Genomic DNA, 45,093 nt, shown 5'->3' on the forward strand with positions numbered 1-45,093 from the left:
CAACGACGCGCTCGGCATCACCGCCACCGTCGCGACTCGCATCGAGGCGGCTGTCGCGGCCGGCCAGCTGCCTGCGGACCTCCCTGTCGAGGAGTTCGTACGCGCTCTGGTCGGTGGGTTCGTCCTGCACGCGCTCGAGCGCACCGAGCCCGCGCCCGACGTGGCCGAGCGGATGGTGCGGGCGCTGCTCCACTGACCGGTCTTCGAGGCAGGGCTACGGTGGGGGCATGCCGAAGGTGCCGCCGCCCGTCTACGTCGCCGTGGGCCTCGCCGCCCAACATCTCCTCGCGCCGCGCGGTCGGCCGAACGTGACGCGGTCCGTGGCCGCCGGCCTCGTCGCGGCCGGCTCGGTCTACGTCGCCGGCGGTGCCGTCCGGGCCTTCCGTCATCAGGACACCACCGTCGACCCGCTCCGCCCCGAGCGCGCGAGTGCGGTCGTCACCGAGGGCCCCTTCCGCCACACCCGCAACCCGATGTACGTCGCCATGGCCGGCCTCCTCACCGCCCATGCGGTGCTGCGCGGGGGCTGGCTGTCGTTCGTGCCGGTGGCAGCCTTCGTCGCCGGCATCGACCGCACCCAGATCCCGGCCGAGGAGCAGGCACTGTCGTCCGGTTTCGGGGAGGCGTACGACGCCTATCGCGCCACCACGCCCCGCTGGCTCCGGCTCCCCTGGGGCGGGCGACGTGGCTGAGCTCCTCCAGACGGTCCTCGACACCACCGACGTACGCCGCCTCGCCGAGTTCTACCGCCAGCTCCTCGGCCTCACCTACCGCCTGGGCGACGAGGAGCCTTCGGAGGACGAGGACTGGCTGGTCCTCACCTGGCCCGACGGCCGTCGCGCGCTGGCGTTCAACCGCGTCGACGAGTCCGAGATGGCACCATCCCACTGGCCCGCCCCCGGCGCGGTCAAGCACATGCACCTGGACCTCACCGTGAGCTCGGTCGAAGAGCTCGACGCCGACCACGCCCGAGCCCTCGCCCTGGGCGCCGAGCTCCGCCTAGACCGCACCGACGACCCCGACGAGCCCCTCCGGGCGTACGCCGACCCCGCAGGTCACATCTTCTGCATCCTCGTCGCCTGACGGCCTGGTGGTCCCGGTGGTCCCGGTGGTCGAGCCTGTCGAGACCTCCCTGCCGGAAACGTGTCGCCGGGGCTGGTCTGGGCCGCTGCCCCGTTCGTGAGGGTCTTCTCGACCTGCCCCGGAGTCAAGGACGGCCTTCGGCCGCCGGCTTCGCCGGCCGCTTCGCGGTCCTGGACACCGGGACACGTCGAGAAAGGATTTGGCTGGTTATCGGGGCGGCGGCCCGGGTGTGGTCGCGGAGGATTCGGTCGCCGGAGCTAGTCACCGGTGGTCGAGCTTGTCGAGACCACCCCACTCGGAACACAAACCCCCGGCGGTGTTCTCCGGTGGTCGAGCCTGTCGAGACCTCCCTGCCGGAAACGACCACCGAAAGCGGACTCTGGGCCGCCGACCCGTTCGTGAGGGTCTTCTCGACCTGCCCCGGAGTCAAGGACGGCCTGCGGCCGCCGGCTTCGCCGGCCGCTTCGCGGTCCTGGACACCGGGACAGGTCGAGAAAGGATTTGGCTGGCTGTCGGGGCGGCGGACCGGGTGTGGTCGCGGGGGGATTCGGTCGCCGGAGCTACTCCCCGGTGGTCGAGCTTGTCGAGACCTCCCTGCCGGAAACGTGTCCCGGAAGACGACTGTGGGCCGCCGACCCGCTCCTGAGGGTCTTCTCGACCCATCCCGGAGTCAAGGACGGCCTACGGCCGCCGGCTGCGCCGGCCGCTTCGCGGTCCTGGACACCGGGACAGGTCGAGAAAGGATTTGGCTGGCTATCGGGGCGGCGGCCCGAGTGTGGCGCGGAGAAAACGAGACCTCGGAGGTCGAGCTTGTCGAGACCACCAAACCCACAACAACTACCCCGTTCGTGGGAGGAGGTGGCTTATCGGGCCACTTACCATCCACAGATTCGATCCTGAGATTCGCTCAGAAAAGTGCATCTGATCAGGGATAATATGTGGCATCGGCGGCAAGGAAAGAGTAGAATCAGGCCCATCACGACACACCCTTGAAGGGAGGAACGATGAGCCTCGAGCACGACACGGTTGATGCTGACCTGAGCGCCATCGAGGCCTCTCTCGACGACCTCCTGACTCGGGATCCGGCTTATTGGCGGACCAGTCAGAAGAAAGACGCATTGCAGCGGCTGGAGAAGATCCAGGCCAAGCAGGCGGCCGTGAAGCTCCGGCTGCTCGCCACGGCTGGTGATATCGCTGAGGAGACCGGCGCGAAGGACGTCTCCGGGTGGATGCGGACCGAGCTCCTCGTCGACAAGGGCGTCGCCCGCTCCCAGGTGAACCTGGCTGCCAGCCTCGTCAAGTACGAACTGGTCGCAGAGGGTCTCGCCGAAGGTGTGCTGTCCCAGGACAAAGCCCGGGCAATCACCAAGGCCCTCGATCAGATCGAGACCGACCCGGCTGCCAGTGCCGAGGACCTGCTCTTGGCGGAGAAGTTGTTGGTCGAGCATGCGACCTGGTGGACCGCGAATGAGTTGAAGGGCGCCGGCAAACGGATCCTGCTGATGGTCGACCCCGACCGGTTCGAAGCCGCTGAAGCCAAGGCGCTGCAGCGGGAAGAAGAGCACGCCCAGCGGCGCACGTTCTTCCAGTCCCGCGACAACGGCGACGGCACCATCGATATCCAAGCCCGAGTCTCTCGTGCGGTCGGGCTGCGGCTGCGCACGATGCTGGACTCGCTGGCTCAGCCGCGGAAGTGGTCCGCGGAGGAGAAGGGCCGCAAAGCCCCCTACGACCGGCTGCTGGGTCAGGCCTTCGCGCGGGTCATCGACACCTACGACGTCGAGAACCTGCCCCGTCATGGTGGCCACGCAACCACAGTCTTCGTGACCATGAGCCTGGACGAGCTCCGCAAGGACCTGGCCACCGCTTCGCTCGGGTTCGACGGTGAGAAGATCACCGCCGCGGAAGCCAGAAGGATGGCGTGCAACGCCGATCTCGTCCCGGTCGTGTTGGGCACGGACTCGGAGGTCCTCGACCTCGGCCGCACCGCCCGCCTGGCGCACCCGATCCAACACCGCGCACTCCGGCTCCGAGACAAGTGCTGTCAAGCAGAAGACTGCGATGCCCCAGCCGCCTGGACCGAAGCACACCATCTGAAACCCTGGTCCGAAGGTGGCGAGACCAACCTGGCCGACATGGTGCTGTTGTGTCCGAGTGACCATCACCGGATCCACGACCCGAACTACGACCACGAACGGCTGCCCGACGGGCGGATCCGGTTCAGCCGACGCGCCTCCACGTCCTGACCGCACACTCGGTGGTCGAGCTTGTCGAGACCCTCTTCGCGCAACGCGAGGCCGTAACCTGTTGCGTTCCACCGGCCTGACCCCGCGGAGAGTGGTCTCGACAAGCTCGACCACCGTGAGACCCCGCGTCTTGAGCCGACGAGAGCGAACGGCGAGCGACCGTGTTGGTCTCGACATGCCTTTGGTTCAGCGACTCTGGCGGCTCGACTGAGATGCATCCCCACACCGGTGGTCGAGCCTGTCGAGACCCCTCTTCGGGCAACGCCAACTCCGGTCTGCTGCGTGCCACTGGCCTGGTCTTCCGTGGAAGGTGGTCTCGACAGGCTCGACCACCGGGGGAGACCTTGGGGGTTGAGTCGCTGCGTGTGCGAGCGGGGAGCGACTGTGTTGGTCTCGACACGCCTTCGCCTGGCGGCTCCGGCGGCTCGACCAGCGGTTGCGAGGGTTTCGCCCTCTTCGTCCGATGGCTCCTTCGAAGTCTCGGTTCGCCCGCGCCACACCCCTCGCCGCCGCCCCGATATTGGCGAGATCTTTTCTCGATCGGGTGTCGGGTCAAGGATGGCCGTAGGCCACCGCGCAAGCGGCGGGCGAAGCCCGTCCTTGACGCGGCGCGTGATCGAGAGACACTGAGAGATCGGGTCGGCGGCGAACCTTGGAGCCAAAGAAGAGTCGCTTGGCGATGTCCGCACGCGGGGTGGTCTCGACAGGCTCGACCTCCGGTGAGACAGGTTGCGACGGGCACGACCACCGGTGGGTGAGAATGGCGGAATGAGCGACTTCGAGTACGCGAACAACCAGGCCGAGCACCGCTACGAGGCCCGTGATGGGGAGACCGTGGCGGGGATGGCGGTCTATCGGCTGCCTGATGACGAGCACGTGGACTTCGTGCACACCGAGGTGCCGGAGGCCTACAGCGGGCAGGGATTGGCCGCGAGGCTGGTCGAGTTCGCGCTCGCCGATGTGAAGGCGAAGGGGAAGCGGATCGTGCCGCATTGCCCGTACGTGGCGAAGTGGCTGAAGAAGCACGGCGAGGAGTACGCCGAGATCACCGACTGGCCAGGCTGACCGAGACCGTCAGACATCCGCAGGCTTGCGCGGCTCCAGGCCGAGCTTGGCCAGCGGGGTGCGGGTCATGTGGGCCGAGGGCCAGGCCTGGCCGCGGGTCGAGGTGCCGCGGGAGTAGGGCTTGGCGCCTGACTGGTAGGTCACGAAGAACTCGTCGCCGACCTCGGCGAGGCCTTCGGCCAGGTTGGGCAGCGACTGGACGGCTCGGGACCGGATGGTGACCCGGTCCTGGACCACCAGCTGGCTGCGCCGAGCAGGCCCGCGGGAGACGCTGAAGACGTACTCCTCCTTGCGGACCACCACGCCCTGGGTGCCGACAGGGGTGCGTACGCCGATGGGGGTCTTGATCTGCCAGCTGTCGTCCTTGCGGATGTACTTGTAGAGCCGGTTGTTGGCGTCCGAGCCGACGTAGAGCTGGTCCTTGGTGGCGGCGAGGTAGGAGCCGGCGGCGAGCGCGACCAGCGGGGCGACCGTCGAGACGGTCGAGAAGCGCTCGGCGTGGACGAGCTCGGTCAGCGAGTAGCGGTAGAGGCGGGGCGGGTTGCCCTCGCGGCAGACGTAGACCTCGTCGCCGATGACCGCGACGCCACCGGCGTTGACCGGGCCGCTGACGCTGCCCTTCGGGCCGCCCAGATAGACGGCGTTGATCAGCTCGCCCGACGGCTTGTCGACCAGGGCGAGCGCGGAGCCGAGCTTGTCGCCGTAGTAGCCCTGCAGGAGCAGGTCGGCCTCGGGGGAGTAGGCCAGCCCCTGGGGGATCCAGCCGTGGTCCTCGTCGCCGGTGAGCACCTCGGCGGTCGCGATGTGCGGGATCATCGGGCCCAGGCTGCTGCCGCTGCGGCCCAGCCAGGCCTCGGTGCGGGCGATGCCGCGCTGGACCCACTTCTGCTGCCGTTTCAGAGTCAGCTCCGGATCGGTCACGGGCAAAAAATCTATCCGTTCGGCGACCGTTCGGCGACGGCTTCGGGGTGCGAGTCCGGCAACTGTCCACCTGACGGAACGGTCGGGCGACAGGTTCCATGTACCGGTGGGTATGGGAGATGGCAGGATCTGCCGACATGACCAAGCGCGCCGACGTGATCGTGGTGGGAGCCGGCCTCGCCGGCCTGGCGGCAGCGGCCGAGGCCGCCGATGCGGGAAAGAGTGTCCTCCTGGTCGACCAGGAGCCGGAGCAGTCGCTCGGCGGACAGGCCTTCTGGAGCCTCGGCGGCCTCTTCCTCGTCGACAGCCCCGAGCAGCGCCGGATGGGCATCAAGGACTCACCCGAGCTGGCGCTCCAGGACTGGATGGGTTCCGCCCAGTTCGACCGCGACGAGGACCTGTGGCCGCGACGGTGGGCCGAGGCGTACCTCGACTTCGCGGCCGGCGAGAAGCGCTCGTGGCTGCGGCAGATGGGCCACCGGATCTTTCCGGTCGTCGGTTGGGCCGAGCGCGGTGACGGCCGCGCCGACGGCCACGGCAACTCGGTCCCGCGCTTCCACATCACCTGGGGCACCGGGCCGGGCGTGGTCGAGCCGTTCGAGCGGAGGGTGCGCGCCCACGCCGACAGCGGCCGGATCACCTTCGCCTTCCGGCACCGTGTCGACCAGGTGCTGGTCGAGGACGGCACCGCCGTCGGCGTACGCGGCATGGTGCTCGAGCCCAGCGACATCGAGCGCGGCCACGCCTCCTCGCGCACCGAGGTGGAGGACTTCGAGCTCCGCGGCCAGGCCGTGATCGTCACCTCCGGCGGCATCGGCGGCAACCATGACCTGGTCCGCAAGCACTGGCCCTCGCGCCTCGGCACCCCGCCGAAGTCGATGGTCTCCGGCGTGCCTGCGCACGTCGACGGACGGATGCTCGAGATCACCGCCGCGGCCGGCGCGAAGATCATCAACGACGACCGGATGTGGCACTACGTGGAGGGCATCCGCAACTGGGACTCGATCTGGGCCAACCACGGCATCCGGATCCTCCCCGGCCCCTCGTCGCTGTGGCTGGACGCCACCGGCCAGCGTCTCCCGGCACCGTTCTTCCCCGGCTTCGACACCCTCGGCACGCTCAAGCACCTGCGCCAGACCGGCTACGACTACTCCTGGTTCGTGCTCACCGAGAAGATCATCAAGAAGGAGTTCGCGCTCTCCGGCTCGGAGCAGAACCCCGACCTGACCGGCAAGGACATCAAGCTGCTCGCCGAGCGGGCGCGCAAGGGCCCGGGTCCGGTGAAGAACTTCATGGACCACGGCGAGGACTTCGTGGTCGCCGACAACCTCACCGCCCTGGTCCACGGCATGAACGGCCTCGCCGAGAAGGACCCGACCGGCCCGCAGATCGTCGAGAGCGAGCTGCGCCGGATCATCGAGGCCCGCGACCGCGAGATCGCCAACAACTTCACCAAGGACGCCCAGGTCACCGCGCTGTACGCCGCCCGCCACTACCGCGGCGACAAGCTGCAGCGCACCGCCAAGCCCCACCGCATCCTCGACCCCGAGGCCGGCCCGCTGATCGCGGTCAAGCTCCACATCCTCTCCCGCAAGACGCTCGGCGGGCTCCAGACCGACCTCTCCGGCCGCTGCCTGACCTCCGCCGGCACCCCGCTCCCCGGCCTCTACGCGGCCGGCGAGGTCTCCGGCTTCGGCGGCGGCGGGATGATGGGCTACAACGCGCTCGAGGGCACCTTCCTCGGCGGCTGCCTGTTCTCGGGACGTACGGCGGGACGAGCTGCGGCAGCAGCGATCTGACCCCGGTGGTCGGCACCCTCCCGGTGGTCGAGCCTGTCGAGACCCCTCAGTGCGCCCCGGAGAGGTTCAGCCCGACCACGCCGACGACGATCATCGCCAGGAAGGCGGCCTTGGCGGCGCTGAGGTGCTCGCCGAGGAACATCACGCCGATCGCGGCGACCAAGGCGGTGCCCAGGCCCGACCAGATCGCGTACGCCACCGAGACCGGCATCCGCTGCACGACCACCGACAGCAGCCAGATCGAGGTGCCGTAGCCGAGCAGGACGATGGCCGACCAGGTGAGGTTGCGGAAGCCGTCGGCGCGGGGCAGCAGCGCGGTGCTGACGACCTCGATCGCGATCGCGGCGACGAGCAGAGCGGCGGCGTACATGGGTCCTCCTGGGGCGAGATGTAGCGACTGCTACACCCCGAAAATGTAGCAGTCGCTACATGATCGGCATAATGAAATCCATGGACCGCAAGGAGGAGCTGCTCGAGCAGGTCGTCGAGCACGTGCTCGAGCACGGGCTGATCGGGCTGACCCTGCGTCCGCTGGCGGCAGCGATCGGCACCAGCGACCGGATGCTGATCTATCACTTCGGCGGCCGCGACGAGCTGGTCGCCGCCGTGGTCGCGCGTGCCAACGACCACTCCGTCGCGGCGGTGAAGTCGATGGAGCCGGCCGAGGACGTACGAACCGGGGTGGAGGCGCTGTGGCACGCCTACCGCGAGGAGCCGATGCACAGCTGCCTGCAGATCTATCTCCAGGCGGCCGCGACCGGGCTGATCGGGATGGAGCCCTACCGATCGGTGGTGCGGGCGGCCAACGAGCTCTGGTACGCAGCGTTGCGCGACTACATCACCGCCTGCGGCGCACCCCCTGAGCGTGCGGGCCGGATCGCCACGCTGGTCGACTCCTCGCTGATCGGCTTCCACCTGGATCTGGCCACCGACCGGCCCGACGAGCTCGCCACCGGGGTGGCCGATCTCGCCGTGGCGGCGGGTGCGATCGCCGCTGCCTGAACCGGGCACAATGCGCGGGTGAGCTCGCTGCTGAAGACCGTCCCTGCCGACCGGATGCACCTGTGGCTGATGCTGGTGCTCACCTTCACCACCGGGATCAACGACGCGGTCGGCTATCTCGGTCTCGACAAGGTGTTCACCGGCAACATGACCGGCAACGTCGTCATCCTCGGGATGGCGCTGGTCGGGGACACCGACCTGCCGATCCTCGGGCCGGTGCTGGCGCTGGTGGGATTCATGGCGGGCGCGGCGCTCGGCGGACGGGTGCTGAAGGCCGACAAGCAGGCGTGGGGCGGGCGCACCACCGCGCTGTTCTCGCTGGTCGCAGCCCTGATGCTCGGACTGTCCGCGCTGCTCTTCGTGGCCGGCGACGAGCCCTCGCGCGCGATCATGGTCACCACGACCACGCTGGCCGCGGTCGCGATGGGCACCCAGGCGGCCGCCGCGCGCCACATCGCGGTCAAGGACGTCACCACCGTCGTGGTGACCAGCACGATCACCGGTCTCGCGGCCGACTCGCCGATCGGCTCCGGAAAAGCCTCCTTCCGTGGCGGCGGCACCGCCCGCCGCGCGATCACCGTCCTGCTGATCCTGCTCGGCGCCTTCGCGGGCGCGGGGATGCTGCTGTGGCACACCGGCGGCGGCCTGCTGCTCGCCGGCATCCTGATCGCAGCCGCCACCGCGACCGGCGCCTGGCACGCCCGGGTGCACCGCGCGATCATCTAGGTTCCGATCATCTAAGGTCTGCCACGTGGAGTGCCCCAAGTTCGCGGTGAGCGTCGACCTCGTCGTGCTCACCGTTCGTGACGAGGCGCTCTGCGCCCTGGTCGTACGTCGCGGCGTCGAGCCGTATCGAGGCGCCTGGGCGCTCCCCGGTGGCTTCGTCCTCGACGACGAGGGCCTGGAGGAGGCCGCGGCCCGCGAGCTGGCCGAGGAGACCGGCATCCGGCCGGGCAGCGTGCACGTCGAGCAACTGGCGACGTACGGCTCGCCCGGGCGCGACCCGAGGACCCGGGTCGTCACGGTCGCCTATCTCGCACTGGCCCCCGACCTCCCGGTGCCGGCGGCCGGGTCGGACGCGGCCGACGCCCGGTGGTGTCCGGTCGAGGCGCTCTTGGCCGGCGACGAGCTGGCCTTCGACCATGCCGCGATCCTGCGGGACGGGGTCGAGCGGGCGCGCTCGAAGCTGGAGTACTCGCCGCTCGGCGCCGCCTTCTGCGCCGAGGAGTTCACCGTCGCCGAGCTGCGCCGGGTCTACGAGATCGTCTGGGGCGCGCGCCTCGACCCGCGCAACTTCCACCGCAAGGTCACCAAGACCGAGGCGTTCCTCGAGCCCACCGGCGCGACCACGACCAGGGACGGCGGCCGGCCCGCCCAGCTCTTCCGGCGAGGATCGGCCGAGCATCTGCACCCGCCGCTGCTGCGGCGGACGACCTGACCGCGGCCAGGTCACCGGGCGGTCTCGGCTCGGTCACGAAACGATAACGGCAGCCTTCAGTAGTCCGTGCGGTCCCGCTTCGCCAGCCACGCCTCGAACGGATCGTTCGCCTGCGGGATCCGCAGCTCGTCGACCCGGGTCGGCCAATCGTCGTGCTCGTTGGCGCGACCGGTGCCGAAGAGATCATAGAAGGCACGGTCGTCGAAGCCGCCCTTGGCCGCGTCGTCGCGGTCGGCGGCGTAGACGACGCGGTCCAGGCGCGCCCACAGCGCGGTCGCCAGACACATCGGGCAGGGCTCGCAGGAGGTGTAGAGGGTGCAGCCGGCAAGGGAGAAGTCGTCGGCCTCCTTGCAGGCGGCCCGGATCGCGACGATCTCGGCATGGGCGCTCGGGTCCAGGTCACGGGTGACCCGGTTCTGGCCGGTGCCGAGCAGGATGCCGTCGCGCAAGATGATGGCGCCGAACGGGCCACCGCCGTTGTTCACGTTGCGTACGGCCAGCGCGACCGCCTGCTCCAACCACATCTGATCGGTCATGTGATCCCCCCGGATCGATGTCTCCAGTGTCATTCTGCGCTCACGCGAACCCGGGGACCGAGACCCAGGCGTCCGGCTCGGTCGAGCCGTCGCGCTGAAGGGCCGCCTCGATGAGCCCGTAGGGCCGGTCGGCGGCGTAGAAGACCTCGTTGTCGTTCTGCAGGTCGAAGGGGGAGAGGTCGACGAGGAAGTGGTGTTTGTTGGGGCAGGAGATCCTCATCTCGGCGATCCCGTCGACGGCCTCCATCACGGCCCGACCCATCTCGTAGATGGTCTGCTGCAGCGCCAGCGAGTGCACCTCGGCGAAGGTGTCGAGCAGGATGGCGCGGACCTTGTCGTACGCCGCGTCCCAGTCGTCGGGGTGCGTCGCCCAGCGCCACCACGCGGTGACCGAGGTGGCCAGGATGCGGTCGTTCGTCTCGGCGAGCGTGGTGTAGCGGTCGCGCGGGAAGCCGTGGAACTCCGAGCCGGTCGACTTGAGCACCACCAGGTCGGTCAGGCCGGAGAGCACGAAGGTGCGTTCGCCGTCGCGGTCGACCACGGCCGTACGCGTCTCCTGACCGCGCCGCACGAAGGAGTGCTCGTTGGCTGGGATGCGGTCCCAGGAGTACGTCTCGGCCTTCATCACCGACCCCGTGACCCACGGCTGGGCCGACCAGTGGTCGGCGAGGTCGAGGAGGAAGCGCTCCGGCGAGGTGACGCCGAGCTCCTTGGCCTTCGCGTAGACCACGTTCTTCTGGGTGTCGGTGGCGTGCACGTGCACGTTGTCGCCGTCGGTGAACGCCGCCTCGAAGTCGCCCCTGAGCTGGGTGGAGACGTTGAGGTCGTGGATCGTGTGGCTCGTCGCCCCCGAGCCGGTCGTGCCGCGGTCGACCTTGACCAGGCGTACCTCCGCCTTGCCGTGCTGGTTGGGGCCAAGAGTGATCGACATCAGCTTCCTCGGTAGGTCGTGTAGGAGAACGGGCTGAGCAGCAGGGCCACGTGGTGGTGCTCGCCGGCGGTGACGGTGAAGGTGATGTCCACCTCGGGGAAGAAGGTCTGCCGGTCCTGCTCGGCGAACCACGGCCCCGTCGCGAACGTCAGCGTGTGCGCCCCAGGCGGCACCTCACCCTCGAACCGCACCCGACCGTCGGCGTCCGTGGTCGCGGTGCGCGCGCTGTCGTCGGGGAGGGTGAGGATCACGGCCATCCCTGCAGCCGGCCGGCCGAGGGCTGCGTCGAGGACGTGCGTCGAGACGGTGGTCATGCGACCAACCCTCCCAACCGCAGCACCGCGATCTCGGCGAGCTGCTCCTTGGTCACCATGATTTCGGTAGCCGGGTCGTTCTCCAGCCGTCTCTCCAGCAGCCCGAGCATCTCCTCGGCGCTCCGCCCTGCGGCCCGCACCAGGTAGATCCGCCCGAACCGCTCCTCGTACGCCGCGTTGCCCGCCCGCAGCCGCTCCTGCACGTCGCCGTCGGCGGGGTCGACGCCGGCCTGCTCCCGCGCAGAGAGCTCGGCGCTCCGGCTCGCGCCGGTGGGACTCTCCCCGATCCGAGGGTGGTCGGCCAGCGCGTTCTCGACCTCGTCGTCGGTCCAGCCCTCAGCCAGTCTCTCCGCCGTCGCCAGCAGATCGGTCAGCTCCGCGTACGGCCGCCCGGCCACCACCCCGCGCACCCAGGACGGGATCGCCACACACGGCTCCACCATCTTCTCGGCATCGTCGGCGGCCAGCGCGTTGAACTCCTCCAGCGGCATCCTCACCGCGCCACCCTACGACCCCAACGTTGCGCACCCCGACCCAAATATTGCGCGCACGAAAACCCACCCCTCGCCGAGACGTCGAAAATCGACGCCGAGAAGTCAGATTTTGACGCCGAGCCGTCGGTAATCGACGCCGAGTGGTCGATTCTCCGTATCTGGGAATCGACCACTCGAGGTCGATTACCGACCTCCCGGCGTCAAAGATCGACTTCTCGCGGCCGATTTTCGACGTCTCGGCGGCGTGATCGACCTAGTGGGGGAGGGATTGGGCCAGGGCTAGGAGGTCTCGGTCGCGGCCGGGGGCGGCGATGAGACAGAGGCCGGCGGGGCGGTTGGTGGCGGTGCGGACGGGGAAGGATACGGCAGGGAGGCCGGCGATGCCGGCGATGCAGGTGAGGCGGAGGGTGTCGTCGCGTACGCCGGGGGCGTCGGCGGGGGTGGGGGCGACGGAGGAGGCGCTGGGGAGGGCGAGTACGTCGTCGCCGACGGCCTCGAGGATCTTGGTGCGTGCCTCGGCGAGGATCGCGCGGGCCTGGGCGGCCTGCTCCCGAGTCACCGACCGGGCCATCTCGAAACGGCCGCGCACCGCCTCGCCGAGGGTGTCGAGCCGGGTCTCCAGGAAGGCGCCGTGGGCCTGCCACGCCTGGTAGGCCTGTCCGGTGACGAAGGCCTGGCGCCACTCCTCGAGCCGCGACGGCTCCCACGACGACGTCCGGGCGTCGGGCAGGGCCTCGCGGACCGCGGTGGCGACCTCGTCGGTGGCGAGGTCGACCAGCGCCGGGACGAGCTCGACGTCTGCCGGGGTGACGGGCGAGAGCGGTGAGGACGGAAGCAGCACCTCGCCGACCGCCTGCAGCAGGAACGCCGAGCGGGTCATCCACCCAACGGTGTCGAAGGCCTTGGCGAGCGGGAGCATGCCGGTGCGGGCGACGGCGCCGTGGGACGTACGGATCCCGTAGAGACCCTGGTAGGCGGCCGGGACCCGGATGGAGCCGCCGGTGTCGCTGCCGAGGCCGATCGAGGCGTGGCCGAGCGCGACCGCGGTCGCCGGGCCGGACGAGGAGCCGCCCGGGATCCGATCGGGGGCCTTCGGGTTGGGCGGTGCGCCGTAGTGGGCGTTGAGGCCGGAGAGCGAGTAGGCGAACTCCTCGGTGCGGGCGATCCCGCGCACCGACGCTCCGGCGTCGAGCAGCGACGCGACCACGGACGAGTGCGCCTTCGCGACCGGTGCCTGCTCCAGCCACGTGGGGCTGCCGGCGCCGACGGCGAACCCGGCGACGGCGTAGATGTCCTTGACCGCGACGGTCTCGCCGGAGAGGGCGCCGTCGGCGGTGTGGGAGGAGACCAGCGGGTCGCCGACGACCCGCCAGATCCGGCTGTCGAAGGCCGGCGCGGGCTCGGAGACGTGGGCCGCGGTGACCTGCCAGCCGCCGTGCTCGATCCGCACCGGGTCGCGCGCCCACAGCTGCGTCTGCAGCCCACGCCCGCCCAGGTCGAGCTCGGTGACGGCCACGATCAGCGCGTGGTCCTCGTCGATCACCTGCACGTGGGTCTGCACCAGCCGCCGCTTGGCCGAGCCGCCGCGAGGGTCGTGGGTCGCGGCGACCTGCTCGTGGCCGACGAGGAGCCCCGTGGCGTCGCCGTGCAGCGTGGTGGGGGAGTCGGCGAAGAGCGCGTCCAGGGCGGCGACGTCGTCAGACATCAACGCGCTCTCGTACGCACGGAAGGCCTGCAGCAGCCCGTGAGGGACCGGCTTGAGCTGGGCGCCGTCCCGAGCTTGTCGAGGGGTCATAGGGCGAAGTCTGCCCTGTCGACCGGGGCGTGTGCGCCCGTGACGCCCCGGGCGGAGCGAGGAGCCGGTCAGAAGAGCAGCGCGACGCCCAGGAGCACCGCGATGAGCAGCAGCGCCCCGGCCAGGATGAAACCTGCGGAGAACGCCGGCAGCGGTCGCCGCTCCCGCATCGCGCGCTCGACGCGAGCCCAGCGGATCATCGCGAAGACCGTGCACAGGATCGCGGTGAGGACCAGCACGAGGACCACCCCGTCGCGTACGCCCTCGGAGGTCGGCACCTGGAACGAGTGCAGCGCGACCGCGCCCGCCAGCAGGCCGAGCACGGTGCGCGCCCAGGCCAGGAACGTACGCTCGTTGGCCAGCGTGAACCGCGGGTCGGGCTCGGTCCCGTGGTCGTAGACCCAGTGGGGGTGGCGGGTCTCCGGGGGCCTCGATGCTGGCTCGGTCATGACCCCATCGTCCACCACATCGGGTCCCGATCTAGATTTCCTCCATGGCGCAGAGCACCCAGACCCCCGAGTTCGACCGCGACATCGAGGTCCGCAGGATCGACGAGACGACCTACGCGGCAGACCTCGCGCCCGGCTGGGTGGTCGGTGGCGGACTCAACGGCGGCTACCTGCTCGCGGTCATCGCGAACGCGCTCCGCGCCCACCTGCCGAACCACCCCGACCCGATCGTGCTGAGCACCTTCTACGCCGGCGCCAGCACGCCCGGGCCGGCCGAGGTTCGCGTCGCGACCAAGCGCGACAAGGGCTCGCTGGCCATCGCGACCGCTGAGCTGTGGCAGGGCGAGGACCTGCGGATCACGACCACGGCGACGTACGCGGACCTCGACGGTCTGCACGCCAAGAGCAGCGACTTCGAGCGGGTCACCGCGACCGAGCCGGAGCTGCCGCCGGTCGAGGAGTGCCTCTCCTCGACCACGGCGCCGGAGGAGATGAAGACGTTCGTGCCGATGCTCGACCGCTACGAGCTGTGCGTGCCGAAGGAGCAGTTCGTCTGGGGCGGGGCGGCGCCGACCGGCGAGGCCGTCTTCACCGGTTGGTTCCGTCACCACGACCGGGAGCCCGACGTGCTCTCGCTGCTCCAGGTGCTCGACGCGCTCCCGCCGGTCACCTTCGCGCTCGAGCTCCCCGGCTGGGCGCCGACGCTGGAGCTCACCTGCCACATCCGTCACAAGCCCGCGCCGGGGTGGCTCAAGGTCACTCACTTCTCCCGCAACCTCTCGGGCGGGATGTTCGAGGAGGACTGCGAGGTGTGGGACTCCGCGGGCAGGCTCGTCGCGCAGGCGCGGCAGCTGGCTCGGTTGCCGCGTAGCTGAGGGGGTCTCGACAGGCTCGACCTCCGGTGGGTCAGCGCATCGGGGCGCAGCGGTCCTTCCCGCCGTACGCGTCCCAGTGCCAGGCCTCGGGTGCGTACTGCTTCAGCCCGACGCTGAGCGCGGTCTTGTTGAGGAACCGCCACACCGCGCTGGACGGCTCCGAGGCCCGCGTCGCGCAGGTCTTGCCGCCGGTGGCGCTGGGCTGCTCGAAGTCGATGGCGATGCCGAGCTGGTGGGAGGAGTGGCCGGGCTGTGCGGTCAGCGTGTAGTCGCCGGCGGTGCAGCCGCCGGTGACGTCCTCGCGGCACAGCGCCTTCTGCTTCTCCATCGTCCGGAAGGAGCTGCCTGCGAGCAGGTCGATGCCCTGCTTCTCGGCCTTCTTCACCAGCGCCACCACCGCGCCGGAGATGCGCGCGTTGACGACGGTGAGCCCGTCGGAGCCGTCGATGTAGTAGGGGTCGCCCTTGATGCTCTCGGTGCCGGTGTTGGGCAGTCCCTCGACCGCGCACAGACGCACCGGGATCAGCTTGCCGAGGTCGTAGCCCTCGCCCTCACCGAGATCCTTCGTCCCCGGCGCGCACATGAGATCGGTCGAGTCGGTACGCAGGTCGCCCACCGGCTTCGTCGGCGCGGCGACCTCGATGAGCTTGCCCTCGGCGGAACCGCCGGCCGAGCGGAGGTCGTGGGCCTTCGCGGCGAGCTCGGCGAGGTGGCCGGTGACGCCGCCCTGCTTCGCTTCGCTCGCCGTCGCCGCGGCGGTCGGAGCCTCGGGCGCGGCCCCCGGGACGCTCTCGGGACAGGCGGTGACGTTCTCGGCCAGGGGCTTCTGGGTGCCGGTGGCGAGGGTGATGTTCGCGCACACGACCGTGGTGTGGTCCTGCTTGGCATAGGTGTCCTGCCAGGTCCGGTAGCCGGCGACGGAGAACGTGCTGGTCTCCTCGTCGGCCTGCAGCGTACGCAACCGCAGACCGTCCCCGTAGTCACCCGGCTGCTCCAGCCAGGTGGCGATGTCGTCGCCGGTGACCTCCCAGCCGACGCTGCGCAGCGACGCGACCGCGACCGAGAGATCGCTGCCGAGGCCGTTCATGTCGTCGGTCGTGGTCTGCTCCCACTCCTGCGTCTGCTCGTAGAAGTCGTACGCGCCGTAGCCGCCGACCCCGACCAGCGCGAGCAGCAGCAGCGTCACGAGCACCTTTGGCCAGCGTCGCTTCTTCGGCGGCTCGGAGCCGAACCGGCCGGGCCCGAAGTCGCGGGGGTACGCCGGGGGCTGCTGGCCCGGAGGGGCCTGCTGCCCGTACGGCTGCTGCTCCTGGGGGTAGGGCTGCTGAGGATACGGCTGCTGGGGGTAGGGCTGCTCGGGGTAGGGCTGCTGCGGTCCCGGATACGGCCGCGGCTGTCGAGGCTGGGGGCGCTGAGGGCGCTGGGGCATCGGCCGAGGCTGCTGCCCCGGATGGGGCTGGCGCGGACCGGGGAAGGGCTGCTGCCCGCGGTAGGGCGGACGAGCCCCGCCGGGCTGCCTCGGAGGCCACTGCTGGTCGCTCACGGGCGGCCCCCGGACGGGGGCAGGGAGACGAAGGACAGCAGGCGGTGAGGCACGGCGTTGCAGCGTACCCAAGTGGAACCACTTTCCGGGCCTCTAGGGAACAATCTCACACGTGAACACCCCCAAGACCGTTGTGGCCGCGGCGATCCTGAGCGCCGACGGCAAGCAGGTGCTGGCTGCGAGGCGTACGTTCCCGGCCGAGGCGGCCGGTCGCTGGGAGCTCCCCGGCGGCAAGGTCGAGGAGAGCGAGACGCCCGAGGCGGCGCTCGTCCGCGAGATCGGCGAGGAGCTCGGCTGCCTGATCGAGGTGCTCGACTGGATGCAGGGCGAGTCCGCGATCGGGGCGGCGGGCTCGACCACCGGTCGCCTGATCGCCGCGACCGCGCGCGTGGTCGCCGGTGAGCCGCGGCCGCGTGAGCACGACCAGGTGCTGTGGCTGGCCGCCGAGGATCTCGACTCGGTCGACTGGCTCGAGCCCGACCGTCCGTTCCTCGACCCGCTCCGCCACGTGCTCGGTGTGCCCGAGGAGGCCACCGTCCGCGGCATCTTCTTCGACGAGGACGACGCCCGCTCGGCAGCCGCGACGCTGGAGCGCGAGGGCTGGACGGCGAAGGTGAGCCGCGAGCGCTACCAGGGCGAGGACGACGACGAGGACCACCCGTGGTCGGTGGAGACCGACGCGCCGGAGCTGGTGCTGGAGCTGCTGGTGGACGAGCACGACGGCTGGCTGGACATCCCCGAGGGCCCTCCGGACGACTCGATCGCGCCGGAACCCGTCGAGCTTCCCGACAACCCCAAGCGCATTAAGCGCCCCGACCTAGGATCGGGCTCGTGACCTCTCAGAAGAGCCTTCTGCTCGTGCATGCCCACCCTGACGACGAGACGATCGGGACGGGGGCGACGATGGCGAAGTATCTCGCGGAGGGCGCCCGCGTGACCCTGGTGACCTGCACCGCCGGCGAGATGGGCGAGATCCTCGTGCCCGAGCTCGCCCACCTCGCCGCCGACCGGGACGACGCCCTGGGTGAGCACCGCAAGGGCGAGATCGCCGACGCGATGGCCGCGCTGAAGGCGCCCGACGGCAGCGAGGTCGACCACCGCTGGCTGGGCGGCTTCGGCACCTACCGCGACTCCGGGATGACCTGGAGCGAGGACCGCACCCACGCCCAGCCCGACCCCGACGCCCGCGAGAACGCCTTCTGGTACGCCGACCTCAACGAGGCCGCCGACCACCTCGTCACGATCATCCGCGAGGTCCGTCCGCAGGTGCTGGTCACCTACGACGAGTTCGGCAACTACGGCCACCCCGACCACATCCAGGCGCATCGGGTCGCGACGTACGCCGCGCATCTCGCCGCCGTGCCGACCTACAAGAAGGAGCTCGGCGAGGCCCACGAGATCGACCGGATCTTCTGGACCGCGATCGCGGAGAGCTGGATCCGCGAGGGGCTGCGTGCCGCCCGTGCTGCCGGGGACGAGGACGCGCTCGGCGGCATGGACCCCGAGGGCCCGCTGCCGATGGCGACGCCCGACGTCGACATCGCCGCGGCGATCGACGGCACCGCCTACGCCGACCAGAAGGTCGCCGCGATGCGTTCCTACCCCACCCAGATGAACATGGAGGAGGGCATGTTCGCGATGACCAACAGCCTCGGCACGACCGCGTGGTCCCACGAGCACTTCCGCATCGCCAAGGGACGCCTCGAGACCGACCCGGACGGTGGCATCAGCCCGGACCTCTTCGCCGGGCTGTGAGGCTGCTCGCCGGTCTGCTCCTCGGCCTCGTCGTCGGGGTCGTCGGCCTCGTCGTCGGGGTCGCCGCGGTCGCCGTACACCCGTGGTGGTGGGGCCTGCTGCTCGCCCTGGCCGCCTCCTCGGCGACGCTGGCCGCGCTGCCGCGGGGCGTCTCGAGGATCGCGTACGCCGCGGCCTGGGCGATCGTCATCGCGCTGGCCGCGACGCCGAGGCCGGCGGGCGGGTATGCCATCGCGGGCGACCTCGAGGGCTACCTGATGATCTTCTGGGCGGTGCTGATGATCGTGGTCGCGACGGCGACCGTCTCGAGGCGCCGGCCGCAGGCGGACGCGGCCGCTGGTGGAGAGTGACAAAGGTCCCAAGATGGGCTACGGCTTCGGCCCAGGGGGGTATAGGTTCTAGGCTCTCCCGCATGTCCAATGACCCCGAGGCCTTCAAGGCCCCCGAGCCCGCGCAGCAGAAGGACGCGGCCGGGTTCAACGCCAGCCCGACTGGCGCGGACGATTCTGCTATCGAGACGATCATGATCCCGCAGATCGAGATCGACGCCCGCGTCGCCGAGTCTGCCGGCTCCAAGCCTGTCTCGAACGTACCCGACGACGAGCCGGACGGCGCGACCAGGATCGTCGCGCCCGGCGCCGGCTTCGACGAGGACGCGGACGCCGCCGAGGAGACCATGCTGCGCAGCACGATGCTGCGCTCGGAGCTCCCGAAGCGCGGGGAGATCCCGAAGGAGGAGAACTTCCTGTTCGTCTCCAAGAACCGGAAGTTCGCCCCCGAGCCGGACGCCGTCGAGTCCGACGCCGAGGTGGACGGCGACGCCGACACCGAGATGGCGCTCTATGCTCCGGTCAACGAGGGCGCTCCCGACTTCGACGACGAGCCTCTCGAGGAGACCGTCATGGGGGTCGGGCCGTTCGTCGTGCACGAGCCCGCACCTGCTCCTGTTCCAGCGACCCCGGGCGCGCCTGGCGGCCCTGCCGGCCCCGGCGGCCCGAACGGTCCGGTCGGCCCCGGCGGCCCTGGCGGCTCGGGAGGCTTCGAGCACCCCGACTACGCCCAGCCGGTCGCACCCGAAGGCAGGCAGATCGGCACCGGCACCAAGATCGCTGCCGCGGTCGCCGGCGGCGTCGCGATCCTGGCCTTCGCCGGGTGGGCCGCTGCGTACGCAGTGGCGGGGGAGAAGATCTCCGAGGGCACCACGGTGGCAGGCGTCGACATCGGCGGTATGACGGCCGACGAGGCGGTCCCGCTCCTCGACGAGAAGTTCGCGCCGGCCCACAGCCAGCCGATCAACGTGACCGCCGGCAAGAGCAAGACCGAGATCAACCCGGCCGAGGCCGGTCTCAGCTTCGACGCCGAGGCGACGATCGAGAAGGCCGACGCCCGGCGCAGCTGGAGCCCGGTGAAGCTGTGGAAGCACTACACCGGCGGCGGCGAGATCGAGCCGGTCATCAAGGCCGACGACGCCATGATCACCAAGGTCGCCGCCAAGGTGAACAAGCGCGCCGGCACCCCCTTCAAGGACGGCGACGTCGTCATCAAGAAGGGCAAGATCAAGACCATCCAGCCGGTCGCCGGCGAAGGGGTCAGCGACGCGTCGCTCCGGAAGGCGCTCGCCGGGCAGCTGCTCGTCGAGGGCGACCGGGAGGCCGACGTACCTCTCGAGGAGCTCACCCCCGACGTCGACGAGGCCGACGTCCAGGACGCCGTCGACAAGGTCGCCACCCCGGCGATCTCCGGCCCGATCACGCTCAAGTTCGAGAAGACCCCGGTCGAGCTCTCGCCGAAGCAGTTCGGTGACGCCATCCGGTTCGACCCGAAGGACGGCGAGCTGCGCGCCTCGGTCGCTCCGGCGAAGCTGAAGAAGGTGCTGAAGAAGGCGCTCTCCGACGACGCCGCCAAGCCGGTCGACGCGACCGTCAAGCTCGTCAACGGCAAGCCGAAGGTCGTCCCCGCCAAGCCGGGCGTCACCTTCAACCAGAAGGATCTGGAGACCGTCTTCCTCGACGTCGTCACCGCAGAGAAGGGTGAGCGGGTCGTCGAGGTGAAGTCGAAGGTCGCCAAGCCGAAGGTCACCACCAAGGAGGCCAAGGCCTGGGGCATCAAGGAGAAGGTCTCGACCTTCACCACCAACTTCCCCTACGCCGAATACCGCAACGTCAACATCGGCCGCGCCGCCGAGCTGGTCAACGGCACCGTCCTCGCGCCGGGTGACACCTTCTCCCTCAACGGCATCGTCGGGGAGCGTACGGCGGCCAACGGGTTCACCAAGGGCTGGATGATCCAGAACGGCGTCTTCCGAGAGGACTACGGCGGCGGCGTCTCGCAGATGGCGACGACGACGTTCAACGCGATGTTCTTCGCCGGTCTGCAGGACGTCGAGCACAAGGCCCACTCGCTCTACATCTCCCGCTATCCGATCGGTCGCGAGGCGACCGTCGCGTGGCCGTCGCTGGACCTGAAGTTCAAGAACAACACCAAGTACGGCGTGCTCATCCACTCCTGGGTCAACCCGGCCGGCCCGAACGGCCAGGGGTCGGTGACCGTGGAGATGTGGTCCACCAAGATCTGGGACATCAAGGCCCGCACCGGTGACCGCTACGACTTCAAGTCGCCCGGCAAGCAGAAGATCACCGACGGCAACTGCGAGAACACCGTCGGCGCCCCGGGCTTCTCGATCAACGTCTGGCGCGACTTCTACAACGCGGCGAACGGCTCGAAGGTCGACACCCAGACCTTCAAGACGACCTACATCCCGCAGGACGAGGTCAAGTGCACCGACGAGTCGAAGAAGAAGCCTCCCGCCGACCCCAACTGACGCCGAGTCGGCGCAACTGCCCCAGAAATACACGCCGAGTCGGCGCATCTGCCCCGAGATGTGGGGCAGATGCGCCGACTCGATTCAGGGAGTGAGCCGGTGGAGGTCGCGAGGAAAGAGAGTGACCTCTCGGACGTTCGCGGCTCTGACGAGCCGCGCCACCCAGCGCTCCAGCCCCAGCGCGAAACCACCGTGCGGTGGCATCCCGTGCGCGAACGCCTGCAGATACGAGGCGTACGCCGCCGGCTGCTCGCCGCGCTCGGTGATCGCCCGCTCGTAGTCGGCGAGCCGGTGCAGCCGCTGCCCGCCGGTGACGAGCTCCAGGCCGCGGAAGAGCAGGTCGAAGCTGTTGCTCCCGCCCTCCGATGATCGAGCCTGCCGGGACCAGGGGTGGGTGTAGAACGGCCGCTTCCGCATCGGGTAGCCCTCGACCGCGAGCAGGTCGCTCCCATGGGTCTCCCGTGCCCACGCGCCCAGGGCTCGCTCGTGCTCAGGTGCCAGGTCGGGCTCGTCGGCCGGGGCGCCGACCAGCTCCAGCGCGTCGGCGAAGTGGACGACCGGGATCTCCGGCGGCACCACGGGGAGCTCGACGCCGAGGCGCTCGACCGCGTCCGCGGCGTACGTCTCGATGGCACGTCCCATCCCGGCGAGGACCTCACGGAGCACTGCGAGCACGTCGCGATGGTCGCGGATGAAGCCGAGCTCGACGTCGAGGCTGACGTACTCGGCCAGGTGGCGCACCGTGTCGTGCGGCTCGGCCCGGAAGACCGGCCCGGCCTCGTAGACCCGTTCGAAGATCCCGACCAGCTGCTGCTTGTAGAACTGCGGCGACTGGGCGAGGTAGGCGGGCCGGCCGAAGTAGTCGATCGCGAAGACGTTCGCTCCCGACTCGGTCGCCGACTCGACGATCTTGGGGGAGTGGACCTCGGTGAACCCGGCGGCGTCGAGGGTCTTGCGGAAGCCGCGCACCGATGCCGCGGCGAGGTCCCAACGGGCCCGGACGGCGGGGTGGCGCCAGGTCACCGGTGCGTGGTCGAGGAGCGCGGGCAGCGTGACCGTCGGCTCCGGGCGCCACAGTTCGACCGGCGGGGTGAGCGCGGGCTCGGAGAGCGCCGTGACCACCGGCGAGGCGACCTCGACACCTCCTGGGGCCTGCGGGGTCGCGGTGGCGATGCCGGTGACCTCGACCGGCGTCTCCTCCGGCGGCACCTGCTGTCCTTCGGCCGGCTTGACCACCACCTGCGCCAGGCCGCTGCGGTCGCGCAGGACGAGGAAGGTCACCGCGGCGAGCTCACGGCGACGGTGCACGTGCCCGCAGAGGCGGACGGTGGATCCAGGGGTCGCCGAGGCGAGACGGGCGGCGAGCGTACGGTCTATCGGTTTCATCGTTCCTCCAGGTGGCGAGGCCCTGGAGGTGTGGGCGGGGGCTAGGTCGCGGTGCCACCACACCTTCGCTGATGTCTCATCAGCCTCTCGTCGGTCCGCCGTACGCGCGGGCGCCGCTGTGCCCGTCGTCGGGGCGGAGGGTCGTCACTCCTCGGCGGCGCCGTCGCCGATCGTAGGTCGCGCTCTCGGGACACCGCCAACGAGTTTCTGGTCGTGACGCGTGTCACATCACGTCGTTGAAGAGGCATGCGCCCCTTCCTGCTGAGTCTCCTCGCCGCCGTCGCACTCGCCCTCGCCCCGGTCTCCGCTGTCGCCGCCCCGTCCGTCAGCGCCGCGCCGCGATCGGGGATCCCGCTGCCGGGTTCGCCCTACGGAGACCCGCTCGGCTCCAACGACTGGGGGTGCGCGCCCACTGCCGAGCGACCGACGCCGGTGATCCTGGTCCACGGCACCTTCGGCGACCGCCGGTCGCTGCTCGACCCGATCTCGATCGCGATGAAGCGCGCCGGCTTCTGCGTCTACTCGCTCGACTACGGCAACCGCGCCACCGACGACATCCGCGACTCCGCCGCCCACCTGGGCGAGTTCGTCGAGCGGGTGCTCGAGGTCACCGACGCCGAGAAGGTCTCGCTCGTCGGCCACTCCCAGGGCGGGATGATGCCGCGCTACTATATCAAGAACCTCGGCGGCGACGCATACGTCGAGGATCTCGTCGGTCTCGCCCCCTCCAACCACGGCACCGCGATCATCCCCGACACCGGCAGCACCGACCCCACCGGCTTCTGCGTGTCCTGCGCCCAGCAAGCCGCCGGGTCCCAGTTCCTCGCCGACCTGAACGCCGGCGACGAGACCCCCGGGGACGTCTCCTACACCCAGATCGCCTCCGCCTACGACGAGATCGTCGTCCCCTACACCTCCGGCTTCCTGGCCGAGGGTCCGAACACCACCAACGTACGCATCCAGGACGTCTGTGGCCTCGACCTGGCTGAGCACGGCCTCATCGTCATGAGCCAGGCCGCCATTCGCGTCACCCTCGACGCGCTCTCCCACGAAGGCCCGGCAACTCCCGGCCTGAAGACCTGCTGACCCCCGCCCCGCCGAGCGGTCGCAAATCGGCGCCGAGACGTCGATAATCGACGCCGAGAGGTCGATCTCTGGCGGCGAGAGGTCAATGGGCTGACCTCTCGCCGCCGATTTCTGACTTCTCGGCGTCAGAATTCGACGGCTCGGGGCGGGGGTGGGAGGGGTGCGTTGGTGCCGGACGCCCGCAGGGCGTCGATCGCGAGGGCTGCCAGGCGGCGGGCGGCGGCCACCCTCGCGGGCTTCGAGGTGATGGCGAGGCCGCGGCCGGCGAGGAGTACGAGGACGAGGTCGTCGATCACGAAGTCGGGGCGGAGACGCCCTGCGGCCTGTGCCCGCCGGGCGAGCCCGTCGAGCTTGACCAGGAGTGCGGAGCGGTGCTCGGCGAAGGTCTCGCTGGGCCGCTCGGCCAGGAAGGCGTCGACGAAGCCCTTGTTGGCGGCGTTGAGGACGCTGAGCTCCTCGATGACCGAGGTGAAGCCGTGCCACGGGTCCGGGTCGGCGCACCCTTCCTCCACGACGCCCCGGCATGTCCGCAGCTCGTCGTCGAAGACCGCTTCGAGGAGTGCCTGACGTGCCGGGAACCGGCGGTAGAGCGTCGCCGGCCCGACGCCGGCCCGGCGCGCGACCTCGCGCATCGTGACCTCCAGCCCCTGCTCGGCGTAGAGGGAACGGGCCGCCTCCAGGATCCGGTCGCGGTTGGTCTGCGCATCGGAGCGGAGCTTGTGAGGCAACGTCTCGGTCATGTCTCTCACTTTCTGGAAGCGGACGCAGGCGTCCGTTAGCGTCGCCAGCGTACGTCAGGCACAAGCGTGAGAGAGACGAAGATGCGAGCGGTGAAGATCGAACGGTTCGGCGACCCGGACGGCATGGTGATGGCCGACGTCGCCGATCCGAGCCCCGGCCCGGGCGAGGTGGTCGTCGCCACCGAGGCGGTCGGCGTGGGCGGTGTCGACGCGGTCATCCGGCGCGGGACGCTCGCCGGGTTCGGGTTCGAGACCGGGATGGTCCCGGGCAGCGAGGTCGCCGGGGTGGTGACCGCGGTCGGAGCGGGGGTGGACACGGCCTGGGTGGGGCGTTCCGTATGGGCGTTCACGGGCAGGGACGGGGGCTACGCCGAGCGCGCCGTCGCCGGCCTCGACGACATCACCGAGCTTCCCGCCGGGCTCTCCGCGGTCGACGCCGTGACGGTCGGGAGCTCGGCGACGGTCGCACACTTCGCGCTCGCCCATGCGCATTTCGTGCCGGGGGAGTCCGTCCTCGTTCGAGGCGCCGCGGGAAGCATCGGCATCTCGGTCGTCGAGCTGGCCTCCCGGGGCGGGGCGAGCACGGTCGCGGTGACGACCTCGTCGCCCGAACGCGGTGAGCGGCTTCGCGAGCTCGGCGCGACGCACGTGCTCGACCGCTCCGGAGACGGCGATGCGGCGGCTCCGGAGCGCTATGACGTGATCATCGACATCGTCGGGGGCCCGGCAACCGGCGAGTTCGTGGACCGCTTGGCGGCCAACGGGCGGATGGTCGTCGTCGGGGCGGTCGCCGGGATGCCGCCCGCGGACGTCGCCGGCCGGCTTCTCGCCTCTTTTCAGCAGTCGCGCTCGTTCGCCACGTTCAGTCTCGACACCATCCCCGTGCCGGCCAGGAACGCGGCTCGCGCAGATCTGCTCGCCCGCGCCGCCAAGGGTGATCTGCACGCCGTCGTGCACGACCGGCTGCCCCTGGACCAGGCCGCCGAGGCTCACCGGCAGATGGACCTCGGCACGGTGTTCGGACGGATCGTCCTGGAGGCCTGAGACTACGGTTCAACCATGCATCTCGACCTGGTCACGATCGTCGTCCCCGACCACGACGACGCGGTGGAGTTCTTCCGTGACGTGCTCGGCTCCGAGGTGGCCGAGGACCGACCTACGGCGTCGGCGAGGAGTAGTAGCGGCAGCGGTGGTGCTCGGTGAAACCCAGGCCGGCGTAGAGGGCGAGGCCGGGGTCGTTCGAGGTCTCGACGTGCAGCCACGCGGCGCGGGCCCCGCGCTCGGCACCCCACTCGAGGAGCGTGGCGAGGGCCTTCGTGGCCAGGCCCTGGCGGCGGTGCGACTCGGCGACCTCGAGGTCGTGGATGGCCAGCCAGTCACGCTCCAGGGTGCCCATGATGCGAGCGTGCTCGCCGAGGTTGATCAGCACCTGCGCGTCCCCCGACCCGACGGTCTCCATGCGAGCGTCCTCGACGGGCGCGGGCAGCAGACGGCGGGTGGCGGCGAGCCCGGCGAGCTGGAACTCGACGGTGACGTCCTCGACCCAGCCGCGCGCGACGACGGCCTCCTCGACGTCCGAGCCGACCTCGATCTTCACCCGCGGCCGCTTGTGGCGGGTGCGGTAGAACGCCTCGACCCGGTCGATCGCCTCGGTGAGCCCGACGCCCGGGTCGCCGATCGCCAGCGCCGAGTTGGGCCGCCGGCGCACCGAGACCTCGTGGTCGAAGAGCACCCACTCACCCAGCGGCTCGGAGGTGGTGCCGGGGAAGATCGCCGCGCTGAGCAGCTCGGCCTCGCGGACCCCGATCCGCAGCCGTACGTTGGGTCGCGGCGGCACCGGCTTGCCGGAGACGATCTCGGCGACGGGCACGGTGACCTGCTCCCCGGACTCGCGCTCGATGACCGCGAAGCCGTCGGCCCAGGACGTACAGACGCCCAGGATGTCGGTGAAAGCAGGGCCGCCGGTGGGGCCGGTCTCGCCCGGGACGAGGCGGCGGACGACGATCCGCTGGCCGACGACATGTGGTCCCAGGAGATGAGCAGGCACGAGGGGATACTAGGCTGTCCTCTGAAGGGCCAGTCGTGCCCCTCTGACTTTCGTGATACCCCGCTTGGAGGAGCCCCGAATGACGTACGTCATCGCCCAGCCCTGTGTTGACGTGAAGGACAAGGCTTGCGTCGACGAGTGTCCGGTGGACTGCATCTACGAGGGCAAGCGGATGCTCTACATCCACCCCGACGAGTGTGTCGACTGCGGCGCCTGCGAGCCGGTGTGCCCGCCCGAGGCGATCTTCTACGAGGACGACACCCCGGAGGAGTGGAAGGAGTACTACGACGCCAACGTCAAGTTCTTCGACGACCTCGGTTCCCCCGGCGGCGCCGCCCGCATGGGTGAGATCGACAAGGACCACCCGTTCGTCGCCGCGCTGCCCCCGCAGAACCAGGGCTGATGCCCGCCCCGATGTCGGCCTCGATCCCGGTCTCGCAGCAGCTGCCCGACTTCCCGTGGGACAAGCTCGTCCCGTTCAAGGCGAAGGCGGCCGCGCACGCTGATGGACTGGTCGACCTCTCGGTGGGGACCCCGGTGGACCCCACCCCGACGGTCGTGCAGAACGCTCTGCGGGACGCTGCCGACTCCCCGGGTTACCCGGCGACGGTCGGCACTCCCGCGGTCCGTCAGGCCGCGATCGACTGGCTCGCGCGCAACCACGGGGTCGACGGGCTCGGGCTCGACAACGTCCTGCCGGTGATCGGCTCCAAGGAGCTGATCGGCTCGCTGCCGCTCCACCTCGGTGTCGGTCAGGGCGACCTGGTCGCCTACCCGGAGCTGGCCTACCCGACCTACGAGGTCTCCGCGGCTCTCGTCGGTGCCGACACCGTGGCGACCGACTCGCTGGTCGCGCTCGGGCCGAAGGCGCCGAAGATCCTGTGGATCAACTCGCCCTCCAACCCGACCGGCCGCGTGCTCCCGGTCGAGCACCTGCGCAAGACGGTCGAGTGGGCCCGTGAGCGCGGCACCCTGCTGATCTCCGACGAGTGCTACATCGAGTGCGCCTGGGAGGCGTCGCCGATCTCGGTGCTGCACCCCGACGTCTGCGGCGGCTCCTACGACGGCATCCTCGCCGTCCACTCGCTCTCCAAGCGCTCCAACCTCGCGGGCTACCGTGAGGCGTTCGTCGCCGGCGACGCGACGGTCCTGGCCGAGCTCCTCGCGGTCCGCAAGAACCTCGGTCTGATGATGCCGGGCCCGCAGCAGGCCGCCATGGTCACCGCGCTCGGCGACGACCAGCACGCCAAGGAGCAGCACGCCCGCTACGCCGCGCGGCGCGCCAAGCTCAAGGAGGCGCTGGAGACGGCCGGCTTCCGCATCGACCACTCCGAGGCCTCCCTCTACCTGTGGTCGACCCGTGACGAGGACTGCTGGAAGACCGTCGAGTGGCTCGCCGAGCGTGGCATCCTCGCCGCCCCCGGCGCCTTCTACGGCCGCGCCGGCAACCAGCACGTACGCATCGCCTTCACCGCGACCGACGAGCGTGTCGACGCGGCGGTCGCCCGCCTGACCGCGTGACGGTTCCGGGTTTGTCCGGTACGTGAAGATTGGTGGCGTGAGCGCTGAGCCGGGGACCCCCACGGGCCCACCGACCATCCCGCCTCCGGGGCCGCCGCCGCCCGCGCCCGGCCCGTCCGGGCCACGGCTGCCGGAGCCGGCGCGCGAAGCGCTGCGCAAGTCGGCTCAGCAGGCGCGCAAGCAGCTGCGCCCGGTACGCAAGCACCTCATCGTGCTCGGTGTCGCGATCGTCATCGCCCTCGTCTTCGCGGGCCTGCGGCTCCTCGGCGTCGGCGTCAGCGGCATCCCGGTCCTCTCCCGCGAGAGCTGCACCGTCACCGCCGCTTCCGAGAGCTACGACCTCACCTCGAAGCAGGCCGAGAACGCCTCGGCGATCGCCGCCCAGGCAGTACGCCGCGGCCTCCCGGCTCGCGCCGCCTCGGTCGTGCTGGCCGTCGAGCTCGCCGACCACTCGCTCGGCCGCGACCCCGCGGAGGCGCGCGCCCTCTACGAGCGGCTCTCCAGTGTCGCCGACTACCGCCGGCAGTCCGTGCCCGGCGTCGCCCAGCAGATCAGCGACGGCTCCCGCGACAGCTACCGCGACTCCGAGGCCCAGGCACGAGCCCTCGCCTCCGCGCTGACCGGCAACACTCCCGAGGCGTTCTCGTGCGTCGTCAAGGGCGGCTCGTCCGCATCCTCGGGCGAGCTCAGTCCTGCCGGGCTCACCTCGCGGGCGGAGACGGTCCGGGAGGACGTACGCAATGCTTTCGGGCGCATCCCCGACGGCGGCTACCAGCCCGGCGGCGTCACCAACGGCCACATGAAGGGCTCCGCCCACTACGAAGGCCGCGCGGTCGACTACTTCTTCCGTCCGATCAACCAGCGCAACAACATCAAGGGCTGGGCCCTGGCTCAGTACTTCGTCGCCAATGCCGACCGCCTCGACGTCCAGACCGTCATCTACGACGACCGCATCTGGACCCGCTTCCGCTCCGCCGCCGGCTGGCGCGACTACGACGTCCCCGCCCGCGGCGGCGACCAGGCCATCCTCGAGCACCGCGACCACGTACACGTCGACGTAGCCGGCTGAGTCCGAGAGGCAGGCGGGTCGAGGCGTCGCTCGCGTCGGCCGAAGCGTCGGCTAGGTCGGCCGAAACGTCATCCCGGTCGGTCGAAGCGTCATGTTGGACGGTCGAGACGTCACTGGCGTCGTTCGAGTCGGCAGGTGACTTCTCGGTCGACGGGGGTGACGTGTCGGCCGACCGGGGTGACGTGTCGGCGGGCGAGGTGACTTCTCGGTCGACGGGGGTGACGTCTCGACCGGCGGGGGTGACGTGTCGGGCGACGGGGGTGACTTCTCGGCCGACCGGGGTGACGTCTCGGCCGGCCGGGCCGACTCCTCGGCGGAGGGGGTCAGGCGAGGGTGACGACGATGCGCTCGCTGGTGGCATCGGGGGTCTCGACCCACTCCTCGTCCTTGCCGGCGGACCAGGTGCGGCCGTCGTAGGCGATGGAGGTGGCGCCGAACTCGCTGGCGCGGGCGAGTACGTAGTGGGCGACGGCCCAGCCGTTGCGCTGGCCGGTCTCGCCGGAGTCGACGGGGACCACCACGGACCGACCGTCGACGCGGGCGCGGCCGACCATCTGGCCGAGCAGCTGGTTGATCTCGGTCTTGGTCGCCTGGGGCTTGCCGGTGCCGGCCTCGGGCTCGTCGATGCGGCAGGTGAGCGCGGCGGGGGAGTAGCCACTGATCGCGGAGGCGATCGCGCGGCCCTCGCCCTCGTGGTCGGCGTACGCCTCGGGGTAGGCCGAACGCTGCACCTTCTGCGCAGCCTCGGTGATCACCATGTCCTCGTAGCCGTCGATCTTCACCAGCGCGTCGTAGAACTTGTTGGTGGCGTAGACAGGGTCCTGGACCTGCTCCTCGGTGCCCCAGCCCATCGACGGACGCTGCTGGAAGAGGCCGAGCGAGTCCCGATCACCATGGCTGATGTTGTAGAGCTTCGACTCCTGGATGGCGGTCGCGATCGCGATCGTGGCCGCGCGTGCAGGCAGGCCGCGCTTGAGCCCGAGCGCGGTGATCACGGCCGCGTTGCCCATCTGCTCGGGGTCGAAGCGCGCCTCGTACTCTCCCGCGACCGCCGTGCACTGCTGCAGGTCGGGCAGGATCGAGTCGAGCTTGTCGGTCGCGGCCTGGACCAACCAGTAGATCCCGCCGGCGATGACGCTGAGCACCACGACCGTGGTGAAAAACTTCTTCAACTCAGCACTCTTCGTCGTCGCTAGTTGGCGTGGAGGGCAGCGTTGAGCTCGATGCCCTCGCCCTTCCACGGAACGGCCTCGATGGCGCCGCTGACGGAGTTGCGGCGGAAGAGGATGTTGGAGGCGCCGGAGAGGTCGCCGGCCTTCTTCACGGTGCCGTCGGGGAGGGTGACCTTGGTGCCGAAGGTGATGTAGCAGCCGGCCTCGACGACGGCGTCGTCGCCGAGCGAGATGCCGAGACCGGAGTTGGCACCGAGCAGGCAGCGCCGGCCGACGGAGATGACGGCCTTGCCACCACCGGAGAGGGTGCCCATGATCGAGGCGCCACCACCGACGTCGGAGCCGTCGCCGACGACGACACCGCCGGAGATGCGACCCTCGACCATCGAGGCGCCGAGGGTGCCGGCGTTGAAGTTCACGAAGCCCTCGTGCATGACGGTGGTGCCCTCGGCGAGGTGGGCGCCGAGCCGGACGCGGTCGGCGTCACCGATGCGGACGCCGCTCGGCACGACGTAGTCGACCATCCGCGGGAACTTGTCCACGCCGTAGACGGTCACGTGCTGGCCGGCCGCGCGCAGACGGGCGCGGGTGAGCTCGAATCCCTCGACCGCGCACGGGCCGGCGCTGGTCCACACCACGTTGGTGAGCAGACCGAAGATGCCGTCCAGGCTCTGGCCGTGGGGCTGGACGAGACGGTGGGAGAGCAGGTGGAGCCGCAGCCAGACGTCCTCGGCGGACTCCGGCGCGGTCTCGAGGTCCTTGACCTCGACGAGCGCGACCTTCTTGGTGACCTGGCGCACCTCGTCGGCGCCCTCGAGCGCGGTCAGCTCCTCCGGCGCGGTTGCGTCGGCGGGCTGGGTGCCCAGCCGCGGCGCGGGGAACCACACGTCGAGGACGGAGTTGTCGGCGGCGTACGTCACGAGGCCGAAGCCCCAAGCTGCATTCGTCACGCGCCGAAGTCTAGTGGCCGAGGCTGAGCGAGCCCTTATCGACGGTCTCGGCGTGCGAACATGGTCCGGTGAGCAAGAAGAGCGCGCCCCCGACACCCCAGCTCTCCCAGGCCGACGACGGCACCTGGACGCTGGAGGTCCCCGGCGTCGCGACCAGCAAGGGTCACCCGGCGCCGGAGTGGGCGATGGCCAAGGGCGTGGAGGTCGTACGCCGCGCCGCATCCGACATCGTCCGCAAGTGGATCAACGGCAAGCCGGTCAGCGACGCCGAGAAGCAGGTCGTCCTGCTCGTCACCCGTGGTGACTCGCAGGTCTACGCCTGGCTCGACGCCGCCTTCGCCGACGACCAACCTCGCTAGGAGCCGCTCCGGAGGCCGAGCTTGTCGAGACCCCCGGAGGACACATCTTCAGCAGGGGCCTTCCCGGTGGTCGAGCTTGTCGAGACCCTTACGAGGGCAGATCAGCAGCAGCGAGCCTGCGGGTTGTGCTCCTTCTCGTCCGCCCGGTGACGCTCGAAGGCACGCCGGCTCATCGGCTCGACGCCCTCTCGCTCGCACCGAACCAGATACTCGTCCCACTTCGCCTCCCCGGTCGCCTGGCGGAGCAGCCGCCAGGCGCCGGAGAGACGATCGGTGAGCGTCATCAGACCGACGCCTTCTGGGAGGCCTCCCACTCGCGTACGGCCTCCTTCTCCGCCTTGGTGGCGAAGAAGTCGGCGGGCGCGACGAGTGTCGACTCGACCTTCGGGACCTCGGTCGTGGGCAGCGTGCCACCGGCGCGCAGCGTCTTGACCACGGTGACGGCAGCGCCCGCCACGACCACGATCACCAGCAGCGCGAACGCGGCCTGCAGGATGCCGGACTGGGTCGAGTTGTAGATGATCTGGTCGACGTCGGCAGGCGTCTTGGCGACGCCGTAGAGCTCGCCGGACGCCTTGGCATCACGCGCGGCCGAGGCCTGCGCGAAGTAGCCGATCGCCGGGTCGTCGCTGAAGACCTTCTGCCAGGACGCGGTCATCGTGACGATCAGGTCCCAGGCGAGAGGTACGCCGGGCACCCAGGCCCACTTCAGCTTGCCGTGCTTGATCAGCAGCGCCGTCGCCAAGGTCAGCGCGATCGCGGCGAGCAGCTGGTTGGCGATGCCGAAGAGCGGGAAGAGCTGGTTGATCCCGCCGAGCGGATCACCGACGCCGATCCACAGCATGTAGGCCCAGGCCAGCACCACCAGCGCCGAGGCGGACCACGTGGCCGGTCGCCAGGAGATGTCGGCGTAGCGCGGCCAGATGTTGCCGACGGTGTCCTGCAGCATGAAGCGGCCCACCCGGGTGCCGGCGTCCACGGCGGTGAGGATGAACAGCGCCTCGAACATGATCGCGAAGTGGTACCAGAACGCGGCCAGCCCGCCGCCGAAGGCGTCGGTGAAGATCAGCGAGATGCCGAAGGCCAGGGTCGGTGCACCACCGGTGCGGGAGATGATCGTCTCCTTGACGCTGTCGGAGGCTGCCTGCAGCTCGGCGGGGGTGATCGTGAAGCCGAGCCCGTTGACGAAGGCGGCAGCGGTCTCCGGGGTGCCGCCGGTGGCACCGGCAGCGGCGTTCATCGAGAAGTAGATGCCCTGGTCGATCACCGAGGCGGCGATCAGCGCGGAGATCGCGACGAACGACTCCATCAGCATGCCGCCGTAGCCGATCATGCGCACGTGGGACTCCTTGGCGACCATCTTCGGCGTCGTGCCCGAGGAGATCAGGGCGTGGAACCCGGAGAGCGCGCCGCACGCGATCGTGATGAAGACGAACGGGAAGAGCTTGCCGGTGAAGGCCGGACCCTCGCCGTTGGTGGCGAACTCGGAGACAGCCGGGTTGGCCAGCACCGGCGCGGCCAGGATCATGCCGAAGGCCAGCAGCACGATCACGCCGATCTTCATGAACGTGGAGAGGTAGTCGCGCGGGGTGAGCAGCATCCAGACCGGCAGGATCGAGGCGACGAAGCCGTAGATCGCCAGCGCGATGACCAGCGTCTCCTTCTCCAGGGTCAGCATGTTGGCCAGACCCATCTCCTCGACCCAGGTGCCGCCGGCGATCGCCATCAGCAGGAGCACGACGCCGATGGCGGTGACCTCGAGGACCCGGCCGGGGCGCAGGTAGCGCAGGTAGAAGCCCATGAAGAGCGCGATCGGGATGGTGAGACCGATCGAGAAGACGCCCCACGGCGACTCGGCGAGCGAGTTGACCACGACCAGGGCCAGGACGGCCAGGATGATGATCATGATCGCGAAGACGGCGATCAGCGCGGCGATGCCGGCGACGGTGCCGATCTCCTCACGGACCATCTGGCCCAGGGACTTGCCGTCGCGGCGCATCGAGAGGAAGAGCACCACCATGTCCTGCACGGCGCCGGCGAAGATGACGCCGACGATGATCCAGATCGTGCCGGGCAGGTAGCCCATCTGCGCGGCCAGGACCGGGCCGACCAGCGGCCCGGCTCCGGCGATCGCGGCGAAGTGGTGACCGAAGAGCACCCGCCGGTCGGTGACGTCGAAGTCCCGTCCGTTCTGCAGCCGCTCGGCCGGGGTCGCCCGGGTGTCGTCGACCTCCAGCACCTTCTTGGCGATGAACTTGGAGTAGAAGCGGTAGGCGATGGCGTACGAGGCCAGCGCAGCGAACAGGATCCACAGCGCCGAGACCTCCTCACCACGGGACAGGGCCAGCACGACCCAGCAGACCGCGCCGACCACGGCGACGACGGTCCAGATGGCGATGGACTTCCAGTTGGGCCCGGAGCGCGGGCCTGAGGTTGTGGGGTGGGCGGTCGACGTCGACATGGTCTCCCTCGGGTTCAGCGCGGTGACGGTCGTTGTGACCGCTGTCTCAGCCTAGTCTCAGGAAACCGCCGGCGGGCGGCCGGTGGGGCTACTGCCCGGTACGCCCGTCGATCACCTCGCGCAGCAGGTCCGCGTGACCTGCGTGGCGGGCGTACTCCTCGATCATGTGGACCAGGATGTCGCGGACGCTGGCCTGCTCGTCTCCGGTGTCGCGCATCTCGCCGAGCGTGCTGTTGTCGATCGAGTCGAGCCAGGCGTCGGCGGCGGTGACCTGCTCGCGCCAGCGCGAGAAAGCCTCGTCGACCGACTCCTGGGTCGGCTCGACCTTGTGGAAGCCGCCGGTCGGGTCGTCGGCGTCGAGGCGGGGGATGTCGAGGTTCTTCTTCAGCACCCGCTCGAACCAGCCGTGCTCGACGCGCGCCATGTGGCGGACCAGGCCGATCAGGCTCAGGTCGCTCGGCGGGACGCTCTGCCTGGCCAGCTCCTCGGGACCGAGGTCCTGACACTTGAGCTCGAGGGTGAGCCGGTAGTGGCGCAGGTAGTCGCGGTAGGTCGCCAGCTCGCCGACCGGCTGCTCCTTCTCGAGGCGCGGGTCCTCGCCCTCCGGGAGCCAGAGCCCGCTGAAACCCACTTGCCGCTGATCGCTGCTCATGGGGCCACCCTGACGGACGGAGCGCCTCCCGGCCAACGGTTTTCAGTCGCCGAAGTTCGGCGCCCGCTTCTCGAGGAAGGCGTTGATGCCCTCCTGGCCCGACGCCGAGGCCCCGAGCGCCGAGATCGACTCGGCCTCGCGACGCAGGGCCGACTCCGGGTTCGGGTCGGCGACGTCGCGGACGAGGTGCTTGGTGCGGGCCAGCGCCTCGGGGGAGCCGGAGAGCAGGTTCGCGACGACCTCGTCGACGGTGGCGGCCAGCTCGTCGACAGGTACGACCCGGGCGACCAGCCCGGCCTCGAGCGCCTCGGTCGCGGTGAGCATGTCGCCGAGCAGGGTCAGCCGCAGCACCCGGTGGAGGCCCAGGGTGTGCACGAGCAGCGAGCCGCCGCCGTCGAGCGACAGACCCACCTTCGCGTACGCGAGGCTGAACTTCGCCCGGTCGGCGGCGACCACGATGTCGGCGGCCGCGGCCAGCGGGAAGCCGACCCCGGCAGCGACGCCCTGGACGGCGCTGACCACGATCGCGTCGCCGCGGACCAGCTCGGTGATCATTCGGTTGGCACCCTCGGCGAGCTCGAGGAGGTGCGGCCCCGGCGCATCGGCCGCTGCGAAGCCGGCCAGGTCACCGCCGACGGAGAAGTACTTACCCTCGGCGGTCAGCACGATCACCCGCGCCGAGTCCGCCTTCGCCCGCAGGATCGCGGCCAGCATCTCCTCGCCCGCCTCGGGGGAGAAGACGTTGCCCCGGTCGGGGTTGGTCATCGTGATGCGGGCGCAACCGTCGGCGTACTCGTAGCGAATCAGGCTCATGCGGCGCATCCTGCCAGCCCGGTGTGCACGCCCGCAGGAGGGTGCGGGAGGGTGCTCCGATGCGTTTGTGGATCTCGCGCCTCAGCTCGCTGCTCACGATGCCCTTCACGATGCTCGTCGGGCTCCTCCGGACGGCTCCCGCGCGTGCCGCGGGATCCGGGCTGGTCGACATCCTCGGGCCGCTCGCCCACGCCCACTCGCACAACGACTACGAGCACGAGCGGCCGCTCCACGACGCCCTCGGTCACCGCTACACCTCGGTCGAGGCCGACGTCTGGCTCGTCGACGGCGACCTCTACCTCGGCCACTTCGAGCCCGACATGACCCGCACCCTGCGCAACGTCTACCTCGACCCGCTCGCCGACCTGGTGACCACCAACGACGGCTCGGTGCACCCGTCCTGGGACGGCACCTTCCAGCTCCTCGTCGACGTGAAGTCCGGCGGCGTGGAGACCTGGCGGGTGCTGGAGGAGCAGCTCGCCGCGTACGACCCGGTCTTCAGCGTCTGCCGCGACGGCGTCGTCGAGGTCAACCCGGTGACCGTGATCGTCTCCGGCGAGCGCGACCGGCTGGTGATGGCCGCCGAGCCGGTGCGCCGTAGTTTCTACGACGCCACCTTCGAGGATCTCGAGGCCCACGCGGTCGCTGCTCTGCCGGTCGGCCTCGTCGGCATGGTCAGCGCCAACTGGATCGACCACTTCACCTGGCGCGGCATCGGTCCGTTCCTCTCCCGCCGCCGTCTGCACGAGATGGTCGACCGCGCCCACGACGCCGGCTGGCCCATCCGGCTGTGGGGCGCCCCAGCCTTCGTCCGCCACAACCGCCGCCGCATCTGGCAGGCCCAGCTCGACGCCGGCGTCGACTGGATCAACACCGACCACCTCGACGAGCTCGCCCACTTCCTCGCCCGCCACCGCCCGACGCGACTAGGTTTGCGACGTGGCATCCTCCGGCGACTTCGCGGTGACTCGAGTAGCAGCCGCTGAGACCCATCCCCTGCGTGCGCTCGTCCTGCACGGCGGCGCATCGCACGACGACGCGAAGGTCGAGGGGGAGGACCGACCAGGGGTCGCCACCTTCGCTGCCAAGGCATCCGACGGTGAGGTCGTCGGGTGTGTCGGGCTGTTCCCGGACCCGGGCGGCGGATGGCGGATCCGCCGCTTGGCGACAGCAGGGGAGTGGCGCGGTCGAGGCGTCGGCACCGCTGTCGTGACCGCAGCCCTCGAGCATGCGGCCGAGCACGGAGGTCGTGCACGAAGCGCTGGCCGGTGCAGTCGCCGACAGGTTGAGGTCGATGTCCGCGTGAGGATCGGTAGGGTCGGGTCGTGACCTCGGAGCTCTCCTTCATCGTCAGTCAGGTTCCTGTCGAAGAGACGTATCCGTTGCGGGCGAAGGTGCTCCGCAACGGTGGGCCGCCGGAGGCGGCCAAGTTGGCGGGGGACGACCGCCCGGGCGTGGCGACGTTCGCCGCGACGGACGACGAGGGCCGGATGATCGGATGCATCGGGCTGTTCCCGGAGCCGTGCCCCGACCTGCCCGAGCACCCCGGCAAGGGGTGGCGGATCCGGGGGATGGCCACCGAGGACGAGTGGCGCAGCCGGGGCGTCGGGACGCAGGTGCTGAAGGCGGCGCTGGAGCATGTTGCCGCGGAGGGCGGCGGGCTGGTCTGGTGCAACGCGCGCACTCGGGCCGCGGATTTCTACCGGCGCGCGGGTTTCCAGGAGATCGGCGAGCCGTGGGATGACCCGGAGATCGGGCCGCACGTGCGGATGTGGCGCGAGGTCTGATTCGGGTTCGCGCGGCGGGTGCCGGGCGGCGTACTCTTTCCTCATAGGCGTTCGAGCCGTCATCAGCGGCGAGCCCCGGGAAGAACGGCTTCGGCTCACTAGACCCCGGCGGGTAGGCCCGTCACAGCCTCAACGAAGCGGCGATCTCGACGAGCACGGTCGACGAGATCGCAAGCAGGGTGGTACCGCGGTCGACAGATCGTCCCTGTGGAAGACGAAGCCCACACACCACCCAGCAGGAGATGCCGCCGATGGCCTATCCGAAGGTCACCTCAGCCCACGAAGCGGGCAATGTCCCGGCCAGCCCACGCTTCCCGGAGATCGAGACGCAGATTCTCGACTACTGGAAGAAGGACGGGACGTTCCAGGCGAGCATCGACAACCGTGACGCCGGTGAGAACGGCGAGAACGAGTTCGTCTTCTACGACGGCCCGCCGTTCGCCAACGGCCTGCCGCACTACGGCCACCTGCTGACCGGCTACGTGAAGGACATCGTCCCGCGCTACCAGACGATGCGCGGCAAGCGCGTCGAGCGCCGATTCGGCTGGGACACCCACGGTCTGCCCGCCGAGCTCGAGGCGATGCGCCAGCTCGGCCTGAAGACGACCGACGAGATCGTCGAGATGGGCATCGACAAGTTCAACGCGGCCAGCCGCGCCTCGGTGCTGAAGTACACCGGCGAGTGGCGCGACTACGTCACCCGCCAGGCGCGCTGGGTCGACTTCGACCACGACTACAAGACCCTCAACCCCGACTACATGGAGTCGGTCATCTGGGCGTTCAAGACGCTCTACGACAAGGGTCTGGTCTACGAGGGCTTCCGCGTCCTGCCCTACTGCTGGCAGGACGAGACCCCGCTGTCCAACCACGAGCTGCGGATGGACGACGACGTCTACAAGGACCGTCAGGACCCGGCCGTCACCGTCGGTTACGCGCTCGACGCGACCGGCGACGACGAGGTGCTCGACGGCGCCCACGTCCTGATCTGGACCACCACGCCCTGGACGCTACCGTCCAACCTCGCGGTGATGGTCGGCTCCGACATCGACTACGTCGTCGTCGAGGGCCCGGTGCCGGGCACCGACAAGACGGCCAAGTACCTCCTCGCGGAGGCTCGGGTCGCGGCGTACAAGAAGGAGCTCTTCCCGGACGCCGACGAGGCGACCGTGCTGGGGCGCTACAAGGGCTCCGAGCTGCTCGGCCGCACCTACACGCCGCCGTTCACCTACTACGCCGGCCACGCCAACGCCTTCCGCGTCGTGGCCGCTGACGACGCCGTCACCACCACGGACGGCACCGGGGTCGTGCACACCGCCGGTGCGTTCGGTGAGGTCGACAAGGAGGTGACCGACCGCGAGAACATCGAGGCGGTCATGCCTGTCGGCAAGGACGGGCGCTTCACCGCTCCGGTGACCGACTACGCCGGTGTCCAGGTCTTCGACGCCAACCTGCAGATCATCGACCACCTCAAGGCGGCCACCCGCGGCGAGGCCGGCTCGGCCGAGACCGGATCGGTCTCCGCCGGCACCATCCTGCTGCGCCGCGAGTCCTACAACCACTCCTACCCGCACTGCTGGCGCTGCCGTCAGCCGCTGATCTACAAGGGTGTGAGCAGCTGGTTCGTCGAGGTCACCAAGATCAAGGACCGCATGCTCGAGCTCAACCAGCAGATCCGCTGGGTGCCCGAGCACATCCAGGACGGCCAGTTCGGCAAGTGGCTTGAGAACGCCCGCGACTGGTCGATCACCCGCAACCGCTTCTGGGGCTCCCCGGTGCCGGTGTGGAAGTCCGACGACCCGGCCTACCCGCGTCTGGACGTCTACGGCTCCTTCGAGGAGCTCGAGCGCGACTTCGGCACCCTGCCCACGGACGCCGACGGCAACCCCGACCTCCACCGTCCCTTCGTCGACGAGCTCGTACGTCCCAACCCCGACGACCCGACCGGCAAGTCGATGATGCGCCGCGTCTCCGACGTGCTCGACGTCTGGTTCGACTCGGGCTCGATGTCGTTCGCCCAGAACCACGTGCCGTTCGAGAACGAGGAGTGGTTCGCTCACCACTTCCCTGGCGACTTCATCGTGGAGTACATCGGCCAGACCCGCGGCTGGTTCTACACCCTGCACATCCTGGCCACCGCGCTCTTCGACCGGCCGGCCTTCCAGTCGTGCATCAGCCACGGCATCGTGCTCGGTTCCGACGGTCAGAAGATGTCCAAGTCGCTGCGCAACTACCCCGACGTCAACGAGGTCTTCGACCGCGACGGCGCCGACGCGATGCGCTGGTTCCTGATGTCCTCGCCGATCCTGCGCGGCGGCAACCTGGTCGTCACCGAGCAGGGCATCCGCGACTCCGTACGTCAGGTGATGATCCCGCTGTGGAACAGCTGGTACTTCTTCCAGCTCTACGCCAACGCGGCCAACCTGGAGACCACCGGATCGACCGAGTCCACCGACCCGCTCGACCGCTACGTGCTGGCCAAGCTGCGCGACTACGTCGCCGAGATGACCACCGCGATGGACGACTACTACGTCGCCGAGGCCTGCGAGGCCACGCAGCGGTTCATCGACGTGCTCACCAACTGGTACATCCGCCGCAGCCGTGAGCGCTTCTGGAACGAGGACAAGGCCGCCTTCGACACCCTCTACACGGTGCTGGAGACGGTCACGCGCCTGGTCGCTCCGCTGCTCCCGCTGACCACCGAGGAGATCTGGCGCGGCCTTACCGGTGGCCGCTCGGTGCACCTGGCCGACTACCCGGTCGTCGAGGACCTGCCCGCCGACGACGACCTGGTCGCTCGGATGGACGCGGTCCGCGCGGTCTGCTCTTCCACCTCGGCGCTGCGCAAGGCGCGCCGCCTGCGCAACCGCCTGCCGCTCGGCGGCCTGACGGTCGTCGGCGCCGATATCGCGGGCTTCGAGGAGATCGTCGCCGACGAGGTCAACGTGAAGTCCGTCCGGCTGCTCGCGGCCGACTCGGAGGAGGCCCAGACGTTCGGCATCGAGCAGAAGCTCTCCGTCAACGCCCGCGCCGCCGGCCCCCGCCTCGGCAAGGACGTCCAGAAGGCGATCAAGGGCTCCAAGTCCGGTGACTGGTCGGTCTCCGACTCGGGTGAGGTCGTCGCCGGTGGCCTGGCGCTGGTCGAGGGCGAATACACCCTCGAGACCGTCGCCGGCGCCGCCTCCGACGACATCGCCGTGACCATGCTGCCCGGGGGCTTCATCGTCCTCGACACCGTCGTCACCCCCGAGCTCGCCGCCGAGGGCCTCGCCCGCGACCTCGTCCGCGCGGTCCAGCAGGCCCGCAAGGACTCCGGCCTCAACGTCGAGGACCGCATCACCCTCGCGGTGACCGGCTCCTCGACCGTTCGCGAGGCAGCCACCACCCACGCCGACCTCATCGCCCGCGAGACCCTCGCCACGACGTACGACGTGGTCGACTCGCTCGACGGCAACCCCGTCGACCTGGGTGACGGCGAGAAAGCGCAGATCTCGGTCACGAAGGCCTGACCGCAGCCGCGAGCAGGGCCGGAGCCATCGATCGGCTCCGGCCCTGCTCCTTCCGGTCTAGGTTGGAGGCATGGAGGGGCCAACGCTTCGAGAGCTCGCGGTGCAGGCGCTGTCGTCGGTGGAGCGGGGGTACGACCTGCTCGCGCCGAAGTTCGACGCGACGCCGTTCCGGACGCCGGAGCCGTTCGTCGCGGCGACGCGGAGGGCGCTGGCGGAGTTCGGGCCGTTCGAGCGGGGGCTCGATGTGTGCTGTGGCACCGGGGCGGGGCTGGGGATGCTCACCGAGGTCACCGCGGAGCGGCCGACGGGGGTGGACTTCAGCGCCGGGATGCTCGAGCAGGCCCGGCAAGCGCACCCGGACGCCGACCTCGTGCGGGCGGATGCCCGGGCGCTGCCGTTCGGTGCTGCGTACGACCTGGCGGTGAGCTTCGGGGCGCTGGGGCACTTCCTGCCGGAGGAGCGGCGCCCGCTCTTCGACGGCATCCACCGGGCGCTGCGGCCGGGCGGGGTGTTCGCGCTGCCCGCGGCGCGGGCGCCGGAGAAGACCGAGCCGGCCTACTGGCTGCTGACGGGGTTCGACCTGGTGATGCGGGTGCGCAACGCGGTGTGGCGGCCGAAGTTCGTGATGTACCTCCGCACCCATCCGCGGCCGGAGCTCTACGCCGACCTGGTCGCCGCCGGGTTCACGATCGATACGACGCCGATGCCCGGGGTCGGCGAGCTGATCCTCGCTCGCCGGCCACCGGGCTGACGTCGGCCACCCCTCAGGCGTGACGCGGGTTCCGCTCGGCCAGCCGGGCGGCGATGGTGGGCACGATCACCGCAGCGGCGACCAGGTGGGAGACCACCAGCATGATGTTGGTGGCGTAGGAGTCGGTGACGGCGGTCAGGCTGGGTACGCAGGAGAGCGCCGTCAGCGTCCAGGCGGTGCCCTGCCAGGTCGACCGGGGGCGCTTGGCGAAGCGCGCCAGGCAGACCGCGATCACGACGCCGATCACGCCGAGCTGGGCGACGGCCCAGGCGAGCCCGGTCGCCGGGATCGCGGCGGGCTCGACACCGGTGCCGGCGAGGGCGACGTCGAACGGCACCCCGACCGCTCGGGCGGCGGCCTCGTAGACGCCGGTGACCAGGGCGCCGGCGACGACGGCGGTGATGCTGACGAGCCAGACCGGGAACCGCGCTGCGAACTGGCCGCGGTCGGTGGTGGTCGTGGCCTGGGTGATGGTGCTGGTGCTCATGATCGTGCCTCTCAACTCGTGGTGTCTGTCGCGGCTCATGGCCGCTTCTCACCCACTCCACGAACGGCGCACCACCGATCCGACAGGTTCCTCGAAAGTTTTTCGAGAAGAGTCAGTCGAGACGCCTGAACGCTCGCACGGAGAGCGGCACGAAGACGGCCAGCAGGACAGCCGGCCAGACCACCGCCAGCAGGATCGCGTGGTCGGCGAGCAGGCCGGAGGTGATCCCGGTCGGATTGCCGAAGAGGTCACGACAGGCGGTGGCGGTCGCCGAGACCGGGTTCCAGGAGGCCAGGAAGCCGAGCCAGCCGGGCATCGTCTCCGGGGAGACGAAGAGGCTCGAGCAGAAGCCGAGCGGCCACACCAGCACCTGCACCATCGTCAGCGCGCCCTCCATCCGCAGGCTCAGCCCGAGGAAGATGCCCAGCCACAGCATCACCAGCCGTAGCCAGAGCAGGAGCGCCACGGCCACGAGCGCGGCGAGGAACGAGCCCTCGATCTGCCAGCCGATCAGCAGTCCGCCGACCATCAGGACGACCAGCTGCACCGTCGAGCTGCCCATGTCGGCGACGGCGCGCCCCAGCGGCACCGCGAGCCCGCTCATCGGCAGCGACCGGAAGCGGTTGGTGACGCCGCGCTTGGTGTCCTCGGTGACGACCGACATGGTGCCGTCGATGCCGAACATCATGGTCAGCGCGAGCACTCCCGGGAGCAGATAGGGGAGGTACGTCCCGCCTCCGGGCATCTCGATCGCGCCGCCGAACAGGTAGCCGAAGATCAGCAGCATCATCACTGCGAAGAGGATGTTGAACACCGGTCCCCACGGCTCGCGCTGCCAGTGCTTGAGGTCGCGGAGCGTGATCACCCAGGTCTGTCGCAGGGTGGCGGAGAGTGCAGTCATCGGGCGGCTCCTTCGGGCTGGGTCTCTGGCTCGGTTTCCGGGGCGGTCAGGTGGAGGAAGACCTCGTCGAGCGTCGGCCTGCGCAGGAGCACGTCGTCGACCGTGATGCCGGCGGAGTCGAGGCTGCGTACGACGTCGACGACGGCCGCGCCGCCGCCGGTCGTGCCGGCCTCGACGGTGATCTCGAGCCGGTCGGGGTCGACGACCGCAGCGGACCCCAGGGCCTCGGCCATCCGGCCGAGGTCGTCCGGCGCGGCCGCGGTGATGATCACCCGGTCGCCGCCGAGGTCGTCCTTGAGCGCAGAGGGCGAACCCTCGGCGATCACCCGGCCGTCGCCGAGAACGGTGACCATCTCGGCGAGCTGGTCGGCCTCGTCCAGGTACTGCGTGGTCAGCAGCACCGTGGTGCCGTCGGCGACCACCTGGCGCACCATGTCCCACACCTCGTGGCGAGCCCGGGGGTCGAGCCCGGTGGTCGGCTCGTCGAGGAAGAGGATCTGCGGCCGGGTGACCAGGCCGGCGGCGATGTCGAGCCGGCGCCGCATGCCGCCGGAGTAGCCCGTGACCTTCCGGTCGCCGGCCTCGGTGAGGCCGAAGGCGTCGAGGAGGTCGGTGGCGCGGCGTACGGCATCGGGCTTGGCGAGCCCGTGCAGCCGGCCGAACAGCACCAGGTTCTCCCGGCCGTGGAGTGCCTCGTCGAGGGCGGCGCTCTGGCCGACCAGACCGATCGTCGAGCGGACGCGGGCGGGGTGGCGTACGGCATCGTGGCCGCCGACCCGCACCTCGCCGGCATCGGGCCGGGTGAGGGTCGCGAAGACGTTCACCGCGGTCGACTTGCCGGCGCCGTTCGGCCCGAGGAGGGCGTGCACGGTGCCGGGCCTGATCTCGAGGTCGAGGCCGTCGAGCGCCTGGGTGTCGCGGAAGCGCTTGCGGACGCCGCGGGCGAGCAGGGGAGTCGGGGTCATCGAGCCACCTCGATCCGGAACACGCCGCAGCGCCCGGCGACGGCCTCGAACGCCTCGGGTGTCACCGCGGTGACCACCCCGGCGTCCAGCATGATCTTCGCGCCGTCCGCCATCCGTTCCGGCCAGAGCCGGAGAACGGTCAGCGCCTCCTCGCCCTCGACCTCGACGAGCCGGACGTCCTCGGTCCGCTTGCCGATCCGCAGGCTGCCGCGCCCGCGTGCGGCGCGGACGTTGCGGGCCCAGTCGGCGCCGGGGAAGCCCTCGAGCAGGTAGCGCCTGCCGTCCAGATCGAGGACCGAGAGCGGGGTGCTCCGGGGCTTCCCGCTGGTGCGGCCCGGGACCGTCAGGACCGGCAGCTCCTTCATCCCGATCCCGGTCTTCGACAGGGTCATGAAGACCTTGTTCATCGGCTTGAGCCAGCGGGGTGGGACCGGCTTCGCAGTGTTCGGCATAGGCGTCTCCTCCAATTTCGTACGGCGTACGAAGATGATCAACGGCGTGACTGTAGCATTTGTTCCGTACGGCGTACGATATTTTTTTCGGATGAGGTTACGATGAGCCACGTGCCGGACCAGCCAGCCCAGCCCGACCCGTCTCTACGCCTGCTGTGGCGCCACCGCTCCGGGGGCGGTGAGGAGCCGAAGGCGCGGCGCGGTCCGAAGCAGAAGGTGAGCCTCGACGAGGTCGTCGACGCCGCGGTCGATCTCGCCGACGCCGAGGGGCTGGCTGCCGTCACGATGCGCGCGCTCGCCCAGCGTTTCGGGCTGGGCGCGATGACGCTCTACACCTACATCCCCAGCCGCGACGCGCTGCTGGTGCTCATGGCCGACCAGGCGGTTGGTCGCACGGAGGTCCCCGACCTACCCGAGGACCCGCGCGAGCGCCTCGAGCTGGTCGCCCGGGTGCAGCACGATGAGCTCCGGGCTCATCCGTGGTTGCTCGAGGTCCAGGACGTACGCCCCTGGCTCGGGCCCAACATGAGCGACCGCTACGAGTGGCAGCTCCAGGCGGTCGACGGCCTCGGCCTCACCGACCTGGAGATGGACCAGACCGTCGCGGTGCTGATCGGCTTCGCCGGCAACATCGCCCGCAGCGAGCTCATGAAGCGTCGCGCCGAGCAGGTCACCGGGATGACCGAGGCGGAGTGGTGGGAGGCCAACTACGAGACGCTGAACGAGGTCATGGCCGGCACCCACTACCCGCTGGCCAACCGGGTCGGCACCGCCGCCGGCGAGGCCTACCAGGCCGCCACCGACCCCGCCCGCGAGCTCGACTACGGCCTCGCCCGGATCATCGACGGCATCCTCGCCCACGTCCGCAAGTAGCCGAGTCGGCGCATCTGCCCCGCTCAGGATCGCCGAGTCGGCGCATCT

At 70.2% G+C, this 45,093-nt stretch carries 49 protein-coding genes (1 of these 49 running past the window's edge); 27 read left to right on the plus strand and 22 right to left on the minus strand.

Annotation, left to right across the window (positions count from 1 at the left end):
• From IEY81_RS08485 to IEY81_RS08500, 5 genes are all read left to right on the plus strand, one after another.
• A protein-coding gene (locus IEY81_RS08485; protein WP_189118037.1) for a TetR/AcrR family transcriptional regulator crosses the window boundary here: on the plus strand, positions 1-196 show its 3' portion. The gene continues 383 nt to the left of window position 1, outside the view; 196 of the gene's 579 nt are visible here — the last part of the coding sequence; its start codon lies beyond the left edge, outside the window; it ends in the stop codon at positions 194-196.
• A 31-nt stretch (positions 197-227) separates the two neighbouring features.
• Entirely contained in the window at positions 228-692 is a 465-nt protein-coding gene (locus IEY81_RS24160; RefSeq protein WP_229787548.1) for a methyltransferase family protein, read from the plus strand.
• Positions 685-1,083 (plus strand): VOC family protein, encoded by a 399-nt coding sequence (locus IEY81_RS08490; RefSeq protein ID WP_229787550.1) that lies wholly within the window; start codon positions 685-687, stop codon positions 1,081-1,083. Before IEY81_RS24160 ends, IEY81_RS08490 begins: the two co-directional genes overlap by 8 nt.
• A 1,004-nt stretch (positions 1,084-2,087) precedes the next feature.
• Positions 2,088-3,329, plus strand: coding sequence for an HNH endonuclease signature motif containing protein (locus IEY81_RS08495; RefSeq protein ID WP_189118039.1), 1,242 nt, complete (start codon positions 2,088-2,090; stop codon positions 3,327-3,329).
• A 768-nt stretch (positions 3,330-4,097) separates the two neighbouring features.
• Positions 4,098-4,394: a GNAT family N-acetyltransferase gene (locus IEY81_RS08500; protein ID WP_189118040.1), complete on the plus strand. Its 297-nt coding sequence runs from the start codon at positions 4,098-4,100 to the stop codon at positions 4,392-4,394.
• A gap of 9 nt (positions 4,395-4,403) precedes the next feature.
• Here IEY81_RS08500 and IEY81_RS08505 read toward each other — a convergent pair whose 3' ends face one another.
• Entirely contained in the window at positions 4,404-5,315 is a 912-nt protein-coding gene (locus tag IEY81_RS08505; RefSeq protein ID WP_189118041.1) for a hypothetical protein, read from the minus strand.
• A gap of 119 nt (positions 5,316-5,434) precedes the next feature.
• Here IEY81_RS08505 and IEY81_RS08510 point away from each other — a divergent pair, with 119 nt between their 5' ends.
• Entirely contained in the window at positions 5,435-7,114 is a 1,680-nt protein-coding gene (locus tag IEY81_RS08510; RefSeq protein ID WP_189118042.1) for an FAD-binding dehydrogenase, read from the plus strand.
• Between the two features lie 46 nt (positions 7,115-7,160).
• On the opposite strand, the gene IEY81_RS08515 is transcribed toward IEY81_RS08510, so the two are convergent.
• A complete protein-coding gene (locus IEY81_RS08515; protein WP_189118043.1) occupies positions 7,161-7,484 on the minus strand; it encodes a DMT family transporter in 324 nt (107 codons plus the stop codon).
• Between the two features lie 80 nt (positions 7,485-7,564).
• On the opposite strand from IEY81_RS08515, the gene IEY81_RS08520 reads away from it, so the two are divergent.
• The 3 genes from IEY81_RS08520 to IEY81_RS08530 are packed head-to-tail and all read left to right on the plus strand — an operon-like array spanning position 7,565 to position 9,554.
• Positions 7,565-8,116 carry a TetR/AcrR family transcriptional regulator gene (locus tag IEY81_RS08520; RefSeq protein WP_189118044.1) on the plus strand — a complete coding sequence of 184 codons (552 nt, stop codon included), beginning with the start codon at positions 7,565-7,567 and terminating at the stop codon, positions 8,114-8,116.
• A gap of 18 nt (positions 8,117-8,134) precedes the next feature.
• Positions 8,135-8,842 carry a YoaK family protein gene (locus tag IEY81_RS08525; RefSeq protein WP_229787553.1) on the plus strand — a complete coding sequence of 236 codons (708 nt, stop codon included), beginning with the start codon at positions 8,135-8,137 and terminating at the stop codon, positions 8,840-8,842.
• Between the two features lie 25 nt (positions 8,843-8,867).
• Positions 8,868-9,554 (plus strand): NUDIX hydrolase, encoded by a 687-nt coding sequence (locus tag IEY81_RS08530; protein WP_189118045.1) that lies wholly within the window; start codon positions 8,868-8,870, stop codon positions 9,552-9,554.
• A 56-nt stretch (positions 9,555-9,610) separates the two neighbouring features.
• Here IEY81_RS08530 and IEY81_RS08535 read toward each other — a convergent pair whose 3' ends face one another.
• The 6 genes from IEY81_RS08535 to IEY81_RS08560 all read right to left on the minus strand — a co-directional run bounded on the left by IEY81_RS08535 (position 9,611) and on the right by IEY81_RS08560 (position 14,073).
• The gene (locus IEY81_RS08535; RefSeq protein WP_189118046.1) at positions 9,611-10,090 is read right to left on the minus strand and encodes a nucleoside deaminase; all 480 of its coding nucleotides are present in this window, start codon (positions 10,088-10,090) and stop codon (positions 9,611-9,613) included.
• A gap of 40 nt (positions 10,091-10,130) precedes the next feature.
• The gene (pucL, locus tag IEY81_RS08540; protein WP_189118047.1) at positions 10,131-11,021 is read right to left on the minus strand and encodes a factor-independent urate hydroxylase; all 891 of its coding nucleotides are present in this window, start codon (positions 11,019-11,021) and stop codon (positions 10,131-10,133) included.
• The gene (gene uraH / locus IEY81_RS08545; protein WP_189118048.1) at positions 11,021-11,335 is read right to left on the minus strand and encodes a hydroxyisourate hydrolase; all 315 of its coding nucleotides are present in this window, start codon (positions 11,333-11,335) and stop codon (positions 11,021-11,023) included. Before uraH ends, pucL begins: the two co-directional genes overlap by 1 nt.
• On the minus strand, positions 11,332-11,826 hold the full coding sequence (gene uraD, locus IEY81_RS08550) for a 2-oxo-4-hydroxy-4-carboxy-5-ureidoimidazoline decarboxylase (protein ID WP_189118177.1): 495 nt from the start codon (positions 11,824-11,826) through the stop codon (positions 11,332-11,334). The genes uraH and uraD overlap by 4 nt, the downstream gene beginning before the upstream one ends.
• 256 nt (positions 11,827-12,082) lie before the next feature.
• Positions 12,083-13,624 carry an AtzH-like domain-containing protein gene (locus tag IEY81_RS08555; protein WP_189118049.1) on the minus strand — a complete coding sequence of 514 codons (1,542 nt, stop codon included), beginning with the start codon at positions 13,622-13,624 and terminating at the stop codon, positions 12,083-12,085.
• A gap of 68 nt (positions 13,625-13,692) precedes the next feature.
• On the minus strand, positions 13,693-14,073 hold the full coding sequence (locus IEY81_RS08560) for a YidH family protein (protein ID WP_189118050.1): 381 nt from the start codon (positions 14,071-14,073) through the stop codon (positions 13,693-13,695).
• A gap of 44 nt (positions 14,074-14,117) precedes the next feature.
• On the opposite strand from IEY81_RS08560, the gene IEY81_RS08565 reads away from it, so the two are divergent.
• Entirely contained in the window at positions 14,118-14,948 is an 831-nt protein-coding gene (locus tag IEY81_RS08565) for a thioesterase family protein (protein WP_189118051.1), read from the plus strand.
• Positions 14,949-14,979: 31 nt separating this feature from the next.
• On the opposite strand, the gene IEY81_RS08570 is transcribed toward IEY81_RS08565, so the two are convergent.
• On the minus strand, positions 14,980-16,377 hold the full coding sequence (locus IEY81_RS08570; protein WP_189118052.1) for a M15 family metallopeptidase: 1,398 nt from the start codon (positions 16,375-16,377) through the stop codon (positions 14,980-14,982).
• A gap of 226 nt (positions 16,378-16,603) precedes the next feature.
• Between IEY81_RS08570 and IEY81_RS08575 the strand changes: the two genes are divergently transcribed.
• From IEY81_RS08575 to IEY81_RS08590, 4 genes are all read left to right on the plus strand, one after another.
• Positions 16,604-17,326 carry a (deoxy)nucleoside triphosphate pyrophosphohydrolase gene (locus IEY81_RS08575; protein ID WP_189118053.1) on the plus strand — a complete coding sequence of 241 codons (723 nt, stop codon included), beginning with the start codon at positions 16,604-16,606 and terminating at the stop codon, positions 17,324-17,326.
• Positions 17,323-18,246 carry an N-acetyl-1-D-myo-inositol-2-amino-2-deoxy-alpha-D-glucopyranoside deacetylase gene (mshB, locus tag IEY81_RS08580; protein ID WP_189118054.1) on the plus strand — a complete coding sequence of 308 codons (924 nt, stop codon included), beginning with the start codon at positions 17,323-17,325 and terminating at the stop codon, positions 18,244-18,246. The genes IEY81_RS08575 and mshB overlap by 4 nt, the downstream gene beginning before the upstream one ends.
• Positions 18,243-18,596, plus strand: coding sequence for a hypothetical protein (locus tag IEY81_RS08585; protein ID WP_189118055.1), 354 nt, complete (start codon positions 18,243-18,245; stop codon positions 18,594-18,596). Before mshB ends, IEY81_RS08585 begins: the two co-directional genes overlap by 4 nt.
• Before the next feature lie 62 nt (positions 18,597-18,658).
• Entirely contained in the window at positions 18,659-21,067 is a 2,409-nt protein-coding gene (locus IEY81_RS08590) for a VanW family protein (protein WP_189118056.1), read from the plus strand.
• 84 nt (positions 21,068-21,151) lie between these two features.
• Here IEY81_RS08590 and aspS read toward each other — a convergent pair whose 3' ends face one another.
• Positions 21,152-22,453, minus strand: coding sequence for an aspartate--tRNA(Asn) ligase (gene aspS, locus IEY81_RS08595; protein ID WP_189118057.1), 1,302 nt, complete (start codon positions 22,451-22,453; stop codon positions 21,152-21,154).
• A 246-nt stretch (positions 22,454-22,699) separates the two neighbouring features.
• Here aspS and IEY81_RS08600 point away from each other — a divergent pair, with 246 nt between their 5' ends.
• Positions 22,700-23,539 carry a lipase family alpha/beta hydrolase gene (locus IEY81_RS08600; RefSeq protein ID WP_189118058.1) on the plus strand — a complete coding sequence of 280 codons (840 nt, stop codon included), beginning with the start codon at positions 22,700-22,702 and terminating at the stop codon, positions 23,537-23,539.
• A gap of 125 nt (positions 23,540-23,664) precedes the next feature.
• Here the strand turns inward: IEY81_RS08600 and IEY81_RS08605 are convergent, their stop codons facing one another.
• A complete protein-coding gene (locus IEY81_RS08605; RefSeq protein WP_189118059.1) occupies positions 23,665-24,279 on the minus strand; it encodes a TetR/AcrR family transcriptional regulator in 615 nt (204 codons plus the stop codon).
• A 90-nt stretch (positions 24,280-24,369) separates the two neighbouring features.
• Between IEY81_RS08605 and IEY81_RS08610 the strand changes: the two genes are divergently transcribed.
• On the plus strand, positions 24,370-25,323 hold the full coding sequence (locus IEY81_RS08610) for a zinc-binding dehydrogenase (protein ID WP_229787556.1): 954 nt from the start codon (positions 24,370-24,372) through the stop codon (positions 25,321-25,323).
• Between the two features lie 15 nt (positions 25,324-25,338).
• Positions 25,339-25,482 (plus strand): VOC family protein, encoded by a 144-nt coding sequence (locus tag IEY81_RS08615; protein WP_189118060.1) that lies wholly within the window; start codon positions 25,339-25,341, stop codon positions 25,480-25,482.
• Here IEY81_RS08615 and IEY81_RS08620 read toward each other — a convergent pair.
• Entirely contained in the window at positions 25,436-26,326 is an 891-nt protein-coding gene (locus tag IEY81_RS08620; protein WP_189118061.1) for a GNAT family N-acetyltransferase, read from the minus strand. The genes IEY81_RS08615 and IEY81_RS08620 overlap by 47 nt on opposite strands.
• 79 nt (positions 26,327-26,405) lie before the next feature.
• Between IEY81_RS08620 and fdxA the strand changes: the two genes are divergently transcribed.
• Genes fdxA through IEY81_RS08635 form a run of 3 tightly spaced genes read left to right on the plus strand, consistent with a single transcriptional unit; the run spans position 26,406 to position 28,916 of the window.
• Positions 26,406-26,729, plus strand: a complete 324-nt coding sequence (fdxA, locus tag IEY81_RS08625) for a ferredoxin (protein WP_189118062.1) — start codon at positions 26,406-26,408, stop codon at positions 26,727-26,729.
• Positions 26,729-27,847, plus strand: coding sequence for a succinyldiaminopimelate transaminase (gene dapC / locus IEY81_RS08630; RefSeq protein ID WP_271188366.1), 1,119 nt, complete (start codon positions 26,729-26,731; stop codon positions 27,845-27,847). The genes fdxA and dapC overlap by 1 nt, the downstream gene beginning before the upstream one ends.
• 37 nt (positions 27,848-27,884) lie before the next feature.
• Positions 27,885-28,916: a VldE C-terminal domain-containing protein gene (locus IEY81_RS08635; protein ID WP_189118063.1), complete on the plus strand. Its 1,032-nt coding sequence runs from the start codon at positions 27,885-27,887 to the stop codon at positions 28,914-28,916.
• 323 nt (positions 28,917-29,239) lie between these two features.
• On the opposite strand, the gene IEY81_RS08640 is transcribed toward IEY81_RS08635, so the two are convergent.
• Positions 29,240-30,088, minus strand: a complete 849-nt coding sequence (locus IEY81_RS08640) for a hypothetical protein (RefSeq protein WP_189118064.1) — start codon at positions 30,086-30,088, stop codon at positions 29,240-29,242.
• Between the two features lie 20 nt (positions 30,089-30,108).
• The gene (gene dapD, locus IEY81_RS08645; RefSeq protein ID WP_189118065.1) at positions 30,109-31,038 is read right to left on the minus strand and encodes a 2,3,4,5-tetrahydropyridine-2,6-dicarboxylate N-succinyltransferase; all 930 of its coding nucleotides are present in this window, start codon (positions 31,036-31,038) and stop codon (positions 30,109-30,111) included.
• Positions 31,039-31,106: 68 nt separating this feature from the next.
• Here dapD and IEY81_RS08650 point away from each other — a divergent pair, with 68 nt between their 5' ends.
• Entirely contained in the window at positions 31,107-31,397 is a 291-nt protein-coding gene (locus IEY81_RS08650) for a hypothetical protein (protein ID WP_189118066.1), read from the plus strand.
• A gap of 101 nt (positions 31,398-31,498) precedes the next feature.
• On the opposite strand, the gene IEY81_RS08655 is transcribed toward IEY81_RS08650, so the two are convergent.
• The 4 genes from IEY81_RS08655 to IEY81_RS08670 form a co-directional block, all read right to left on the minus strand.
• Entirely contained in the window at positions 31,499-31,681 is a 183-nt protein-coding gene (locus IEY81_RS08655; protein ID WP_229787558.1) for a YbdD/YjiX family protein, read from the minus strand.
• Positions 31,681-33,858 carry a carbon starvation CstA family protein gene (locus IEY81_RS08660; protein WP_189118068.1) on the minus strand — a complete coding sequence of 726 codons (2,178 nt, stop codon included), beginning with the start codon at positions 33,856-33,858 and terminating at the stop codon, positions 31,681-31,683. The genes IEY81_RS08655 and IEY81_RS08660 overlap by 1 nt, the downstream gene beginning before the upstream one ends.
• 88 nt (positions 33,859-33,946) lie before the next feature.
• Positions 33,947-34,510, minus strand: a complete 564-nt coding sequence (locus IEY81_RS08665) for a DinB family protein (RefSeq protein ID WP_189118069.1) — start codon at positions 34,508-34,510, stop codon at positions 33,947-33,949.
• A gap of 42 nt (positions 34,511-34,552) precedes the next feature.
• Positions 34,553-35,323: an enoyl-CoA hydratase/isomerase family protein gene (locus tag IEY81_RS08670; protein ID WP_189118070.1), complete on the minus strand. Its 771-nt coding sequence runs from the start codon at positions 35,321-35,323 to the stop codon at positions 34,553-34,555.
• A gap of 59 nt (positions 35,324-35,382) precedes the next feature.
• On the opposite strand from IEY81_RS08670, the gene IEY81_RS08675 reads away from it, so the two are divergent.
• From IEY81_RS08675 to IEY81_RS08695, 5 genes are all read left to right on the plus strand, one after another.
• Positions 35,383-36,309, plus strand: a complete 927-nt coding sequence (locus tag IEY81_RS08675) for a PI-PLC domain-containing protein (RefSeq protein WP_189118071.1) — start codon at positions 35,383-35,385, stop codon at positions 36,307-36,309.
• Positions 36,287-36,652 (plus strand): GNAT family N-acetyltransferase, encoded by a 366-nt coding sequence (locus tag IEY81_RS24605; RefSeq protein WP_189118180.1) that lies wholly within the window; start codon positions 36,287-36,289, stop codon positions 36,650-36,652. Before IEY81_RS08675 ends, IEY81_RS24605 begins: the two co-directional genes overlap by 23 nt.
• Positions 36,649-37,110, plus strand: a complete 462-nt coding sequence (locus tag IEY81_RS08685) for a GNAT family N-acetyltransferase (protein ID WP_189118072.1) — start codon at positions 36,649-36,651, stop codon at positions 37,108-37,110. Before IEY81_RS24605 ends, IEY81_RS08685 begins: the two co-directional genes overlap by 4 nt.
• 251 nt (positions 37,111-37,361) lie before the next feature.
• Positions 37,362-40,616: an isoleucine--tRNA ligase gene (ileS, locus tag IEY81_RS08690; RefSeq protein WP_189118073.1), complete on the plus strand. Its 3,255-nt coding sequence runs from the start codon at positions 37,362-37,364 to the stop codon at positions 40,614-40,616.
• A 70-nt stretch (positions 40,617-40,686) separates the two neighbouring features.
• Positions 40,687-41,367 (plus strand): class I SAM-dependent methyltransferase, encoded by a 681-nt coding sequence (locus IEY81_RS08695; protein WP_189118074.1) that lies wholly within the window; start codon positions 40,687-40,689, stop codon positions 41,365-41,367.
• Between the two features lie 13 nt (positions 41,368-41,380).
• Here the strand turns inward: IEY81_RS08695 and IEY81_RS08700 are convergent, their stop codons facing one another.
• The 4 genes from IEY81_RS08700 to IEY81_RS08715 form a co-directional block, all read right to left on the minus strand.
• Complete coding sequence (locus tag IEY81_RS08700) at positions 41,381-41,854, minus strand: DUF6069 family protein (RefSeq protein ID WP_189118075.1); 474 nt, start codon at positions 41,852-41,854, stop codon at positions 41,381-41,383.
• A 112-nt stretch (positions 41,855-41,966) separates the two neighbouring features.
• On the minus strand, positions 41,967-42,755 hold the full coding sequence (locus IEY81_RS08705; protein WP_189118076.1) for an ABC transporter permease: 789 nt from the start codon (positions 42,753-42,755) through the stop codon (positions 41,967-41,969).
• Entirely contained in the window at positions 42,752-43,720 is a 969-nt protein-coding gene (locus IEY81_RS08710) for an ATP-binding cassette domain-containing protein (protein WP_189118077.1), read from the minus strand. Before IEY81_RS08710 ends, IEY81_RS08705 begins: the two co-directional genes overlap by 4 nt.
• Positions 43,717-44,172, minus strand: a complete 456-nt coding sequence (locus IEY81_RS08715) for a nitroreductase/quinone reductase family protein (RefSeq protein ID WP_189118078.1) — start codon at positions 44,170-44,172, stop codon at positions 43,717-43,719. Before IEY81_RS08715 ends, IEY81_RS08710 begins: the two co-directional genes overlap by 4 nt.
• Positions 44,173-44,274: 102 nt before the next feature.
• On the opposite strand from IEY81_RS08715, the gene IEY81_RS08720 reads away from it, so the two are divergent.
• Entirely contained in the window at positions 44,275-45,045 is a 771-nt protein-coding gene (locus tag IEY81_RS08720; protein WP_189118079.1) for a TetR/AcrR family transcriptional regulator, read from the plus strand.
• Positions 45,046-45,093: the final 48 nt, after the last annotated feature.

The sequence above is a fragment of the Nocardioides luteus genome (assembly GCF_014648595.1).
Lineage (GTDB): Bacteria > Actinomycetota > Actinomycetes > Propionibacteriales > Nocardioidaceae > Nocardioides > Nocardioides luteus.

Excerpts from the sequence above, each read along its gene's own strand:
- IEY81_RS24160 (WP_229787548.1), top strand. The coding sequence starts at position 228 with ATGCCGAAGGTGCCGCCGCCCGTCTACGTCGCCGTGGGCCTCGCCGCC.
- IEY81_RS08495 (WP_189118039.1), top strand. The coding sequence starts at position 2,088 with ATGAGCCTCGAGCACGACACGGTTGATGCTGACCTGAGCGCCATCGAG.
- IEY81_RS08500 (WP_189118040.1), top strand. The coding sequence starts at position 4,098 with ATGAGCGACTTCGAGTACGCGAACAACCAGGCCGAGCACCGCTACGAG.
- IEY81_RS08510 (WP_189118042.1), top strand. The coding sequence starts at position 5,435 with ATGGCAGGATCTGCCGACATGACCAAGCGCGCCGACGTGATCGTGGTG.
- IEY81_RS08515 (WP_189118043.1), bottom strand. The coding sequence starts at position 7,484 with ATGTACGCCGCCGCTCTGCTCGTCGCCGCGATCGCGATCGAGGTCGTC.
- IEY81_RS08520 (WP_189118044.1), top strand. The coding sequence starts at position 7,565 with ATGGACCGCAAGGAGGAGCTGCTCGAGCAGGTCGTCGAGCACGTGCTC.
- IEY81_RS08535 (WP_189118046.1), bottom strand. The coding sequence starts at position 10,090 with ATGACCGATCAGATGTGGTTGGAGCAGGCGGTCGCGCTGGCCGTACGC.
- pucL (WP_189118047.1), bottom strand. The coding sequence starts at position 11,021 with ATGTCGATCACTCTTGGCCCCAACCAGCACGGCAAGGCGGAGGTACGC.
- uraH (WP_189118048.1), bottom strand. The coding sequence starts at position 11,335 with ATGACCACCGTCTCGACGCACGTCCTCGACGCAGCCCTCGGCCGGCCG.
- uraD (WP_189118177.1), bottom strand. The coding sequence starts at position 11,826 with ATGCCGCTGGAGGAGTTCAACGCGCTGGCCGCCGACGATGCCGAGAAG.
- IEY81_RS08555 (WP_189118049.1), bottom strand. The coding sequence starts at position 13,624 with ATGACCCCTCGACAAGCTCGGGACGGCGCCCAGCTCAAGCCGGTCCCT.
- IEY81_RS08560 (WP_189118050.1), bottom strand. The coding sequence starts at position 14,073 with ATGACCGAGCCAGCATCGAGGCCCCCGGAGACCCGCCACCCCCACTGG.
- IEY81_RS08565 (WP_189118051.1), top strand. The coding sequence starts at position 14,118 with ATGGCGCAGAGCACCCAGACCCCCGAGTTCGACCGCGACATCGAGGTC.
- IEY81_RS08570 (WP_189118052.1), bottom strand. The coding sequence starts at position 16,377 with ATGCCCCAGCGCCCTCAGCGCCCCCAGCCTCGACAGCCGCGGCCGTAT.
- IEY81_RS08590 (WP_189118056.1), top strand. The coding sequence starts at position 18,659 with ATGTCCAATGACCCCGAGGCCTTCAAGGCCCCCGAGCCCGCGCAGCAG.
- aspS (WP_189118057.1), bottom strand. The coding sequence starts at position 22,453 with ATGAAACCGATAGACCGTACGCTCGCCGCCCGTCTCGCCTCGGCGACC.
- IEY81_RS08600 (WP_189118058.1), top strand. The coding sequence starts at position 22,700 with ATGCGCCCCTTCCTGCTGAGTCTCCTCGCCGCCGTCGCACTCGCCCTC.
- IEY81_RS08605 (WP_189118059.1), bottom strand. The coding sequence starts at position 24,279 with ATGACCGAGACGTTGCCTCACAAGCTCCGCTCCGATGCGCAGACCAAC.
- IEY81_RS08615 (WP_189118060.1), top strand. The coding sequence starts at position 25,339 with ATGCATCTCGACCTGGTCACGATCGTCGTCCCCGACCACGACGACGCG.
- fdxA (WP_189118062.1), top strand. The coding sequence starts at position 26,406 with ATGACGTACGTCATCGCCCAGCCCTGTGTTGACGTGAAGGACAAGGCT.
- dapC (WP_271188366.1), top strand. The coding sequence starts at position 26,729 with ATGCCCGCCCCGATGTCGGCCTCGATCCCGGTCTCGCAGCAGCTGCCC.
- IEY81_RS08655 (WP_229787558.1), bottom strand. The coding sequence starts at position 31,681 with ATGACGCTCACCGATCGTCTCTCCGGCGCCTGGCGGCTGCTCCGCCAG.
- IEY81_RS08660 (WP_189118068.1), bottom strand. The coding sequence starts at position 33,858 with ATGTCGACGTCGACCGCCCACCCCACAACCTCAGGCCCGCGCTCCGGG.
- IEY81_RS08665 (WP_189118069.1), bottom strand. The coding sequence starts at position 34,510 with ATGAGCAGCGATCAGCGGCAAGTGGGTTTCAGCGGGCTCTGGCTCCCG.
- IEY81_RS08670 (WP_189118070.1), bottom strand. The coding sequence starts at position 35,323 with ATGAGCCTGATTCGCTACGAGTACGCCGACGGTTGCGCCCGCATCACG.
- IEY81_RS08675 (WP_189118071.1), top strand. The coding sequence starts at position 35,383 with ATGCGTTTGTGGATCTCGCGCCTCAGCTCGCTGCTCACGATGCCCTTC.
- ileS (WP_189118073.1), top strand. The coding sequence starts at position 37,362 with ATGGCCTATCCGAAGGTCACCTCAGCCCACGAAGCGGGCAATGTCCCG.
- IEY81_RS08695 (WP_189118074.1), top strand. The coding sequence starts at position 40,687 with ATGGAGGGGCCAACGCTTCGAGAGCTCGCGGTGCAGGCGCTGTCGTCG.
- IEY81_RS08700 (WP_189118075.1), bottom strand. The coding sequence starts at position 41,854 with ATGAGCACCAGCACCATCACCCAGGCCACGACCACCACCGACCGCGGC.
- IEY81_RS08705 (WP_189118076.1), bottom strand. The coding sequence starts at position 42,755 with ATGACTGCACTCTCCGCCACCCTGCGACAGACCTGGGTGATCACGCTC.
- IEY81_RS08710 (WP_189118077.1), bottom strand. The coding sequence starts at position 43,720 with ATGACCCCGACTCCCCTGCTCGCCCGCGGCGTCCGCAAGCGCTTCCGC.
- IEY81_RS08715 (WP_189118078.1), bottom strand. The coding sequence starts at position 44,172 with ATGCCGAACACTGCGAAGCCGGTCCCACCCCGCTGGCTCAAGCCGATG.
- IEY81_RS08720 (WP_189118079.1), top strand. The coding sequence starts at position 44,275 with ATGAGCCACGTGCCGGACCAGCCAGCCCAGCCCGACCCGTCTCTACGC.